Source organism: Serratia sp. PL7 (assembly GCF_945957435.1).
Genome location: NZ_CAMFLB010000009.1, coordinates 56,145 through 113,021, shown reverse-complemented (window position 1 = coordinate 113,021; position 56,877 = coordinate 56,145). Strand labels below are relative to the sequence as shown.

50 protein-coding genes, 4 tRNA genes and 1 other RNA gene (2 of these 55 running past the window's edge) are annotated in these 56,877 nt (G+C 60.0%); 38 read left to right on the top strand and 17 right to left on the bottom strand.

The genetic code is table 11. The features are described 5' to 3' along the window. Positions 1-1,800, top strand: the 3' portion of a protein-coding gene (rep, locus tag N6G83_RS29695; protein ID WP_043142264.1) for a DNA helicase Rep. The gene continues 225 nt to the left of window position 1, outside the view; the window shows 1,800 of its 2,025 coding nt (coding positions 226-2,025); the start codon falls outside the window, past its left edge; the stop codon is at positions 1,798-1,800. Positions 1,801-1,832: 32 nt separating this feature from the next. Here rep and ppx read toward each other — a convergent pair whose 3' ends face one another. Together ppx and rhlB are read right to left on the bottom strand one after the other, a co-directional pair. Continuing rightward, entirely contained in the window at positions 1,833-3,329 is a 1,497-nt protein-coding gene (gene ppx / locus N6G83_RS29690) for an exopolyphosphatase (protein WP_043142260.1), read from the bottom strand. A gap of 5 nt (positions 3,330-3,334) precedes the next feature. Next, entirely contained in the window at positions 3,335-4,621 is a 1,287-nt protein-coding gene (rhlB, locus tag N6G83_RS29685; protein ID WP_025304853.1) for an ATP-dependent RNA helicase RhlB, read from the bottom strand. Positions 4,622-4,752: 131 nt separating this feature from the next. Here rhlB and trxA point away from each other — a divergent pair, with 131 nt between their 5' ends. The 20 genes from trxA (at position 4,753) to N6G83_RS29585 (ending at position 22,526) form a co-directional block, all read left to right on the top strand. Further along, the gene (gene trxA / locus N6G83_RS29680) at positions 4,753-5,079 is read left to right on the top strand and encodes a thioredoxin TrxA (RefSeq protein WP_025304854.1); all 327 of its coding nucleotides are present in this window, start codon (positions 4,753-4,755) and stop codon (positions 5,077-5,079) included. A 400-nt stretch (positions 5,080-5,479) separates the two neighbouring features. Continuing rightward, complete coding sequence (gene rho / locus N6G83_RS29675; RefSeq protein WP_004934188.1) at positions 5,480-6,739, top strand: transcription termination factor Rho; 1,260 nt, start codon at positions 5,480-5,482, stop codon at positions 6,737-6,739. A 296-nt stretch (positions 6,740-7,035) separates the two neighbouring features. Next, positions 7,036-8,133 (top strand): UDP-N-acetylglucosamine--undecaprenyl-phosphate N-acetylglucosaminephosphotransferase, encoded by a 1,098-nt coding sequence (gene wecA / locus N6G83_RS29670; protein WP_025304855.1) that lies wholly within the window; start codon positions 7,036-7,038, stop codon positions 8,131-8,133. 27 nt (positions 8,134-8,160) lie between these two features. Continuing rightward, complete coding sequence (gene wzzE / locus N6G83_RS29665; protein WP_043142257.1) at positions 8,161-9,213, top strand: ECA polysaccharide chain length modulation protein; 1,053 nt, start codon at positions 8,161-8,163, stop codon at positions 9,211-9,213. 86 nt (positions 9,214-9,299) lie between these two features. Continuing rightward, positions 9,300-10,430 (top strand): non-hydrolyzing UDP-N-acetylglucosamine 2-epimerase, encoded by a 1,131-nt coding sequence (gene wecB, locus N6G83_RS29660; RefSeq protein WP_260515979.1) that lies wholly within the window; start codon positions 9,300-9,302, stop codon positions 10,428-10,430. Next, a complete protein-coding gene (gene wecC / locus N6G83_RS29655) occupies positions 10,427-11,689 on the top strand; it encodes a UDP-N-acetyl-D-mannosamine dehydrogenase (protein WP_197837319.1) in 1,263 nt (420 codons plus the stop codon). Before wecB ends, wecC begins: the two co-directional genes overlap by 4 nt. Continuing rightward, positions 11,680-12,753 carry a dTDP-glucose 4,6-dehydratase gene (gene rffG / locus N6G83_RS29650; protein WP_193389589.1) on the top strand — a complete coding sequence of 358 codons (1,074 nt, stop codon included), beginning with the start codon at positions 11,680-11,682 and terminating at the stop codon, positions 12,751-12,753. Before wecC ends, rffG begins: the two co-directional genes overlap by 10 nt. A gap of 48 nt (positions 12,754-12,801) precedes the next feature. Then, positions 12,802-13,683 (top strand): glucose-1-phosphate thymidylyltransferase RfbA, encoded by an 882-nt coding sequence (gene rfbA, locus N6G83_RS29645; protein ID WP_043142249.1) that lies wholly within the window; start codon positions 12,802-12,804, stop codon positions 13,681-13,683. Next, positions 13,661-14,392, top strand: coding sequence for a dTDP-4-amino-4,6-dideoxy-D-galactose acyltransferase (gene rffC, locus N6G83_RS29640; protein WP_043142245.1), 732 nt, complete (start codon positions 13,661-13,663; stop codon positions 14,390-14,392). Before rfbA ends, rffC begins: the two co-directional genes overlap by 23 nt. After that, a complete protein-coding gene (rffA, locus tag N6G83_RS29635; RefSeq protein WP_049203642.1) occupies positions 14,379-15,509 on the top strand; it encodes a dTDP-4-amino-4,6-dideoxygalactose transaminase in 1,131 nt (376 codons plus the stop codon). The genes rffC and rffA overlap by 14 nt, the downstream gene beginning before the upstream one ends. Position 15,510: 1 nt before the next feature. Continuing rightward, positions 15,511-16,761 (top strand): lipid III flippase WzxE, encoded by a 1,251-nt coding sequence (gene wzxE, locus N6G83_RS29630; protein WP_049203640.1) that lies wholly within the window; start codon positions 15,511-15,513, stop codon positions 16,759-16,761. After that, positions 16,758-17,843: a TDP-N-acetylfucosamine:lipid II N-acetylfucosaminyltransferase gene (locus N6G83_RS29625; protein WP_260515975.1), complete on the top strand. Its 1,086-nt coding sequence runs from the start codon at positions 16,758-16,760 to the stop codon at positions 17,841-17,843. Before wzxE ends, N6G83_RS29625 begins: the two co-directional genes overlap by 4 nt. Continuing rightward, positions 17,840-19,207 (top strand): ECA oligosaccharide polymerase, encoded by a 1,368-nt coding sequence (gene wzyE, locus N6G83_RS29620; protein ID WP_043142238.1) that lies wholly within the window; start codon positions 17,840-17,842, stop codon positions 19,205-19,207. Before N6G83_RS29625 ends, wzyE begins: the two co-directional genes overlap by 4 nt. Positions 19,208-19,221: 14 nt before the next feature. Next, the gene (gene wecG, locus N6G83_RS29615) at positions 19,222-19,962 is read left to right on the top strand and encodes a lipopolysaccharide N-acetylmannosaminouronosyltransferase (RefSeq protein ID WP_025304866.1); all 741 of its coding nucleotides are present in this window, start codon (positions 19,222-19,224) and stop codon (positions 19,960-19,962) included. Positions 19,963-20,328: 366 nt separating this feature from the next. Beyond that, positions 20,329-21,732, top strand: a complete 1,404-nt coding sequence (gene thrP / locus N6G83_RS29610; protein WP_260515973.1) for a bifunctional threonine/serine APC transporter ThrP — start codon at positions 20,329-20,331, stop codon at positions 21,730-21,732. A gap of 135 nt (positions 21,733-21,867) precedes the next feature. After that, positions 21,868-21,944 (top strand) — tRNA-Arg (locus tag N6G83_RS29605). A gap of 63 nt (positions 21,945-22,007) precedes the next feature. Then, a tRNA-His gene (locus tag N6G83_RS29600) sits at positions 22,008-22,083 on the top strand. A 41-nt stretch (positions 22,084-22,124) separates the two neighbouring features. After that, positions 22,125-22,211 (top strand) — tRNA-Leu (locus N6G83_RS29595). A gap of 74 nt (positions 22,212-22,285) precedes the next feature. Continuing rightward, positions 22,286-22,362: transfer RNA gene (locus N6G83_RS29590), tRNA-Pro, on the top strand. A 35-nt stretch (positions 22,363-22,397) separates the two neighbouring features. Next, a non-coding RNA gene (locus tag N6G83_RS29585) (RtT sRNA) lies at positions 22,398-22,526 on the top strand. A gap of 705 nt (positions 22,527-23,231) precedes the next feature. Here N6G83_RS29585 and hemY read toward each other — a convergent pair. Genes hemY through hemC form a run of 4 tightly spaced genes read right to left on the bottom strand, consistent with a single transcriptional unit; the run spans position 23,232 to position 27,257 of the window. Further along, positions 23,232-24,428: a protoheme IX biogenesis protein HemY gene (gene hemY, locus N6G83_RS29580; RefSeq protein WP_004934228.1), complete on the bottom strand. Its 1,197-nt coding sequence runs from the start codon at positions 24,426-24,428 to the stop codon at positions 23,232-23,234. Between the two features lie 3 nt (positions 24,429-24,431). After that, the gene (hemX, locus tag N6G83_RS29575; protein WP_016929498.1) at positions 24,432-25,556 is read right to left on the bottom strand and encodes a uroporphyrinogen-III C-methyltransferase; all 1,125 of its coding nucleotides are present in this window, start codon (positions 25,554-25,556) and stop codon (positions 24,432-24,434) included. Between the two features lie 22 nt (positions 25,557-25,578). Continuing rightward, positions 25,579-26,319, bottom strand: coding sequence for a uroporphyrinogen-III synthase (gene hemD / locus N6G83_RS29570; RefSeq protein WP_025304868.1), 741 nt, complete (start codon positions 26,317-26,319; stop codon positions 25,579-25,581). After that, positions 26,316-27,257, bottom strand: a complete 942-nt coding sequence (gene hemC / locus N6G83_RS29565; RefSeq protein WP_025304869.1) for a hydroxymethylbilane synthase — start codon at positions 27,255-27,257, stop codon at positions 26,316-26,318. Before hemC ends, hemD begins: the two co-directional genes overlap by 4 nt. 316 nt (positions 27,258-27,573) lie before the next feature. Here hemC and N6G83_RS29560 point away from each other — a divergent pair, with 316 nt between their 5' ends. Beyond that, on the top strand, positions 27,574-30,126 hold the full coding sequence (locus N6G83_RS29560; protein ID WP_019452546.1) for a class I adenylate cyclase: 2,553 nt from the start codon (positions 27,574-27,576) through the stop codon (positions 30,124-30,126). Positions 30,127-30,162: 36 nt separating this feature from the next. On the opposite strand, the gene cyaY is transcribed toward N6G83_RS29560, so the two are convergent. After that, positions 30,163-30,483: an iron donor protein CyaY gene (gene cyaY, locus N6G83_RS29555; RefSeq protein ID WP_004934237.1), complete on the bottom strand. Its 321-nt coding sequence runs from the start codon at positions 30,481-30,483 to the stop codon at positions 30,163-30,165. Between the two features lie 78 nt (positions 30,484-30,561). On the opposite strand from cyaY, the gene lptM reads away from it, so the two are divergent. From lptM to uvrD, 6 genes are all read left to right on the top strand, one after another. Beyond that, the gene (gene lptM, locus N6G83_RS29550; protein WP_004934241.1) at positions 30,562-30,768 is read left to right on the top strand and encodes an LPS translocon maturation chaperone LptM; all 207 of its coding nucleotides are present in this window, start codon (positions 30,562-30,564) and stop codon (positions 30,766-30,768) included. 71 nt (positions 30,769-30,839) lie between these two features. Beyond that, positions 30,840-31,664, top strand: coding sequence for a diaminopimelate epimerase (gene dapF, locus N6G83_RS29545; RefSeq protein WP_025304871.1), 825 nt, complete (start codon positions 30,840-30,842; stop codon positions 31,662-31,664). Continuing rightward, positions 31,661-32,374: a DUF484 domain-containing protein gene (locus N6G83_RS29540; RefSeq protein ID WP_060434800.1), complete on the top strand. Its 714-nt coding sequence runs from the start codon at positions 31,661-31,663 to the stop codon at positions 32,372-32,374. The genes dapF and N6G83_RS29540 overlap by 4 nt, the downstream gene beginning before the upstream one ends. Continuing rightward, positions 32,371-33,282 carry a tyrosine recombinase XerC gene (gene xerC / locus N6G83_RS29535; RefSeq protein WP_060434799.1) on the top strand — a complete coding sequence of 304 codons (912 nt, stop codon included), beginning with the start codon at positions 32,371-32,373 and terminating at the stop codon, positions 33,280-33,282. The genes N6G83_RS29540 and xerC overlap by 4 nt, the downstream gene beginning before the upstream one ends. Next, positions 33,282-33,998, top strand: coding sequence for a 5-amino-6-(5-phospho-D-ribitylamino)uracil phosphatase YigB (gene yigB / locus N6G83_RS29530; protein WP_025304873.1), 717 nt, complete (start codon positions 33,282-33,284; stop codon positions 33,996-33,998). The genes xerC and yigB overlap by 1 nt, the downstream gene beginning before the upstream one ends. Positions 33,999-34,076: 78 nt before the next feature. Further along, the gene (uvrD, locus tag N6G83_RS29525) at positions 34,077-36,239 is read left to right on the top strand and encodes a DNA helicase II (RefSeq protein WP_025304874.1); all 2,163 of its coding nucleotides are present in this window, start codon (positions 34,077-34,079) and stop codon (positions 36,237-36,239) included. A gap of 45 nt (positions 36,240-36,284) precedes the next feature. Here the strand turns inward: uvrD and N6G83_RS29520 are convergent, their stop codons facing one another. Beyond that, positions 36,285-36,758, bottom strand: a complete 474-nt coding sequence (locus N6G83_RS29520; RefSeq protein WP_004934257.1) for a WbuC family cupin fold metalloprotein — start codon at positions 36,756-36,758, stop codon at positions 36,285-36,287. 444 nt (positions 36,759-37,202) lie between these two features. Here N6G83_RS29520 and corA point away from each other — a divergent pair, with 444 nt between their 5' ends. Continuing rightward, entirely contained in the window at positions 37,203-38,153 is a 951-nt protein-coding gene (gene corA, locus N6G83_RS29515; protein WP_004934262.1) for a magnesium/cobalt transporter CorA, read from the top strand. A gap of 16 nt (positions 38,154-38,169) precedes the next feature. Here the strand turns inward: corA and rarD are convergent, their stop codons facing one another. Further along, positions 38,170-39,057: an EamA family transporter RarD gene (gene rarD / locus N6G83_RS29510; protein WP_025304876.1), complete on the bottom strand. Its 888-nt coding sequence runs from the start codon at positions 39,055-39,057 to the stop codon at positions 38,170-38,172. A gap of 66 nt (positions 39,058-39,123) precedes the next feature. Then, positions 39,124-39,594 (bottom strand): thioesterase family protein, encoded by a 471-nt coding sequence (locus tag N6G83_RS29505; RefSeq protein ID WP_016929489.1) that lies wholly within the window; start codon positions 39,592-39,594, stop codon positions 39,124-39,126. Between the two features lie 203 nt (positions 39,595-39,797). Between N6G83_RS29505 and pldA the strand changes: the two genes are divergently transcribed. Genes pldA through rhtC form a run of 3 tightly spaced genes read left to right on the top strand, consistent with a single transcriptional unit; the run spans position 39,798 to position 43,188 of the window. Continuing rightward, on the top strand, positions 39,798-40,676 hold the full coding sequence (gene pldA, locus N6G83_RS29500) for a phospholipase A (protein ID WP_025304877.1): 879 nt from the start codon (positions 39,798-39,800) through the stop codon (positions 40,674-40,676). A 43-nt stretch (positions 40,677-40,719) separates the two neighbouring features. Then, the gene (gene recQ, locus N6G83_RS29495) at positions 40,720-42,555 is read left to right on the top strand and encodes an ATP-dependent DNA helicase RecQ (RefSeq protein WP_089196406.1); all 1,836 of its coding nucleotides are present in this window, start codon (positions 40,720-40,722) and stop codon (positions 42,553-42,555) included. 12 nt (positions 42,556-42,567) lie between these two features. Further along, positions 42,568-43,188 carry a threonine export protein RhtC gene (gene rhtC, locus N6G83_RS29490; protein ID WP_049203601.1) on the top strand — a complete coding sequence of 207 codons (621 nt, stop codon included), beginning with the start codon at positions 42,568-42,570 and terminating at the stop codon, positions 43,186-43,188. 48 nt (positions 43,189-43,236) lie between these two features. On the opposite strand, the gene rhtB is transcribed toward rhtC, so the two are convergent. Beyond that, the gene (gene rhtB / locus N6G83_RS29485; protein WP_060434791.1) at positions 43,237-43,857 is read right to left on the bottom strand and encodes a homoserine/homoserine lactone efflux protein; all 621 of its coding nucleotides are present in this window, start codon (positions 43,855-43,857) and stop codon (positions 43,237-43,239) included. Positions 43,858-44,005: 148 nt separating this feature from the next. Between rhtB and pldB the strand changes: the two genes are divergently transcribed. Next, complete coding sequence (gene pldB, locus N6G83_RS29480) at positions 44,006-45,049, top strand: lysophospholipase L2 (protein ID WP_197819581.1); 1,044 nt, start codon at positions 44,006-44,008, stop codon at positions 45,047-45,049. A 4-nt stretch (positions 45,050-45,053) separates the two neighbouring features. Next, positions 45,054-45,851, top strand: a complete 798-nt coding sequence (gene yigL, locus N6G83_RS29475) for a sugar/pyridoxal phosphate phosphatase YigL (RefSeq protein ID WP_025304881.1) — start codon at positions 45,054-45,056, stop codon at positions 45,849-45,851. Between the two features lie 54 nt (positions 45,852-45,905). Here the strand turns inward: yigL and glpQ are convergent, their stop codons facing one another. Then, positions 45,906-46,985, bottom strand: coding sequence for a glycerophosphodiester phosphodiesterase (glpQ, locus tag N6G83_RS29470; protein WP_025304882.1), 1,080 nt, complete (start codon positions 46,983-46,985; stop codon positions 45,906-45,908). An 82-nt stretch (positions 46,986-47,067) separates the two neighbouring features. Then, positions 47,068-48,423, bottom strand: a complete 1,356-nt coding sequence (gene glpT / locus N6G83_RS29465; RefSeq protein WP_025304883.1) for a glycerol-3-phosphate transporter — start codon at positions 48,421-48,423, stop codon at positions 47,068-47,070. A 364-nt stretch (positions 48,424-48,787) separates the two neighbouring features. Here glpT and glpA point away from each other — a divergent pair, with 364 nt between their 5' ends. From glpA to glpC, 3 genes are read left to right on the top strand one after another with little or no spacing between them, the layout of a single operon-like run. Beyond that, positions 48,788-50,437, top strand: a complete 1,650-nt coding sequence (glpA, locus tag N6G83_RS29460) for an anaerobic glycerol-3-phosphate dehydrogenase subunit A (RefSeq protein ID WP_260515967.1) — start codon at positions 48,788-48,790, stop codon at positions 50,435-50,437. Next, entirely contained in the window at positions 50,427-51,695 is a 1,269-nt protein-coding gene (glpB, locus tag N6G83_RS29455) for a glycerol-3-phosphate dehydrogenase subunit GlpB (protein ID WP_060434789.1), read from the top strand. The genes glpA and glpB overlap by 11 nt, the downstream gene beginning before the upstream one ends. Beyond that, positions 51,692-52,891, top strand: coding sequence for an anaerobic glycerol-3-phosphate dehydrogenase subunit GlpC (glpC, locus tag N6G83_RS29450; RefSeq protein ID WP_033645005.1), 1,200 nt, complete (start codon positions 51,692-51,694; stop codon positions 52,889-52,891). Before glpB ends, glpC begins: the two co-directional genes overlap by 4 nt. Before the next feature lie 35 nt (positions 52,892-52,926). Here the strand turns inward: glpC and N6G83_RS29445 are convergent, their stop codons facing one another. The 3 genes from N6G83_RS29445 to N6G83_RS29435 form a co-directional block, all read right to left on the bottom strand. Next, on the bottom strand, positions 52,927-53,490 hold the full coding sequence (locus tag N6G83_RS29445) for a DcrB family lipoprotein (protein ID WP_025304887.1): 564 nt from the start codon (positions 53,488-53,490) through the stop codon (positions 52,927-52,929). An 80-nt stretch (positions 53,491-53,570) separates the two neighbouring features. Further along, positions 53,571-54,005 carry a GNAT family N-acetyltransferase gene (locus N6G83_RS29440; RefSeq protein WP_043142199.1) on the bottom strand — a complete coding sequence of 145 codons (435 nt, stop codon included), beginning with the start codon at positions 54,003-54,005 and terminating at the stop codon, positions 53,571-53,573. 40 nt (positions 54,006-54,045) lie between these two features. After that, positions 54,046-54,705: a 7-cyano-7-deazaguanine/7-aminomethyl-7-deazaguanine transporter gene (locus tag N6G83_RS29435; protein ID WP_025304889.1), complete on the bottom strand. Its 660-nt coding sequence runs from the start codon at positions 54,703-54,705 to the stop codon at positions 54,046-54,048. 219 nt (positions 54,706-54,924) lie between these two features. Here N6G83_RS29435 and tusA point away from each other — a divergent pair, with 219 nt between their 5' ends. Next, positions 54,925-55,170, top strand: a complete 246-nt coding sequence (tusA, locus tag N6G83_RS29430; RefSeq protein ID WP_025304890.1) for a sulfurtransferase TusA — start codon at positions 54,925-54,927, stop codon at positions 55,168-55,170. A gap of 79 nt (positions 55,171-55,249) precedes the next feature. Here tusA and N6G83_RS29425 read toward each other — a convergent pair whose 3' ends face one another. Beyond that, positions 55,250-56,877, bottom strand: partial view of a zinc/cadmium/mercury/lead-transporting ATPase gene (locus N6G83_RS29425; protein WP_060448389.1) — the 3' portion only. 691 nt of this gene lie beyond the right edge of the window; 1,628 of the gene's 2,319 nt are visible here — the last part of the coding sequence; its start codon lies off the right edge, out of view — the gene reads right to left on this strand; it ends in the stop codon at positions 55,250-55,252.

The window sequence follows — 56,877 nt, the reverse complement described above, 5'->3', positions numbered from 1 at the left end:
GCGCGCGGGCTGATGATTTCCACCTTCCATACCCTGGGGCTGGAGATCATCAAGCGGGAATACGTGGCGTTGGGGATGAAATCCAACTTCTCGCTGTTCGACGACCAAGATCAGCTGGCGCTGTTGAAAGAGCTGACCGAAAAGTGGCTGGAAAGCGATAAAACGCTGGTGGCGCAGCTGATTTCGACCATCTCCAACTGGAAAAACGACCTGATCGATCCCCAGCGGGCGGCGGAGCTGGCGCGCTCGGAGCGCGACAAGCTGTTCGCCCACTGCTACGGCCTGTACCACGCCCATATGCGGGCGTGCAACGTGCTGGACTTCGACGACCTGATCCTGTTGCCAACGCTGCTGTTGCAACGCAACGAAGAGGTGCGCGAACGCTGGCAGCAGCGCATCCGCTACCTGCTGGTGGATGAATACCAGGATACCAACACCAGCCAGTACGAGCTGGTGAAGCTGTTAGTGGGCAACCGCGCGCGCTTTACCGTGGTGGGTGACGATGACCAGTCGATCTACTCCTGGCGCGGCGCGCGGCCGCAGAACCTGGTGCTGCTGAAGGAGGATTTCCCGGCGCTGCAGGTGATCAAACTGGAGCAAAACTACCGTTCCAGCGAGCGCATTCTGAAGGCGGCCAATATCCTGATCGCCAATAACCCGCACGTGTTTGAAAAACGGCTGTTTTCCGAGCTGGGGTATGGCGAAGAGCTGAAAGTGGTGACTGCCAACAACGAGGAGCACGAAGCCGAGCGGGTGGTGGGGGAGCTGATCGCCCACCACTTCGTGAAAAAGACCAACTACGGCGACTATGCGATCCTGTACCGCGGCAACCACCAGTCGCGGGTGTTTGAAAAGATGCTGATGCAGAACCGCATTCCGTACAAGATTTCCGGCGGCACCTCGTTCTTCTCGCGCCCCGAGATTAAGGATCTGCTGGCCTACCTGCGCGTGCTGACCAACCCGGAGGACGACAGCGCCTTCCTGCGCATCGTCAATACCCCCAAGCGCGAGATCGGCCCGGCGACGCTGCAGAAGCTCGGCGAATGGGCCAACCAGCGCAACAAGAGTTTATTCCACGCCAGTTTCGATCTGGGGCTGAGCCAGCACTTGACCGGGCGCGGGCTGGAATCGTTGCAGCGCTTCACCCATTGGCTGGGCGGCATCGCTCAACAGGCGGAGCGTGAGCCGGTGGCGGCGGTGCGCGATCTGATCCGCGGCGTGGATTATGAAAGCTGGCTGTTTGAAACCTCGACCAGCCCGAAGGCCGCCGAAATGCGGATGAAGAACGTCAACACGCTGTTCGGTTGGATGACGGAGATGCTGGAAGGCAACGATTTGGACGAGCCGATGACGCTGACCCAGGTGGTGACGCGCTTCACCCTGCGCGACATGATGGAGCGCGGCGAAAGCGAAGAAGAACTGGATCAGGTACAGCTGATGACGCTGCACGCCTCCAAGGGGCTGGAGTTCCCTTACGTGTTCCTGGTGGGCATGGAAGAGGGCCTGCTGCCGCACCAGAGCAGCATTGACGAAGACAATGTCGACGAAGAGCGGCGTCTGGCCTATGTGGGGATCACCCGCGCGCAAAAAGAGCTGATCTTCACCCTGTGCCGCGAGCGCCGTCAGTACGGTGAGCTGGTGCGGCCGGAGCCGAGCCGCTTCCTGCTGGAGTTGCCGCAGGACGATTTGGCGTGGGAAACCGAGCGCAAAGTGGTAAGCCCGCAGGAGCGGATGCAGAAAGGGCAGAGCCATCTGGCCAATATCCGCGCCCAGCTGGCCAAGGCCAAAGGCGGGAATTAAAAAGACAGGGCGCTCATCGCGCCCTGGTCATTTCAACGTTGTTCTTCCAACCGCAGCGTCCAGTGGACGTAGCTCTGCCAGTGGCTTTCCTGCTCCAGCGCCTCGGCGCGCAGCGGATGCTGTTCCAGCCACCCCGGCGGCAAAATCACCGTCAGTTCATCGTCCTGATTGGCGCGTAAACGCACCGCCGGCAGCGTGTCGTCGCGGCGGCGGCTGGCGAAGATGATCGCCAGGCGCAAAATGCGGCACAGACGCTGCGCGGTGCGCGGCGGCAGGGCGTTTTGCTGGTTCAACAGCGACAGGTCGAGAGGGTTGCTCTGGTTTTGCAGCAGGGTGGCCAGCAGTTTTTTCTGCGCCGGGGTAAAGCCGGGTAAGTCCAGATGGCGGATCAGGTAGGCGGCGTGTTGCGGCGCCTGCTTGAAATCGACGCTGAGGCCGAGTTCGTGGATCAGGCTGGCGCTGTGCAATAGCTCGCGACATCGTGCGTCTAACTGCCACTCGTTGGCGACCTGCTGCGAGAAATTGGCGGCGAGCTGGCTCACGCGTTCGGCCTGCTCGGTATCGATCAGGTAACGGCGCTGCAGGTTGCGGATGGTGCGGATGCGAATATCCTGCTCCACCGGCAGATGCAGCATGCCGTAAACCAGGCCTTCACGCAGCGCTCCGCCGGCCAGCATCATGCTCTCGATGCCGAGCTCCTGGAAAATGGCCAGCAGAATGGACAGGCCGCTCGGGAAGACCAGCGCGCGCTCCAGCGTCAACCCTTCGATCTCCAGCTCTTCCAGCTTGCCGCACTGAATGGCACGCTGTTTCAACTGGCGCAGCTTGGGCAGGGTGATGCGTTCATCCATGCCTTGCGCCACCATGATCTCCTGCAGCGCTTGCACGGTGCCGGAAGCGCCGACGCAGATCTGCCAACCTTGCTGGCGCAGCTGCGGTGCGATCGGCCGCACCATTTCGCGCGCGGCCTGTTCGGCGCGCTCGAAGTTTTCTTGCCCGAGGTTGCGGTCGCTGAAGTAGCGCTCCAGCCAGGTAACGCAGCCCATCGACAGGCTATACAGCTGCGATGCCTGTGCGCCGGTGCCGGTGACCAGTTCGGTGCTGCCGCCGCCGATGTCGACGACCAGCCGCTGATCCGGCCCGCCGGTGGTGTGCGCGACGCCGTGATAAATCAGCCGTGCCTCTTCTTCGCCGCTGATCACCTGCACCGGGCAGCCGAGGATTTGCTCGGCGACCTGCAGGAACTCATCGGCGTTGGACGCCAGGCGCAGCGTGGCGGTGGCGACGACGCGGATCTGCTCGCGCGGAATGTCCTGCAGGCGTTCAGAGAACAGCCGCAGACACTGCCAGCCGCGCTGCATGGCCTCATGCGACAGGTGATTGTGCTGATCCAGCCCGGCCGCCAGGCGCACCTTGCGCTTGATCCGCGCCAGAGTCTGAATGCTGCCGGCCACCTCGCGCACCACCAACATGTGGAAGCTGTTGGAGCCGAGGTCGATGGCAGCATAAAGCGTGCTGGAGCTGAGCATGGCGATCAGCTCGGGCGTTTACGGTTGCTGCGCGGCGCGCCGCCGCGACGAGGCGCGGAGTTGCGACGTGGGCCGTTGCCGCCGCGCGGACGCGACAGGCGCTTCGGCGCCGGCAGATCGGTCAGCAGCGCATCGCTGTTGTACTTGCTCACCGGAATGCTGTGGTCGATATAGGTCTCGATCGCCGGCAGGTTGAGCGCGTACTCTTCACACGCCAGGCTGATGGAGTGGCCGCTGGCGCCTGCTCGGCCGGTACGGCCGATGCGGTGCACGTAGTCTTCGCAGTCGTCAGGCAGATCGTAGTTGAAGACGTGCGTGACGGCGGGAATGTGCAGACCGCGCGCGGCGACGTCGGTGGCGACCAGGATATCCAGGTTGCCCTTGGTGAAATCGTCGAGGATGCGCAGGCGTTTTTTCTGCGCCACGTCACCGGTCAGCAGGCCGACGCGGTGACCGTCGGCGGCCAGATGGCCCCAGATGTCTTCGCAGCGGTGCTTGGTGTTGGCGAAGATGATGGCGCGATCCGGCCACTCTTCTTCGATCAGCGTCTGCAGCAGACGCATTTTTTCTTCGTTGGACGGGTAGAACAGCTCTTCTTTAATGCGGTGGCCGGTTTTCTGTTCCGGTTCCACTTCAACATATTCGGCGTTGTTCATCTGCTCGAAGGCCAATTCGCGTACGCGATAGGACAGGGTAGCGGAGAACAGCATGTTCAGGCGTTGATCGGCCGTAGGCATACGGCGGAACAGCCAACGGATGTCTTTGATAAAGCCAAGATCGTACATGCGATCGGCTTCATCCAGCACGACAACCTGCATCGCGCCGAGATCGACATAGTTCTGCTTGGTGTAATCGATTAAACGGCCGGTGGTGCCAATCAGAATGTCCACGCCGCTTTCCAGCACTTTCAGCTGTTTGTCGTAGCCGTCGCCGCCGTAGGCCAGGCCCAGTTTGAGGCCGGTGCTCTGGGAGAGCGCTTCAGCATCGGAGTGGATTTGCACCGCCAGTTCACGCGTAGGCGCCATGATCAAGGCGCGCGGCTGATTGGTCTGGCGATCCTGTTTCGCCGGGTGAGTCAGCAAATAGTGAAAAGTAGACGCCAAAAACGCCAGCGTCTTTCCGGTACCGGTTTGCGCCTGACCTGCAACGTCACGCCCGGAGAGCGTGAGCGGCAATGCTAACGCCTGGATAGGCGTGCAATTGTGAAACCCTTTTTTCTCAAGGGCTTCAAGGACTAACGGGTGCAGGGCGAAGTCGGAAAACTTCTGTTCGGTCAAGTGTGTTTTGCTCATAGTGTGGTAGAATATCAGCTAACTATTGCTTTACGAAAGCACATCCGTTGAAATAAACGCGGTGCAATAAAATCACCTTGAGTTGGTTAATGCTACACCAACAAGGTAGACATAATCCTGTGGAGTAGAACATGAGCGATAAAATTATTCACCTGACTGACAGCAGCTTCGAAGCCGATGTGCTGAATGCGGAAGGGCCGATCCTGGTCGATTTCTGGGCTGAATGGTGTGGGCCGTGCAAGATGATTGCTCCGATTCTGGATGAGATTGCCGAAGAGTTCGAAGGCAAACTGACCATCACCAAGCTGAATATCGATCAGAACCCGGCTACCGCGCCTAAGTACGGTATCCGTGGTATCCCTACGCTGTTACTGTTCAAGAACGGTGAAGTGGCCGCGACCAAGGTTGGCGCGTTGTCCAAAGGTCAGCTCAAAGATTTCCTGAACGCGAATCTGTAATCGGGCGGGAAGCCCAGTATCAGGCGCCTGGCGGTGATGTTCAATTCACCGCTAGACGCCTGCCAAGAAGCGTGTTAAGTTTAACCACACTGCATATAGAACTTGCCCGAAGTTTTAAATCTAAAGAGTTTGAATCTAAAGCTATACTCTGTGTCGAACCACTGGCGTTGAAAGTAAACTGAACTCAGCCCGTGTTTTGGCAATCAAACGGTTTTGCAAAAATCATTTTTAAGGTACCTTCGATCTTCAACCGTCAATGCGTGCGCCCGATGTAAGCCATTTCTTACCGCGACGGCTCTGCGCCCGGTGATCGAACGTCCAGTAAACAGGCACGCATCTCGCTGCCATACCATTCACGATACAAGTTCGAGACATACCCCGAGTTTAAGAACCCACCACTATGAATCTTACCGAATTAAAGAATACGCCGGTTTCTGAGCTGATTACTCTCGGCGAAAATATGGGGCTGGAAAACCTTGCCCGCATGCGCAAGCAGGACATTATCTTCTCCATTCTGAAGCAACATGCGAAAAGCGGAGAAGATATCTTCGGCGACGGCGTGCTCGAGATATTGCAGGATGGATTCGGTTTCCTCCGCTCTGGAGACAGTTCCTACCTCGCCGGTCCCGACGACATCTATGTATCCCCTAGCCAAATCCGCCGCTTCAACCTCCGCACAGGTGACACCATTTCCGGTAAGATTCGTCCGCCAAAAGAAGGCGAGCGCTATTTTGCCCTGTTGAAAGTCAACGAAGTCAACTACGACAAGCCGGAAAACGCCCGCAGCAAGATCCTGTTCGAGAACTTGACGCCGCTGCACGCCAATTCCCGTCTGCGGATGGAGCGCGGCAACGGCTCGACCGAAGACCTGACGGCGCGCGTACTGGACCTGGCGGCACCGATTGGCCGCGGCCAGCGTGGCCTGATCGTGGCACCGCCGAAAGCCGGTAAAACCATGCTGCTGCAGAACATTGCGCAGAGTATCGCTTACAACCACCCAGACTGCGTGCTGATGGTGCTGCTGATCGACGAACGTCCGGAAGAAGTGACCGAGATGCAGCGCCTGGTGAAAGGTGAAGTGATCGCATCGACCTTCGACGAACCGGCTTCGCGCCACGTGCAAGTGGCCGAAATGGTAATCGAGAAGGCCAAACGCCTGGTTGAGCACAAGAAAGACGTGATCATTCTGCTTGACTCTATCACCCGTCTGGCGCGTGCCTACAACACCGTGGTACCGGCTTCCGGTAAGGTGCTGACCGGTGGTGTGGACGCCAACGCCCTGCATCGTCCGAAGCGTTTCTTCGGTGCGGCACGTAACGTGGAAGAGGGCGGCAGCCTGACCATCATCGCGACCGCGCTGGTTGATACCGGTTCGAAGATGGACGAAGTGATCTACGAAGAATTTAAAGGTACCGGCAACATGGAATTGCACTTGGCGCGTAAAATCGCCGAGAAACGCGTATTCCCGGCGATCGATTACAACCGCTCCGGTACCCGTAAAGAAGAGCTGCTCACCACCTCCGAAGAGCTGCAAAAAATGTGGATCCTGCGCAAAATCATTCACCCGATGGGTGAGATTGACGCGATGGAGTTCCTCATTAATAAGTTGGCGATGACTAAAACCAACGATGAATTCTTCGATATGATGAAACGCTCATAATTCGTTAAAAAATTCGCTGAACGCCACGCCTAGTCGTGGCGTTTTTCGCTTTTGGCGGATACGATAAGTAGCAGTAATGGAAAAGTAAGTTGTTTCCTCGACTTATTGAGAATTCATCTTGTTTGTCGGTCGGCGTTGCGTCGGTCGGCTTTGCTGCTGTCGTTTTGTCAGCCGATGCGAAGAAAATAGGCATGAATCACCGTTGTCATAGGAAATGACCGAAAGGTGGCGGGGGCCGATGGCACAAGCTATTGCCCGTGGTAAGCTGCCTTATCTTCTACAGAGATCTGTTAACTGTGAACTTACTCACTATGAGTACTGAAATTCTATTTGTTTTCCTGTTTTCTTTGGCTTTTCTCTTTGTTGCCCGCAAGGCGGCAAAACGTATTGGTCTGGTAGATAAACCCAATTATCGCAAACGCCATCAGGGGCTGATTCCTCTGGTCGGCGGTATTTCCGTTTATGCCGGATTGTGCTTCGCATTTTGGATCTCCGAACAGCCTATCGCGCACGCCAAGCTTTACCTCACCTGCGCCGGCATTCTGGTGTTTGTGGGCGCGCTCGACGATCGTTTTGACATCAGCGTTAAGATCCGCGCCCTGGTGCAGGCGTTGGTCGGCATCGCCATGATGGTGTTCGCCGGTCTGTATCTGCGCAGCTTCGGCCATGTGCTGGGCGACTGGGAGATGTTGCTGGGGCCGTTCGGCTATTTGGTGACGCTGTTCGCGGTATGGGCGGCGATCAACGCCTTCAACATGGTCGATGGCATTGATGGCCTGCTGGGTGGGCTGTCATGCGTTTCCTTCGGCGCGCTGGGTCTGTTGCTGTACCTGAGCGGTCACCATGAGATGGCGTTCTGGTGCTTTGCGATGATCGCCACCATCGTTCCCTATATTTTGCTCAACCTCGGCATCCTCGGCCGCCGTTATAAGGTGTTCATGGGGGATGCCGGCAGTACCCTGATCGGCTTTACCGCCATTTGGCTGCTGTTGCAAAGCTCGCAGGGCAAGGCACACTCGATTAACCCGGTGACTGCGCTGTGGATCATCGCTATTCCGCTGATGGACATGATAGCAATCATGTATCGTCGTTTACGCAAGGGGATGAGCCCCTTCTCTCCCGATCGTCAACATATTCACCACCTGATCATGCGCGCCGGCTTTACGCCACGGCAGGCTTTCGTATTGATCACCCTGGCGGCCGCATTGCTGGCGGCGGTGGGCGTGATCGGCGAACGCCTGACTTTTATCCCTGAGTGGGTTATGTTGGCATTATTCTTGCTTGCATTCTTCCTGTACGGTTACTGCATCAAGCGCGCCTGGCGGGTTGCGCGGTACATTAAGCGTATCAAGCGCCGGCTGCGGCGTTCGGGCGATAACAAGCAAGTACCTTAACCAGAGACCAGAGGCTTTTTGGCTGTGATGAATCCAGAAACAACGTCTGACAAGCATACCCCGGCGGTGGATAACGAACTCGATATCCGCGGCCTGTGCTGCACCCTGTGGCGCGGCAAACCGTGGATAATCGGCATTGCGGTGCTGTTCGCGGCGGTCGCGCTGATCGTCTCTTATCTGGTTAAGCAAGAATGGAGCGCGACCGCAATCACCGACAAGCCCACAGTGAATGCGCTGGGCGGTTACTACTCCCAGCAACAGTTCCTGCGCAATCTGGATGTGCGCACGTTGCCGGCGGCGGCGGGCGATCAGCCGAGCATCGCGGATGAAGCGTACAATGAGTTCATCATGCAACTGGCGGCTTACGATACGCGTCGCGATTTCTGGCTGCAGAGTGATTATTACAAGCAACGTCAGGAAGGGGATGCCCGCGCCGATGCGGCGCTGCTCGACGAGCTGATCAACAACATCCTGTTCACGCCGCGTGACGACAAAAAAGTCCCGAACGACGGCGTGAAGCTGACGGCGGAAACCGCCGCGGACGCCAACCGCCTGCTGCGTCAATACGTGGCTTTCGCCAGCCACCGTGCTGCTCTGCACCTGAACGAAGAGATCCAAGGGGCATGGGCCGCTCGCACCACCTCGATGAAGGCGCAGGTCAAGCGTCAGGAAGCGGTGGCAGAGTCGGTTTACAAGCGCGAGCTGAATACCACGCAGCAGGCGCTGAAAATCGCTGAAAGCCAGGGGATTAGCCGCACGCAAACCGACACTCCGGCCGAGCAACTGCCGGATTCTGATCTGTTCCTGCTGGGCCGGCCAATGCTGCAGGCACGTCTGGAAGGCCTGCAGGCCTCCGGCCCGACCTACGATCTGGATTACGATCAGAACCGCGCGATGCTGGCGACGCTGAACGTTGGCCCGACGTTGGATGAGAAGTTCCAGACCTATCGTTATTTGCGCACGCCGGAAGAGCCGGTAAAACGTGACAGCCCACGCCGGGTATTCTGGCTGATTCTGTGGGGCGCGATGGGCGCTTTGGTTGGCGCGGGTGTTGCCTTGGCGCGTCGGCCGCGTAGTTAAAAAATAATATAATAATCTGATGCAGGGCGCGTGAGCTCCCCATTCGCAGGCGGTGCCTGCGATTAACCGACCAAAAGAGATTCGCTGTGAAAGTGTTGACTGTTTTCGGCACCAGACCTGAAGCCATTAAAATGGCGCCGCTGGTACATGCACTGGCCCAGGATGAGGCCTTTGACGCAAGAGTCTGCGTAACGGCACAGCATCGTGAGATGTTGGATCAGGTATTGCGGTTGTTTGAGATCACGCCGGATTACGACCTGAACATCATGAAACCCGGCCAGGGGCTAACGGAAATCACCTGTCGCATCCTGGAAGGGTTGAAAGGGGTGCTGGAAGACTTCAAACCGGACGTGGTGCTGGTGCACGGCGATACCACCACCACGCTGGCGACCAGCCTGGCGGCGTTCTATCAACGCATCCCCGTTGGGCATGTCGAGGCCGGGCTGCGTACCGGCAATCTGTATTCTCCCTGGCCGGAAGAGGCCAACCGCAAACTGACCGGCCATCTGGCGATGTACCATTTCGCGCCAACCGAGAACTCGCGCCAGAATCTGTTGCGCGAGCTGCTGCCGGACAACCACATTTTCGTGACCGGCAATACGGTAATCGACGCGCTGTTCTGGGTGCGCGACCGCGTGATGAGTGATGCTGCGCTGCGCGCGGGCCTGGCACAGCGTTACCCGTTCCTCGACGCCGACAAAAAACTGATTCTGGTCACCGGCCATCGCCGGGAAAGCTTTGGCGGCGGTTTTGAGCGGATTTGCAGCGCGCTGGCGGAGATCGCCAGCAGCCACCCGGAAGTGCAGGTGGTGTACCCGGTGCATCTCAATCCGAATGTCAGCGAGCCGGTGAATCGCATTTTGAAAGGCATCGACAACGTCATGCTGATCGAGCCGCAGGATTATTTGCCGTTTGTCTATCTGATGACCCACGCTTACATGATCCTCACCGACTCCGGCGGCATTCAGGAAGAGGCGCCCTCGTTAGGCAAGCCGGTGCTGGTGATGCGCGACACCACCGAGCGCCCGGAGGCGGTAGATGCGGGCACGGTGCGCCTGGTCGGCACCGATGTGGCCAAAATTGTTGAAGCGGTGACCCGGCTGTTGACGGACGAAAGCGAATATCACGCGATGAGCCGGGCGCACAACCCATACGGTGACGGGCATGCCTGTCAGCGTATCCTCGAAGCTTTAAAGAATCATCAGGTGACACTATGAGTTTTGACACTATTTCGGTTATCGGCCTGGGTTATATCGGCTTGCCAACGGCGGCGGCGTTTGCTTCCCGCAAGAAAAAAGTGGTGGGCGTAGATGTTAACCAACATGCGGTAGATACCATTAATCGCGGTGCTATCCACATCGTCGAACCGGATCTGGATAAAGTGGTCAAGGATGCCGTCGACGGCGGTTTCCTGCAGGCGGTGACCAAACCGCTGGCGGCAGATGCGTTCCTGATCGCGGTGCCTACGCCGTTCAAGGGCGACCATGAGCCGGATCTGGCCTATGTCGAGGCGGCGGCGAAATCGCTGGCGCCGGTGCTGAAAAAAGGCGATCTGGTGATCCTTGAGTCCACCTCGCCGGTGGGCGCCACTGAACAGATGGCGGAATGGTTGGCGCAGGCGCGCAGCGATCTCAGCTTCCCGCAACAAGCGGGCGAAGCGGCGGACGTGAATATCGCCTATTGCCCGGAGCGCGTGTTGCCGGGGCAGGTGATGGTGGAGCTGATTCAAAACGATCGCGTGATCGGCGGCATGACGCCGAAGTGCTCGGCGCGCGCCAGTGAGCTGTACAAGATTTTCCTCGAGGGGGAATGCGTGGTCACCAACTCACGCACTGCCGAGATGTGCAAGCTGACGGAAAACAGCTTCCGCGATGTGAACATCGCCTTTGCTAACGAACTGTCGCTGATTTGCGCCGAACAGGGGATCAACGTCTGGGAACTGATTCGCCTGGCGAACCGTCACCCGCGGGTGAACATTCTACAGCCTGGCCCAGGCGTCGGCGGCCACTGCATCGCCGTCGATCCGTGGTTTATCGTGGCGCAGAACCCGCAGCAGGCGCGCTTGATCCATACCGCACGTCTGGTGAACGACGGCAAACCGTTGTGGGTGGTCGACCGGGTGAAAGCGGCGGTGGCCGATTGCCTGGCCGCCACCGACAAGCGCGCGTCCGAGGTGAAAATTGCCTGTTTCGGCCTGGCCTTCAAGCCGAATATCGACGATTTGCGTGAAAGCCCGGCGGTAGAGGTGGCGCACCTGATCGCCGAATGGCACGTCGGCGAAACGCTGGCGGTGGAACCGAACGTCGAACAGTTGCCGAAGTCGCTGGCGGGCCATGTGACGTTGACGCCGATTGCCGAGGCGTTGCAGCAGGCCGATGTGATCGTGATGTTGGTCGATCACCAACAGTTCAGGGCCATCCGGCCGGAAGATGTAAAACAAACATGGGTTGTTGATACCAAAGGAGTATGGCGTTGAAACGTATTTTAGTTACCGGTGGTGCCGGTTTCATTGGCTCCGCAGTTGTGCGGCACATCATCGAGGCCACCGGCGACAGCGTGGTGGTGGTGGATAAGCTGACCTATGCCGGTAACCTCGAGTCGCTGGCGGTGGTGGCCGAGAGCGAGCGCTATGCTTTTGAGCAGGTCGACATCTGCGATCGCGCCGGGTTGGATCGGGTATTTGCCCAGTATCAACCGGATGTAGTGATGCACCTGGCGGCGGAAAGCCACGTCGATCGTTCTATCGACGGCCCGGCGGCCTTTATCGAGACTAACGTGGTTGGCACTTACACGATGCTGGAAGCGGCGCGCCATTACTGGCAGCCGTTGGCGGCGGAGAAGAAGCTGGCTTTCCGTTTCCATCATATCTCCACCGACGAAGTGTACGGCGACCTGCACGGCACCGACGATCTGTTCACCGAAACCACGCCCTATGCGCCGAGCAGTCCGTATTCCGCCTCCAAGGCGTCGAGCGATCATCTGGTGCGTGCCTGGTTACGCACCTACGGTTTGCCGACCCTCGTGACTAACTGTTCGAATAACTACGGTCCTTATCACTTCCCGGAGAAGTTAATTCCGTTGGTGATCCTGAATGCGGTAGCCGGCAAACCGCTGCCGGTATACGGCAACGGCGCGCAGGTGCGTGACTGGTTGTATGTCGAGGATCACGCGCGTGCGCTCTATCAGGTCGTGACCGAAGGCGTGGTGGGCGAAACTTACAATATTGGTGGCCACAACGAGCGCAAGAATATCGAAGTGGTACAGACCATTTGCGATCTGCTGGAGGAACTGGCGCCAAACAAACCAGAAGGCGTGGCGAACTACCGCGATCTCATCATTTACGTGAAGGATCGCCCGGGCCACGACATGCGTTATGCCATCGACGCTAGCAAAATCGATCGTGAGTTGGGCTGGCGGCCGCAGGAAACCTTCGAAAGCGGCATTCGCAAGACGGTAGCCTGGTACCTGGCTAACGAAACCTGGTGGCGCCGGGTGCAAGACGGTTCTTATGCCGGCGAGCGTTTAGGGTTGTCAGATTAATTTAACGCCGCGTCGCTCTGCGGCGGCGCGGCGGTTTTTGGAGTAAGTATGAAAGGTATTATTCTGGCTGGCGGTTCCGGTACGCGTCTTCATCCGATCACTCGTGGCGTGTCCAAGCAACTGCTGCCGATTTATGACAAGCCGATGATCTATTACCCGATGTCGGTACTGATGCTGGCGGGGATCCGCGATATTTTGATCATCTCGACCCCGGAAGATCTGCCGTCCTTCGAACGTTTGTTGGGTAACGGCGAACAGTTCGGCGTCAATCTCAGCTACGCTGCGCAGCCTAAGCCTGAAGGTCTGGCGCAGGCGTTTCTGATCGGCGAGGAGTTTATCAACGGCGATTCTTGCTGCCTGGTGTTGGGCGATAACATCTTCTTCGGCCAATCTTTCAGCCCGAAATTAAAAACCGTCGCGGCCCGCACCGAAGGGGCCACCGTGTTCGGTTATCAGGTCATGGATCCTGAACGCTTTGGCGTGGTGGAGTTTGACGGCAACTTCCGTGCGCTGTCGATCGAAGAGAAACCGAAGAAACCGAAATCCGATTGGGCGGTGACCGGTCTGTACTTCTACGATAGCCAAGTGGTGGAGTTTGCCAAGCAGGTGAAGCCTTCTGAGCGCGGCGAGCTGGAAATCACCAGCATCAACCAGATGTATCTGGAGCGCGGTGAACTGACCGTCGAGCTGTTGGGACGCGGTTTCGCCTGGTTGGACACCGGGACTCACGACAGTCTGCTGGAAGCCAGCAGCTTCGTGCAGACGGTAGAAAAACGCCAGGGCTTTAAAATCGCCTGTCTAGAGGAAATTGCCTGGCGCAACGGTTGGCTGGATGACAAGGGACTCAAACGTGCCGCCAACGCCTTGTCGAAAACCGGTTACGGTAAGTACCTGTTGGATCTGCTGCATGTGCGTCCACGCCACTATTGAGCCTTTGGCGTGGGAAAGCGAGTTTTTCGCGCTAGACAGCGCGAAACTCAGCTTCTCCTCCTCGGCTCCGGCGCTTGCCGAAGCCGATCTGGCGGCTTATGCCTTGGTGCAGGCCAAAGTCCCCGCTCAGCACCTTGCGTTGGCGGACGGTCTGGCTGATTTGGGATTTCGCCTGGTTGAGGGCGAGGTCGATCTGGTTCTGGCTCTTGAGCATGATCACGTGGTTGAACCGGGTTTCGTCGCCCAGACGTCCCGCCTGGCGGCAGAAGCCGATATCCCGGCATTGCGCACCGCGGCGGCTCAGGCGTTCACCGTCAGCCGCTTTCGTACCCCCTGGTATCAACCTGATGACAGCGGCCGGTTTTATGCTTTGTGGATCGAAAAGGCCGTTCTGGGCACCTTCGATCATCAGTGCCTGTTGGCGCTGGACGAACAGGGGCGGCCAGAGGGATTTGTCAGCCTGCGTGACATTGGCGGCCAGGAAATGCGTATCGGCCTGCTGGCGGCTTTCCCCGGCGTATCAGGCCGGGGCATTGGCACTCGGCTGATGACTGCGGCGCTGGCCGAATGTCGGCGGCAAGGAATGCAGCGCCTGCGGGTCGCGACCCAGACAGGCAATATCGCCGCATTACGACTCTATCAACGACAGGGTGCCGTGATTGAAAGCACCGCGTACTGGTTATACAGAGGTAGACATGATTCCATTTAACGCTCCACCGGTTGTTGGCACTGAACTGGAATATATGCAGGCTGCCATGGGCAGCGGCAAATTGTGCGGCGACGGCGGCTTTACCCGTCGCTGCCAGCAGTGGATGGAACAGCGTTTCGGCAGCGCGAAAGTGTTGTTGACGCCTTCCTGCACCGCGTCGTTGGAAATGGCCGCCATCCTGCTGGATATTCAGCCGGGTGACGAAGTGATCATGCCGAGCTTTACCTTCGTTTCAACCGCCAACGCCTTTGTGCTGCGCGGTGCCAAAGTGGTGTTCGTCGACCTGCGTCCGGACACCATGAACATCGACGAAACCAAAATCGAAGCGGCGATCACCGATAAAACCCGCGCGATTGTGCCAGTGCACTATGCCGGCGTTGCCTGCGAGATGGATACCATCATGGCGCTGGCGAAGAAATATAACCTGTTCGTGGTGGAAGACGCCGCGCAGGGTGTGATGTCGACCTACAAAGGCAAGGCATTGGGCACCATTGGCCATATCGGCTGCTTCAGCTTCCATGAAACCAAAAACTACACCGCCGGCGGCGAAGGCGGCGCGACGCTGGTGAACGATCCGGCCCTGATCGATCGGGCGGAAGTCATCCGCGAGAAAGGCACCAACCGCAGCCAGTTCTTCCGTGGCCAGGTCGATAAATATACCTGGCGCGACATCGGTTCCAGCTATTTGATGTCTGACCTGCAGGCCGCTTACCTGTGGGGCCAGCTGGAAGTGGCGGAACGCATCAACCAGCGCCGTTTGGCACTGTGGCAGAAGTACTACGACAGCTTCCTGTCGTTGGCAAAGGCCGGCCGCATCGAACTGCCGAGCATCCCAGCCGACTGCGTGCATAACGCGCACATGTTCTATATCAAGCTGCGTGATATCGAAGAGCGCACGGCCTTTATCGACTACCTGAAGGAAGCCGAAATCATGGCCGTGTTCCACTATATCCCGCTGCATGACTGCCCGGCCGGCGAACAGTTTGGCCGCTTTGCCGGCGAAGATCGTTACACCACGCAGGAAAGTGCGCGTCTGGTGCGCTTGCCGCTGTTCTACAATATGTCTGATGTCAATCAGCGTACGGTAATCAATACCATCCTGAGCTTCTTTGCCTGATATGTCGTTGGCAAAAGCATCGATATGGACCGCCGGCTCCACGCTGATCAAAATTGGCGTGGGGCTCTTGGTGGTGAAACTGCTGGCGGTAGCGTTTGGCCCCAGCGGCGTGGGGCAGGCGGGTAACTTTCGCCAGTTGATCACCGTGCTGGGCGTGCTGTCCGGCGCGGGTATTTTTAACGGTATAACCAAATACGTTGCGGAGTACCATCAGGATCCGCAGCGTTTGCGCCTGGCGGTCGGTACCGCGTCGAGCATCGTGCTGGGCTTTTCGACCTTGCTGGCGCTGGTGTTTCTGTTCGCCGCCGAACCGATCAGCATCGGGCTGTTCGGGCATGCCGATTACGTCGGCGTGGTGCGCGCCGTCGCTTTCATTCAGATGGGCATCGCCTACGCCAACCTGTTCATGGCGGTGCTGAAAGGCTATCGCGACGCGATGGGCAATGCGCTGGCGGTGATCGGCGGTAGCCTGATCGGTGTGGTGGCATATTACCTGTGCTTCAAGCTGGGCGGCTATAAAGGTGCGCTGGCGGGGCTGGCGCTGGTGCCGGCGTTGGTGGTGCTGCCGGCCGGGCTGATGCTGTGGCGGCGCAAAACGCTGCCGCTGCGCTATTTGGCGCTGCGTTGGGACAAACGGGTGGCCGGTAACCTCGGCAAATTCACCGTCATGGCGTTGATCACCTCGGTGACGCTGCCGGTGGCCTACGTCATGATGCGAAACCTGCTGGCCGCGCATTACGGTTGGGATGAGGTGGGGATCTGGCAAGGCGTCAGCAGCATTTCCGATGCCTATCTGCAGTTTATCACCGCCTCGTTTACCGTCTATCTGCTGCCGACGCTGTCGCGGCTGACGGACAAGGGCGCCATCTCGCGGGAGATCGTGCGCTCGCTGAAATTCGTGCTGCCGGCGGTAGCGGCAGCGAGCTTTACGGTCTGGGTGCTGCGCGATTTCGCTATCTGGCTGCTGTTCTCGGATAAATTCGTCGCCATGCGCGATCTGTTTGCCTGGCAACTGGTGGGCGACGTGCTGAAAGTCGGGGCTTATGTGTTCGGCTATCTGGTGATCGCTAAAGCGTCGCTGCGCTTTTATATCCTGACGGAAGTCAGCCAGTTTCTGCTGCTGACGCTGTTCTCGCACTGGCTGATCCCGCAGCACGGCGCGCTGGGTGCGGCTCAGGCCTATATGGCAACCTACATCGTGTATTTCGCGCTCTGTAGCTGCGTGTTTCTTATTTATCGTAGACGAGTATGACCATACTGATTCACGTTCTGGGATCCGATATCCCGCATCATAACCAGACGGTGCTGCGCTTCTTCAACGACGTGCTGGCGCCGCGTTTGCCGGCTGAGCAGACGCGGCATTTTATGGTGGCGGCCAAGGATGTGGCGGCACTGGGGGATTTCCCCGCCCTGAATATTGAGCCTTACGCCGATAAGAAAAGCCTGGCGGCGGCGGTGATCGCCCGCGCCCAGGCCGATCGCGCTGCGCGCTTCTTCCTGCACGGCCAGTTCAATCCGGGGCTGTGGCTGGCGCTGCTGAGCGGCAAGATCAAGGCGCGTCAGGTCAGTTGGCATATTTGGGGCGCCGATCTGTACGAAGACGCCACCAGCTGGAAATTCAGGCTGTTTTATCTGCTGCGCCGCATTGCCCAGGGGCGGGTGGGGAATGTATTTGCTACCCGCGGCGACGTGATTCACTACCAGCAGCGCCATGCGCGGGTACCGGCTTCGCTGCTGTACTTCCCGACCCGCATGGATCCGGCGCTGACCGACGTTCACGTCGAGAAAAATCTGGCCGGGCCGATGACGATTCTGGTGGGCAACTCCGGCGATCGCAGCAATCGGCATATCGAAGCACTGCAGGCGATCCATCAGCAGTTCGGCGCCGACGTGCGCGTGATCCTGCCGATGGGCTATCCGGCCAATAACGACGCTTACATCGAGCAGGTGCGTGCCGCCGGATTGCCGCTGTTCGGCGAGAAAAATCTGCAGCTGCTCACGCAGCAGGTGGCGTTTGAAGACTATCTCAACATCCTGCGCGCCTGCGATCTCGGCTATTTCATTTTCAATCGCCAGCAGGGGATAGGCACCCTGTGCCTGCTGATTCAGTTTGGCGTGCCTTTCGTGCTCAGCCGGCAGAACCCGTTTTGGCAGGATTTGGCGGAACAGCACCTGCCGGTGCTGTTCTACGGCGACTCGCTCGACGAGACGGTGGTGCGCGAAGCGCAGCGTCAGCTGGCGGCGGTAGATAAACAGGCGATCGCTTTCTTCAATCCGAACTATGTCGACGGCTGGCAGCAAGCCCTGGCGCTGGCGGCGGGAGAGCACTCATGACGTTGGCGCAATTCGGCGGCCTGTTCGTCGTCTACCTGGTCAGCCTGACGTTTATTCTGACGCTGACCTACCAGGAGTTTCGGCGCGTGCGCTTTAACTTCAACGTCTTCTTCTCGCTGCTGTATTTGCTGACGTTTTATTTCGGCTTCCCGCTGACCTGTCTGCTGGTGTTTCAGTTTGACGTCGAGGTGGTGCCGGTGGAGTTTCTGCTGTACGCCTTGCTGTCGGCGACGGCGTTTTACGCCATCTATTACGTCACCTACAAGACCCGGCTGCGCAAGCGCCGCTCTCAGCCGCGTGCGGCGCTATTCACCATGAACCGGGTGGAAACCCATATGACCTGGGTGCTTCTGGCCCTGGTGGCGATCGGGACCGTGGGTATCTTCTTCATGCAGAACGGCTTCCTGCTGTTCAAGCTCAATTCCTACAGCCAGATCTTCTCCAGCGACGTGTCCGGCGTGGCGCTCAAACGGTTCTTCTACTTCTTCATTCCGGCGATGCTGGTGGTCTATTTCCTGCGGCAGGATCTGCGCGCCTGGTTCTTGTTCCTGGTGGCGACGGTGGCGTTCGGCATTCTGACCTACGTCATCGTCGGCGGCACCCGCGCCAATATCATCATCGCCTTCGCGCTGTTCCTGTTTATCGGTATCGTGCGCGGCTGGATCACGCTGTGGATGTTGGCGGCGGCGGGCATATTCGGTGTGGTCGGCATGTTCTGGCTGGCGTTGAAGCGCTACAGCCTGGACGTCAGCGGCGCGGAAGCGTTTTATACCTTCCTTTATCTGACCCGCGATACTTTCTCGCCGTGGGAAAATCTGGCGCTGCTGCTGCAAAATTACGACAAGATCGATTTCCAGGGCCTGGCGCCGATCCTGCGTGATTTCTACGTCTTTATCCCAACCTGGCTATGGCCGGGCCGGCCGGACGTGGTGCTGAACTCAGCCAACTATTTCACCTGGGAAGTGCTGAACAATCACTCCGGGCTGGCGATTTCCCCGACACTGATCGGTTCACTGGTGGTGATGGGCGGCGCGCTGTTTATCCCGCTCGGCGCGATTCTGGTGGGCATGATCATCAAGTGGTTCGACTGGCTGTATGAGTTGGGTAAAACCGAACCGAACCGCTATAAGGCGGCCATTCTGCAAGGCTTCTGCTTCGGTGCGGTGTTCAACATAATCGTATTGGCGCGTGAAGGGGTGGACTCATTTGTGTCGCGCGTGGTGTTCTTCTGCATTATTTTCGGCGCCTGTCTGGTGCTGGCGAAGTTGCTGTATTGGCTGTTCGATACCGCCGGGCTCATCAAGGCCAGAGTGACGCGCGCCCGCGCGCTGGCGTCTCCGCCTCGGGCGAACGGTCTTTTGTAAGGGTAATGAGAACGATGGAAACAAAGATTTCGGTGCCGCAGTATGAGCTGCGCGGTTTCAGCCTGTGGGGCTTTCGCGATATGGCGCACTGCATGGACTTTCTGTTCGACGGCGGCCGGGTCAAACAGGGCACGCTGGTGGCCATGAACGCGGAAAAGATCCTGAAGGCGGAAGAGGACCCGGCGCTGCATGCGTTGCTGGATGAGGCGGAGTACAAGTACGCCGACGGCATCAGCATGGTGCGCTCGATTCGCCGCAAATACCCGGCGGCGGACGTTTCGCGCGTTGCGGGCGCCGATCTGTGGGAAGCCTTGATGCAGCGCGCCGGTCGTGAAGGCACGCCGGTCTTCCTGGTCGGCGGCAAGCCGGAGGTGCTGGCGGAAACCGAGCAAAAGCTGCGCAGCCAGTGGAATGTCAACCTGGTGGGTAGCCAGGATGGCTATTTCAAACCGGAGCAACGTGAGGCGCTGTTCGAGCGTATTCGCGCCAGCGGTGCCGCTATCGTGACGGTGGCGATGGGATCGCCGAAGCAGGAGATCCTGATGCGCGACTGCCGCAAGGTGCATCCGCAGGCGCTGTACATGGGCGTGGGCGGCACCTACGACGTCTTTACCGGCCACGTGAAGCGTGCGCCCAAGGTGTGGCAGAACCTCGGTCTGGAGTGGCTCTACCGCCTGCTCAGCCAGCCCAGCCGCATCGGCCGGCAGTTGAAGCTGTTGAAGTTTGTCGGCTACTACTACAGCGGCAAGATGTAACCTCTACATCCGGGGCGGAAAGTGCTGTTCCGCTCCGGTCTGCTGTACCAATAATCTGCTTTTGCACGTTTCTCCCGCATATCTATAACCCCCAGCCCTAAACGCAGCCGCATTTATTCCATAAAGTTTTAAATTGCGGTTTGCTTATAGCGGCGAAATGCGAAACGATACCGCCCGGAAATTATCCCCGGCCGCTGAAGCCTGATGCGACAGCACTGAACGATGTTCTTCTCACGGTAACTTCGCTCCGACTACCCGTTGATGCCAACCCGAACGGCAGGGGATGATTTATTCTTTTAATAATGACAATAACGACCGGCAGCGGCCGGCAGGCAAACACAACCCGAGAAAAATTATTGAGGATTTATGGCACACAAAGAGAAACCGCAAGGGCTACACCGGGGCCTTGAGGCCCGGCACATCGAGCTTATCGCTCTGGGGGGCACCATCGGCGTCGGCCTGTTTATGGGTTCGGCCAGTACGCTGAAATGGGCCGGGCCGTCGGTGCTGCTGGCTTACATCATCGCCGGGCTGTTCGTGTTTTTCATTATGCGTTCGATGGGGGAGATGTTGTTCCTCGAGCCGGTCGCCGGGTCGTTTGCCGTTTACGCGCATAAGTACATGAATCCCTACTTCGGTTACCTGACCGCCTGGGGCTACTGGTTTATGTGGATCGCCGTTGGTATTTCTGAGATCACCGCCATCGGGGTGTATGTGCAGTTCTGGTTCCCGGAAATACCGCAGTGGGTGCCTGCACTGATCGCCGTGGCGATGGTGGCGCTGGCCAACCTGGCGGCGGTGCGCCTGTACGGTGAGCTGGAGTTCTGGTTCGCCATGATCAAGGTCACCACCATCATCGTGATGATTCTGGTGGGGCTGGGGGTGATCTTCTTCGGTTTCGGCAACGGCGGTGAGCCTATCGGTTTCGCCAATCTGACGGCGCACGGCGGTTTCTTTGCCGGTGGCTGGAAAGGCTTCCTGTTTGCGCTGTGCATCGTGGTGGCGTCCTATCAGGGGGTTGAGCTGGTAGGCATCACCGCCGGGGAAGCCAAGAACCCGCAGGTGACGCTGAAACGCGCGATCAACAATATCCTGTGGCGCATCCTGATCTTCTATGTCGGCGCAATCTTCGTCATCGTGACCATCTTCCCGTGGAACGGCATCGGCACCACCGGCAGCCCGTTTGTGCTGACCTTCGCCAAGATCGGCATCGTCGCCGCCGCCGGCATTATCAACTTTGTGGTGCTGACCGCCGCGCTCTCCGGTTGCAACAGCGGCATGTACAGCGGCGGCCGCATGCTGTACGCCCTGGCCAAGAACCGCCAACTGCCGGCGGCGTTGACCAAGCTTTCCGCCAGCGGTGTGCCGGTGAACTGCATTGCCGTCACCATCGCCTGTCTGTTGGTGGGGTCCGCGCTGAACTACATTATCCCGAATCCGGAGCAGGTGTTCGTGTATGTCTACAGCGCCAGCGTGCTGCCGGGCATGGTGCCGTGGTTCGTGGTGCTGATAAGCCAGCTCTATTTCCGCCGTGCCCATAAGGAAGCGATCAAAACCCACAGCTTTAAGTCGATCATGTTCCCGTATGTGAACTATCTGACCATCGCTTTTCTGGTTTGCGTGCTGGTCGGCATGGGAATCAACCCAGATACGCGAATTTCCCTGCTGGTCGGGGTGATTTTCTTAGCCGGCGTCAGCCTGTGCTACTTCGCTTTCGGTATGCATAAGAAACATCATCCGGCTGAAAATCGGGTAGAAACGCGGCAATAAACGGTGAAAAGGGGCTACGGAGTGCGCTTTCCTGCGCAGGAGTGAGCAAAGCGTAATCAAACGCAACATTTCTGCGAAAAAGCACTAGACAGGATTGGCGTAAATCCGTAGTATCCCCTCCCGCAACGGCGCTACGCGCCCGTAGCTCAGCTGGATAGAGCGCTGCCCTCCGGAGGCAGAGGTCTCAGGTTCGAATCCTGTCGGGCGCGCCATTAAGTTTGTGCGCAGGAGCTGCGGTGGTAATATTACCGCGTGAGTAAGAAGAAGTAGTAATGGTGGCTATAGCTCAGTTGGTAGAGCCCTGGATTGTGATTCCAGTTGTCGTGGGTTCGAGTCCCATTAGCCACCCCACTTCCTAACGAAGTGAAGATTTAGCAGTATTTTGTGACAGTGCGAAGGTGGCGGAATTGGTAGACGCGCTAGCTTCAGGTGTTAGTGTTCTTACGGACGTGAGGGTTCAAGTCCCTCTCTTCGCACCACGCAAAATATCTGATAAATATAAGATTTATATGGACAACGGTCTGATAAATCGGGTAGTATGAGCAACACAAATCGGCGAGTAGCGCAGCTTGGTAGCGCAACTGGTTTGGGACCAGTGGGTCGGAGGTTCGAATCCTCTCTCGCCGACCACATTCGAAAAACCTGCTTTTTAAAGCAGGTTTTTTTTCGTCTGCGGTTTATGAGGATGAGTACCTCCGCAGGAGGTTCGAGCCTCGCGAAGCGAGACAACGTTGCTTTAGCAACGGCCCGCAGGGCGCGCATCAACGATGCGCGTAATCCTCTCTCGCCGACCACTTTCAAAGAAACCGACGCAAGTCGGTTTTTTTACATCTGCCGTTTATGAGAGCAAGTTTTCTCAGCATGACGAAGCTAATACCGACAAGCCCGTGCAGCAATGCGCGGTTTTTTGCGTATCGAAGGATGGGCATTTTGTCTCTGCTGGCAAGCGTGTTGGTTTTCAGCGACAACGCCATCCAGCGCTGTCGTCAGGTTGAGACAAATAATTCATTGATTTAAAAAGATAAAGTTGGCTTTGGCTTAAGTCGTCGTTTTGAGGCGACATCCTGATAACGGCCGCTGGCAAGGAATGCCAGGAAGTGGTTTGCAACGCAAAGGATGGAATTAAATAAAAATCAATATTTTCAATATCTTGAATTCTATTTTCTTATGGGGATGGACTCAATATAAAAGTTGGCACGCCAAATGCTATATCTATAGCGTAGATGCTCATTCCACCTCTTATGTTCGCCTTAGGCTTCATAAACCCTGGGAATGACGCAGAGCCGATTTAGGGTGCCTATCGCCCACGAGAACGATGACTAACCCGTCATCACGCTCAGGGCAGAACGTTGAGTGAGGCACCGCCCCTGTTGTCCTAGACCTGATTGCTTCTTTATACACTTGCCATACGGCAAGTGTTTTTTTTTGCGCCACAGAAAAACCCTGAGCAAAAAAAAAGCGCGGCATCGGGGCCGCGCTCTTCTCTCTCGGGCAGGGCGTTATTCGCCGCCGTTCTGTTTCAGCGTCAACATCAGCCCCTCACGCCGCATCTGCGCCGCTTCATCCGAACGATGCAGTTTCTCCAGCGTATCGGCCAGCCAGGCGTAATCGTAGGCGTCCGGACGCTGTTTCAGCGCTTCGCGGAAGGCGTCGGCCGCCTGCTGCCACTCGCCGTGCTTCATCAGCAGTTGCCCCAGCGTGCTGTTCAGCAGCGGCGTCGCGCCGTGTTGTTTCATCTGCTGACGCAGCGCTTTCTCAAGCTGCTCGGGGTTGCCGGACTTCAGCCGTGGCAGCAACAGCACCAGACGCTCGTCGTATTGGCGCTTCAGGCTGTCGAGCACAATCTCCTGCGCCAGCTCGTGGTCGTTGCATTCGATCAGGTGTTCCACCATCGCGATTTGCAGCGGCACCTCGTGACGCGTCTTGCGGCTCTGATCTTTCCACCAGCGCTTCAGGCCTTCACTGCCTTCGTCCGCCATCGCCTGATTCATCAGACCGATGTAAGCCTGCTGCTGCAACGCCTGCAGCTGCTCTTCGCTGTGCAGTTCGATTTTACGCATCGACGGCAGCACTTCCAGCAGCGACGCGTAGGCGCCGGTGCGCAGATAGGCTTGTTCCGCCAGGCGCAGCACTTCCGGATGGCGCGGCGCCTGGTTCAGCAGGCGATCGACGCCGTGGCGCGCGGCGTGGTTCTCGCCCTGCGCCAGCTGGATGCGAACCCGGGTGATATCCACCGGCAGCTGATCGGTGTCGGCGGCTTCGGCGGCGCGTTCCAGATATTGATTGGTACGGAAGTCATCGCCGCGTTGCTGCGCGGCCTCGGCGGCCAGCAGGTAGTTCACCACCGGCTGTTCAGCGTGATCGGCGTTGCGCGTCATCAGCTTCTCAACCTGCTTATAGTCGCCTTCCGCCAGTTTGATCAGCGCGGCTTTGGTTTGCTGGCGCGCGCGGGTGCGCTTGCGGCCGATAAACCAACCGCGCGTGCGGGCGCCGGTACGGAAGATGCGGCGCAGGATCCACTCGATCGCCAGCAGCACCACGAACAGCAGCACCAACATGATCACCAGGCCGGTGACGCTGGTTTCGATATTGTAGTTATCGGTCTGGATCAGCACGTAGCCCTGATGCCCGGCCAACATCGGCCCGAGCACCACGCTGGCGATCACCACCAGGAACAGAAATAGCACGCGTAACATGGCTTAACCCTCCTGGTGAGCGGCAGGGGACTGGGTCATCAGGTTGCGCACCCGGGTCTGCATCACTTTTTCGAGCAGCGGCTGGCTTTTCAGCTGATCCGGCACGTCCATCGAGATCGACTGTTGGCTCAGGTTATCCAGCTCTTCCAGGAAAGCCTTGGTCGCCGGATCGGTGGTGTCGAAATAGGCGCGCACCCAGGTGGAGACGGTTTCCAGCGATTGCTTGTAGGTCTCGTTCTGGTGGCGTGGGATGGCCTGTGCGGCCACCAGCAGGCGCGAACGGATATTTTCGCGGAGGTAGATGTCCTGGTTCGGCGCCAGCAGCGGTTCGGCGCTGGTATCGCGACGGCGGATGGTGATGAAGTCGGCCATGAAATTGCGCCAGCTCTTGGCCAGGTTCTGCCGCCATTCGCCGATCGAGCCGGAGAGCTCGCTGCTGTTTTGATCCATCGGCGCTTCGTCGGTGTCGTTATCGGCCAGGCGCAGGTTATCCACCTGGTTGGACAGCTGATTGACCTTGAGGATGATGCCGTCGTAATCGACCTGGGTCAGCGTAGAAAGCGTGCTGATGTCTTCGGTAATGGCGCGGCGCACGTCGAGCAGGCTAGGATCGTTCATGTCCGCCAGGCTGGCGTCGGCGCTTTTCAGCAACGCGGCGGCGCTGGTCACGTCTTGATCGCTCCACAGCTTGCGGCCGGCCATTTTCACCAGGAAATCGGCCTGCGCCAGCAGCCAGGTTTTTGCGTCGCTGCCGGAGATGGTCGCCACTTTTTCCTGCAGCTCGCTCAGTTGACGCGCCAGATTCGCCTGCTCGCGATCGGCGGCGTCCAGGGTTTTACCCTGCTGCTGCAGCAGGCCTTCCAGCGCATTTCTTTCCTGCTGTTGGCTCTGCTTCACGCCTTCAAGCTGCTGCTGCAGCGCCTGATTGGCGGCGATCAGCTGTTGCGCCTGCTTGTGCGTGTGGTAATAGCCGCCCGCGCCGAGGGCGATGACCAGCACGATAGCGATCGCGCCGAGCACCGGGCCGGTGTTCTTGCCTTTGCGGCTGGCAGCGGCTGGCTGCTGGGAGCTCTCAACCGCGGTGGTTGGCTCTTCAACCGGGGCGGCTGGGGTATTTTGTTCCGTCATAGTGGCACATCCCATAGTCAGATTATTGTAGCGCGCGGATCAGCGCGTCATTATCGGCATTGTCAGCTACCCGAATCGTACGCCAGCCCAAATCCCGGGCGAGGGTAGCCAGGCGTTCGCTCACTACTACCAGGCGGCAACGCAGCAGCCATGAAGAACGATAGTAATCAGGAACTAAAGTATAGAGCTGTTGTAACATTTCACCGCTGGTCACCACCAGCGTATCCACACCGGCACGCTGCCAGTGGGCGCTTTGCTCGCTGCCGTCGTAGTGCACCGGGCTGCGTTGATAGCATTCATAATAGCTGACGTCGGCGCCGCGCTCGCTCAGCGTTGTGCCCAGCAACTCGCGGCCGCCGTTGCCGCGTAAAATCAGCGCGCGTTTGCCCGCCAGTTTCTGCAGCGCCGGCAGCAGCAGCAGCGTTTCGCTGATCTCGCGTTCGCGCGGGTATTCCACCGGCAAACTGCTGATGCGGTGCAGCGCCAGCCCGGTGGTACGGCCAATGGCGTAATAGGCCAGGTGAGCGGGCCAGCTCAGTCCGGCGCGGCCGATGACCGAATCGGCATAGTTCACCGAATGCTGCGACAGCACGAATACCAGATCGCCGGCGTTCAACTGCTGCAACGCCTGCGGCAGCTGCGGCAGATCGCTGCCGGGGGCGAAGTCGATCAGCGGTGCATGATAGGCAACCCGGCCGAGTGCGCGCAGCCGGCTCACTAACCGCTCTCCCGAAGGCGATGGGCGGGTTACCAGGATCGTCATGCCGGCGGATTTCCCTGATAAACTTCGCGCAGGATCTCGCGCGCGCCGCGCGCCAGCAGCTCTTCCGCCAGCTCAACGCCCATCCGTTCGGCTTCGGCGGCCGGGCCGCGGCGTTCGCCGCGCACCATCTGGCTGCCGTCCGGCGCGCCGACCAGGGCGCGCAGCCACAGGCTGTCGCCATCCAGTTCGGCATAGCTGCCGATCGGCACCTGGCAGCCGCCTTCCAGGCGAGTGTTCATCGCCCGTTCGGCGCGCACGCGGGTTTCGGTAGCCGCATGGTTCAGCGGCGCCAGCAGCGCGCGGGTGACGCTGTCGTCGAGACGGCATTCAATGCCGACTGCACCCTGGCCGACCGCCGGCAGGCACTCTTCGGCGCTCAGCGGGCTGCGGATGCGTTGCTCCAGCCCCAGGCGCTTCAGGCCGGCCACCGCCAGAATAATCGCGTCGTAGTCGCCGTTGTCCAGCTTGGCCAGGCGAGTGCCGACGTTGCCGCGCAGGTCGCGTACGATCAGGTCCGGGCGGCGTTCGCGCAGTTGGCACTGGCGGCGCAGGCTGGAGGTGCCGACCACGCTGCCCTGCGGCAGCTGATCGAGCGAGGCGAAACGATTGGAAACAAAAGCGTCGCGCGGATCTTCGCGTTCGCAAATGGTGGACAAACCGAGGCCGGCAGGGAAATCGACCGGCACGTCTTTCATCGAGTGCACGGCGATGTCGGCGCGGCCTTCCAGCAGCGCGAGCTCGAGTTCTTTAACAAACAGGCCTTTACCGCCGACTTTCGCCAGCGGCGTATCCAGAATAACGTCGCCGCGCGTCACCATCGGCACCAACTCGACCTGCAGGCCGGGATGGCTGGCCATCAGACGTTGCTGCACATAATGTGCTTGCCAGAGTGCAAGCGGGCTTTGTCGGGTGGCAATTCGAATAATTTTGTCTAACATGCTTGTTACCGTTTTTATATTTCGCCATCCATCCTACCACTGAGAGCCAATACTGTCAGTGCAAGAAGCCGGAGGAGGAAAAAGGACAACGGAATCAAAGGGACGTGTGATGTGCTTTGGGGCAGTTAACACTGCGGGTAAATCGTTTAGGGAAGCGCTACAATAATTGTGAAGCGTTACCTCCTTTACGGTCAATCAGCAAGGTGTTAAATTGATCACGTTTCCAGCAATAAGTCGCCAAATATTCTTCTTACACTAACGGCGCTTATGGAATACGGGTTTTTTTCTAAACACCGGGATAATCAGGCGAGACGTCTTGTACCTCTACATCGAGACATTGAAGCAGAGACTGGATGCGATCAATCAGCTACGCGTCGATCGCGCCCTAGCGGCTATGAAGCCCGCGTTTCAACGGGTATACAGTCTGCTGCCCACCTTACTGCACCACCACCACCCGCTGATGCCGGGTTACCTGAACGGTAACGTTCCCCATGGCATTTGCCTCTACACGCCTGATGAAACTCAACAAGATTACCTGAACGATTTAGAAGACAAATGGGGCAGCCCGTTTGACAAGCCGGCCAGCGGCGAGCTGCCGATCACCGGCGTCTACTCGATGGGCAGCACCTCGTCTATCGGCCAAAGCTGCAGCTCGGATCTCGACATCTGGGTCTGCCACCAGTCCTGGCTGGACAACGAAGAACGCACCCGTTTGCAGCAAAAATGCAGCCTGCTTGAGAAGTGGGCCGCCTCGATGGGGGTGGAAGTCAGCTTCTTCCTGATCGACGAAAACCGCTTCCGCCATAATGAAAGCGGCAGCCTGGGTGGCGAAGACTGCGGCTCGACGCAGCACATCCTGTTGCTCGATGAATTCTATCGCACCGCAGTGCGCCTGGCTGGCAAACGCATCCTGTGGAACATGGTACCGGGCGAAGAAGAAGCGCACTACGATGAATACGTGCTGTCGCTGTACGCGCAGGGTGCGCTGACGCCGAACGAGTGGCTGGATCTCGGTGGCCTGAGTTCGCTGTCGGCGGAAGAGTACTTCGGCGCCAGCCTGTGGCAGCTGTACAAGAGCATCGATTCGCCTTACAAGGCGGTGCTGAAGACCCTGCTGCTGGAAGCCTATTCCTGGGAATACCCCAATACCCAACTGCTGGCGACGGACATCAAACACCGGCTGCATCAGGGTGAGATCGTCAGCTTCGGGCTTGATGCCTACTGCATGATGCTTGAGCGCGTGACCCGCTACCTGACCGACATCAACGACACCACCCGCCTCGATCTGGCCCGCCGCTGTTTTTACCTGAAAGTATGTGAAAAGCTGTCGCTGGCCAAGGCCTGCGTCGGCTGGCGACGCGAGATCCTCAGCCAATTGGTCAGCGAGTGGGGCTGGAGCGAAGAGCGTCTGGCGATGCTGGATAACCGCGCCAACTGGAAAATCGAGCGGGTGCGCGAAGCGCATAACGAACTGCTCGACGCGATGATGCAAAGCTACCGCAACCTGATCCGTTTCGCTCGCCGCAACAACCTCAGCGTCAGCGCCAGCCCGCAGGATATCGGCGTGCTGACCCGCAAACTGTACGCGGCGTTCGAAGCGCTGCCCGGCAAGGTGACGCTGGTGAACCCGCAGATTTCACCGGACCTGTCGGAAAACGATTTAACCTTTATTCACGTGCCGGTTGGCCGCGCCAACCGCACCGGCTGGTACCTGTATAATCAGGCACCGGCTATGGATTCGATCGTCAGCCATCAGCCGCTGGAATATAACCGCTACCTGAACAAGCTGGTGGCCTGGGCCTATTTCAACGGCCTGCTAACGCCGCAGACCCGCCTGCACATCAAGAGCGGCAACCTGTGCGACACCGCCAAGCTGCAGGAGCTGGTGGCCGACGTTTCTCATCACTTCCCGCTGCGCCTGCCGGCGCCGACGCCGAAAGCGCTGTACAGCCCGTGCGAAATTCGCCATCTGGCCATCATCGTCAATCTGGAAAACGATCCGACCGCCGCCTTCCGCAATCAGGTGGTGCACTTCGATTTCCGCAAACTGGACGTGTTCAGCTTTGGCCAGCAGCAGCAGTGTTTGGTGGGCAGTATCGATCTGCTGTATCGCAACTCCTGGAACGAAGTGCGTACCCTGCATTTCAGCGGCGAGCAGTCGGTGCTGGAAGCGCTGAAGACCATTCTCGGCAAAATGCACCAGGATGCCGCGCCGCCGGAGTCGGTGGAAGTGTTCTGCTACAGCCAGCACCTGCGCGGCCTGATCCGCACCCGTATCCAGCAGCTGGTGTCGGAGTGCATCGAGCTGCGCCTGTCCAGTACCCGGCTGGAACCCGGCCGCTTCAAGGCGGTGCGCGTTGCCGGGCAGACTTGGGGGCTGTTCTTCGAGCGCCTGAGCGTGTCGGTGCAAAAGCTGGAGAATGCGGTGGAGTTTTACGGCGCCATCTCCAACAACAAGCTGCACGGCCTGTCTATCAAGGTGGAAACCGATCAGGTGCATCTGCCGCCGGTGGTGGACGGCTTCGCCAGCGAGGGGATCATCCAGTTCTTCTTCGAAGACACCTCAGACGACAAGGGCTTCAACATCTATATTCTGGATGAGTCGAATCGGGTGGAGGTGTATCACCACTGCGAGGGCAGTAAAGAGGAGCTGGTGCGCGACGTCAGCCGCTTCTACTCCTCGTCGCACGATCGCTTCACCTACGGCTCCAGCTTCATCAACTTCAATCTGCCGCAGTTCTATCAGATCGTGCAACTCGACGGGCGCACGCAGGTGATCCCGTTCCGCAGCAACGTGCTGTCCAGCCTGTGCGTGACGGTGGCCGACGGCGCCGCTCAGCCGCTGAAACAGCAGTTCCAGCTGCATTGACGCCGCAAGGGCTCGGTTGCCGAGCCCTGCTTAGCCTCAGGAAAAATGCAGTTCCTCGCCGGCCTGCGCGCTGGCCGCTTCGCTGAGCAGCTGATAAAACGGCTGCCCGCTGCGATCGCATAGCCAAACGCCGTCGCGGTAGTTGAAGTGATAACCGCCGGCCTTGGTGGCGAGCCACACCTGGTGCAGCGGCTCCTGGCGGTTGATGACGATTTTGGTGCCGTTTTCGAAGCTCAGCGTCATTACGCCGCCATTGGTTTCGTAATCGATATCCGCATCGCCGTCAAAATCGTCCAGTGTCTCTTCAATATTCAGCATCAGCTGGTCGGCCAACTGGTGAAACTCACTGTCGTTCATATTCAATTCCTATTGCTTTTCATGATCCACCTGCGATTATAGAGACCTTGGACGCATGAATTACAGGCATTAATGCAAATGAAAAAACAACTACGCTATGCGCTGATGGCAGTTCTGGTTACCGGCCTCGCCGGCTGCGGTCTGAAAGGCCCGCTTTACTTCCCGCCTGCCGATCCCGCCAGCCAGAAACCGGCCAAGCCGCCGGTGCAAACGGGCGATCAGGTGCAAAAGAACCAGCAGGAGCAGTCTGGCTCTCAGCAAAAACCGTCGATGGTTGACCAGTAAACCCCGGTTTGCGGTAGCGAGCGCCACCGCAACATCAAGACGGATAGCGCGTCCAGATAGCGGAGTATGATATGCAGTTCTCCAAAATGCACGGTCTGGGCAACGACTTTATGGTGGTCGATGCCGTTACACAGAATGTCTATTTTTCACCTGAGCTGATCCGCCGGTTGGCCGATCGGCACCTGGGCGTCGGCTTTGACCAGATGCTGGTGGTAGAACCGCCTTACGATCCCGAACTGGATTTTCACTACCGAATTTTTAACGCCGACGGCAGCGAAGTGGCGCAGTGCGGCAACGGCGCGCGTTGCTTCGCGCGTTTCGTGCGGCTGAAAGGGCTGACCAACAAACGCGACATCCGTGTCAGCACCCAAACCGGGCGCATGGTGCTCAGTGTCACCGACGACGATCTGGTGTGCGTCAACATGGGCGAACCGAATTTCGACCCGCAGGCGGTGCCGTTCCGCGCCACTAAGGCTGAAAAGACCTACATCATGCGCGCGGCGGAACATACCGTGCTGTGCGGCGTGGTGTCGATGGGTAACCCGCATTGTGTTTTGCAGGTGGACGATGTAACAACTGCCAAGGTGGAGCTGCTTGGGCCGGTGCTGGAAGGGCATGAACGCTTCCCGGAACGGGCCAACATCGGCTTTATGCAGGTGGTGAGCCGCGATCACATCAAACTGCGCGTTTATGAACGCGGCGCTGGTGAAACGCAGGCCTGCGGCAGCGGCGCCTGTGCGGCGGTGGCGGTGGGGATCCAACAGGAATTGCTGTCAGAAGAGGTGCATGTAGAACTGCCGGGCGGCAGCCTGCATATTCGCTGGAAAGGGCCGGGCAACCCGCTGTTTATGACCGGTCCGGCAACCCATGTCTATGACGGATTTATTCATCTATGAAAAGCGTAGAAGAACAGAGCGTCGCCGGCCTGGCGCTGGATGACGACACCGTGATGCAGTACCTGCTGCAGAACCCGGATTTCTTTATTCGCAACGCGCGCCAGGTTGAGCAGATGCGCGTGCCGCACCCGGTGCGCGGCACCGTTTCGCTGGTGGAATGGCACCTGGCCCGCCAGCGCAATCACATCGAACGGTTGGAAGAAGAGATCACGCTGTTGATGGAGCAGGCCAGTGCCAACGAAGGGCTGTTCGCCCGGCTGCTGCACCTGCAGGCCGATTTGGCCACCGCCGACAGCCTGCAGGACATGCTCAATCGGCTGCAGCGCTGGGCGCGCGGCTTCGGTTTAGCCGGCGCCACGGTGCGCCTGTTCGCCGATCGCTGGAAGATCGGCGCACCTTCCGACTTCACCCACCTGGCGCTGACGCGTTCGGCGTTCGAGCCGTTCCGCATTCAGCGGCTGGGCAGCGAACAACATTACCTCGGTGGTCTGAACGGCCCCGAACTGCTGCTGCTGTTGCCGCAGGCCAAACAGATTGGCCAGATTGGCTCGGTGGCGCTGTCGATGCTGGGCGACGACGGTGAACTGGGCATGGTGATCTTCAGCAGCCGCGATACGCAACACTATCAGCAGGGCATGGGCACGGTGATGCTCAATCAACTGGCGCGCATGCTGCCGGAACTGCTGGAACGCTGGGTCGAACGCGCATGACGCCGATTGCGCCCAGCCTGCAGCAGCCGGTGGACGCGTTTCTGCGTTATCTCAAGGTAGAACGCCAACTCAGCCCGCTGACGCAGCTCAGCTATTCACGCCAGCTGGCGGCGCTGATGCGCCTGGCGCAGGAGATCGGCGTCACCGACTGGGTGGCGCTGGATGCCGCCCGGGTGCGCATGCTGGCGGCGCGCAGCAAACGCGCCGGCCTGCAGTCCGCCAGCCTGGCGCTGCGGCTTTCTTCGCTGCGCAGTTTCCTCGACTGGCTGGTCAGCCAGGGCGTATTGCACGCCAACCCCGCCAAGGGCATCCGCACGCCGCGCAGCGGCCGCCATCTGCCGAAAAACATCGACGTCGATGAAATGAACCAGCTGCTGGAGATCGATCTCAACGATCCGCTGGCGGTGCGCGATCGCGCCATGCTGGAGGTGATGTACGGCGCCGGCCTGCGCCTCTCCGAGCTGGTGGGGCTGGATTGCCGTCATGTCGATATGGCCGCCGGCGAGGTGTGGGTGATGGGGAAAGGCAGCAAAGAGCGCAAATTGCCGATCGGGCGCACCGCCGTCACCTGGCTGGAACACTGGCTGGCGATGCGCGATCTGTTCGGGCCGGAAGATGACGCGATGTTCCTATCCAATCAGGGGCGACGCATCTCGACGCGCAACGTGCAAAAGCGCTTCGCCGAGTGGGGCGTGAAACAGGGCGTCAACAGCCATATTCACCCGCACAAGCTGCGCCACTCCTTCGCCACCCACATGCTGGAGTCCAGCGGCGATCTGCGCGCGGTGCAGGAACTGCTCGGCCACGCCAACCTGACCACCACGCAAATTTATACCCACCTCGACTTTCAACATCTGGCGAACGTGTACGATGCCGCGCATCCGCGTGCCAAACGGGGGAAATCCTGATGCATTTTTATCGCCCGCTGCGCCCGCTGGCGGCGCTGACTTTCGATCTGGACGACACGCTGTATGATAACCGTCCGGTGATCCGGCAAACCGAACAACAATCGGTGGCCTTCCTGCAGAGTTATCACCCCGGCCTGAGCAGCTTTCAGTCGGCGGATTTTCATCGCCTGCGTCAGGAGCTGCGCGAGCAGGAGCCGGAGATCTACCATGACGTCACCCAGTGGCGCTGGCGCGCCATTCATCTGGCGCTGAGCCGGCAGGGGCTGCGCGACGCCGAAGCGGCGATCGGGGCCGATGCGGCGATGCAGAACTTCGCGCTGTGGCGCAGCCGCATCGAGGTGCCGGAAGCGACCCACGCCACGCTGAAGGCGTTGGCCGCGCGCTACCCGCTGGTGGCGATCACCAACGGCAACGTCGATCCGTCGCTGTGCGGCCTGGACGGTTATTTCCAGTTCGTGTTGCGCTCCGGGCCGGACGGGCGGGCCAAGCCGTACCAGGACATGTACCACCTGGCCGTTGAGCGGCTGGGCGTGGCGCCCGAGCAGATCCTGCACGTGGGCGACGATCTGACTACCGACGTCGCCGGCGCGCTGCGCGCGGGGCTGCAGGCCTGTTGGATCAACGATCGGCAACGCTGCCTGATGCAGGCTGCCGACAGCCGCTTGCTGCCGCATATTGAGATTTCGCAGTTGGCATCGCTGACAGCATTGTTATAATCCCTGCCAGAACTCTGTATAAATTTCCAGTGAAAAACCCGTCACCGGCGGGTTTTCCCTTAACCATTAGTGGTGCCTATGGACGTCTCCGATCTGCTCGACAGCCTGAATGAAAAACAACGTGAAGCCGTGGCGGCGCCGCGCAGCAACCTGTTGGTTCTGGCCGGGGCGGGCAGCGGCAAGACGCGGGTACTGGTGCATCGCATCGCCTGGCTGCTGTCGGTGGAGAACTGTTCGCCGTATTCGATCATGGCGGTGACCTTCACCAACAAGGCGGCGGCGGAAATGCGCCACCGTATCGAACATCTGATCGGCACCAGCCAGGGCGGCATGTGGATCGGCACCTTCCACGGCCTGGCGCATCGTCTGCTGCGCGCCCACCACCTGGAAGCCAACCTGCCGCAGGATTTCCAGATCCTCGACAGCGACGACCAGCTGCGGCTGCTCAAACGCATCATCAAGGCGCTGAACGTCGACGAGAAGCAGTGGCCGCCGCGTCAGGCGATGTGGTACATCAACGGCAAGAAAGACGAGGGCCTGCGCCCACAGCACGTCGAGACCTACAACAACCCGGTAGAGGCCACCTGGCTGCGCATCTATCAGGCCTATCAGGAAGCCTGCGATCGCGCCGGGCTGGTGGATTTCGCCGAGCTGCTGCTGCGCGCGCACGAGCTGTGGCTGAACAAGCCGCATATCCTCAACCACTACCGCGAACGTTTCACCAACGTGCTGGTGGACGAATTCCAGGATACCAACAGCATCCAGTACGCCTGGATCCGTCTGCTGGCGGGCGGCAACAGCAACGTGATGATCGTCGGCGACGACGATCAGTCGATCTACGGCTGGCGCGGCGCGCAGGTGGAAAATATCCAGCGCTTCCTGAAGGACTTCCCCGGCGCAGAAACCATCCGCCTGGAGCAGAACTACCGTTCCACCAGTAACATCCTGAAAGCGGCCAACACCCTGATCGCCAACAACGACGGGCGCATGGGCAAAAACCTGTGGACCGAAGGCGGCGAAGGCGAACCGATTTCCCTCTACTGCGCCTTCAACGAACTCGACGAAGCGCGCTTCGTGGTTAACCGCATCAAGACCTGGCAAGACAACGGCGGCGCGCTGAACGACTGCGCCATCCTGTACCGCAGCAACGCCCAGTCGCGCGTGCTGGAAGAGGCGCTGTTGCAGACGGCGATGCCGTACCGCATCTACGGTGGCCAGCGCTTCTTCGAACGCCAGGAAATCAAGGATGCGCTGGCTTACCTGCGCCTTATCTCCAACCGCAACGACGATGCGGCCTTCGAGCGCGTGGTCAACACCCCGACGCGCGGCATCGGCGATCGCACCCTCGACGTGGTGCGCCAGGCGGCGCGCGATCGCCAGCTGACGCTGTGGCAGGCGACGCGCGAGCTGATGCAGGACAAGGTGTTGGCCGGCCGCGCCGCGTCGGCGCTGCAGCGCTTTATCGAACTGGTGGAGTCGCTGGCGCATGAAACTGCCGACATGCCGCTGCACGTGCAGACCGACCGCGTGATCCGCGATTCCGGGCTGTTCATCATGTATGAGCAGGAAAAAGGCGAGAAGGGGCAGGCGCGTATCGAAAACCTCGAGGAGCTGGTGACGGCGACGCGCCAGTTCAGCTATCAGGAAGAAGATCAGGATCTGATGCCGCTGCAGGCATTCCTGTCGCATGCGGCGCTGGAAGCGGGCGAAGGCCAGGCCGACGCCTATCAGGATGCGGTGCAGCTGATGACCCTGCACTCGGCCAAGGGCCTGGAGTTCCCGCTGGTGTTTATCGTCGGCATGGAAGAAGGTATGTTCCCGAGCCAGATGTCGCTGGATGAAGGCGGCCGTCTGGAGGAGGAGCGTCGTCTGGCCTATGTGGGCGTAACGCGCGCCATGCAGAAGCTGACGCTGACCTACGCCGAAACGCGCCGTCTGTACGGCAAAGAGGTTTACCATCGGCCGTCGCGCTTTATCGGCGAGCTGCCGGAAGAGTGCGTGGAAGAAGTGCGCCTGCGCGCCAGCGTATCGCGCCCGGTCAATCACCGCCGCATGGGCACGCCGATCAGCGAGAACGATACCGGCTACAAGCTGGGCCAGCGCGTGCGCCATCCCAAGTTTGGCGAAGGCACCATCGTCAATCTGGAGGGCAGCGGCGAGCACAGCCGGCTGCAGATCGCTTTCCCGGGCGAGGGCATCAAGTGGCTGGTGGCGGCCTACGCTCGCCTGGAAACGGTATAAAGAGCGGGGAGAGTTGCAGGGGCAGGCCCCTGCAATCGTTCATTATCAGTGAGGGTAGCGATCGCCGACCTGCGCGGTGGCATACCAGCGCATCACCGCTTCGGTGCCTTCGCCGCCTTCCTGCGGCGCCCATGGCATGCAGTCCTCTTCGGTCAGTGCCTGATACGGGCCCTGCTTCACTTCGAACACCACGCCGCCGGCATCGACCGACAGCACCGCATGCCAGGTAAATGCCGGCATCTCCAGCACTTTGGTTTCTTCGCCGAGCAGGGTGCGCTGCGTGACGACGCCATCATCGTTGAACTGCAACACGACAAAACGACCGCGCAGCGGCGTCAGCAGCTCCCAGGTTTGCGGGTGGCGGTGCGGGCGGATATAGGTGCCGGGCTCCATGGCGATCGCCAGGCGTTGCACCGGGTCGCTCAACTCTTCGTGTAAGGTGCGGTGCGCGCGCAGGCGGGCCACGCTGGCGGCCTGTTCGCTCATCGCGGTCAGTTCATGGGCGGTAATCTGTTTCATCGTTTAAATCCGCATGCTTGTCGTACCATTAGGGTGATGTCATCTTAGCAACATTCTTGGTGGCGGTAAGCGATCGTCGCGACTTTTTCAGTACGGTTTAAGCGTCATTTCTGCCATTGATCATCGTGATGATTTGTTGCGCAATTATCCCGCCTAACGTGTTGACAGGCTTTTTCTTCTCGGCGTAACATGCGCGCACTATTATCATTGAGGACAGACGCCTTGGACACACCCAGTAGATACTGGCTCACTGACCTGCGCCGCAGGTATAACTTCTAAGGCTCTCCGTTTTTGCTGATAGCCTTCGTGGTTGTCGGCGACCCCGCAAAGTGTCGCTATGAGTCAGATCTCTTCATGGTCTGAAACAATCGGTGATACGCATCCCCTCTGTTTCTGTGCTTCAACGCGTTGTCCGCACCCGTTACCTTCACGGAGTTTTGGCACATGCTGAGCGCTTTTAAATTAGATAACCGCCGCTTGTCCCGTCTGGAACTGGACGACTCGGATGATCTCACGTCATCGCTGTGGGTTGATCTGGTCGAGCCGGAAGAGGGCGAGCGTGAGCGCGTGCAGAATGAGCTGGGACAAAGCCTGGCGACGCGTCCCGAATTGGACGATATCGAAGCCTCCGCCCGTTTCTTCGAAGACGAAGACGGTCTGCATATCCACTCCTTCTTCTACTTCGAAGATGCGGAAGATCACGCCGGCAACTCCACGGTGGCCTTCACCATTCGCGACGGCCGCCTGTATACCCTGCGCGAGCGTGAACTGCCGGCGTTCCGCCTGTACCGCATGCGCGCCCGCAACCAGACCATGCTTGAAGGCAACGCCTACGAACTGCTGCTGGATCTGTTCGAAACCAAGATTGAACAGCTGGCGGACGAGATAGAGAACATCTACAGCGATCTGGAACAGCTCAGCCGGGTGATCATGGAAGGGCATCAGGGCGACGAATACGACGCCGCGCTGTCGACGCTGGCGGAGCTGGAAGATATCGGCTGGAAGGTGCGTTTGTGTCTGATGGATACCCAGCGCGCGCTCAACTTCCTGGTGCGCAAGGCGCGTTTGCCGACCGGCCAGCTGGAGCAGGCGCGTGAAGTGCTGCGCGACATCGAATCCCTGCTGCCGCACAACGAATCGCTGTTCCAGAAGGTGAACTTCCTGATGCAGGCGGCGATGGGCTTCATCAATATCGAACAGAACCGCATCATCAAGATCTTCTCGGTGGTGTCGGTGGTATTCCTGCCGCCTACGCTGGTGGCCTCCAGCTACGGCATGAACTTCGAATTCATGCCGGAACTGAAATGGTCGTTCGGCTACCCGGGCGCCATCACGCTGATGATCCTGGCCGGCCTGGCCCCTTACCTGTACTTCAAGCGCAAAAACTGGCTGTAACCCGGCGGCGCCGGGCTTAGCGCAGCTTGCGTTGGGTGTAGAGCGCGTCGAGGGTGAACAGGATCAGCGCCGCCCAGATAAAGCCGAAGGTCACCAGCTTGTCCTGGCCGATGGTCTCACCGTAGAAGGTGACCGCCAGCAGGAACATCAGCGTCGGGCCGAGATACTGGAAGAAACCGAGCGTCGACAGGCGCAGCCGGGTAGCCGCCGCGGTGAAGCACAGCAGCGGTACGGTGGTGACGATGCCGGCGGCGACCAGCAGCAGGTTCAGCGACCACGGGTTGGCGCTCAGGTGGCTGGTGGGGCTGTCGGCGAACAGGAACAGATAGGCGGCCGCCACCGGCAGCAGCCATAGCGTCTCAATCAGCATGCCGGTCTGGGCGTCGATGGCGATTTTCTTGCGCAGCAGGCCGTAGAAAGCGAAGCTGAACGCCAGCCCCAGACCGATGATCGGCAACGAGCCGAACTGCCAGAGCTGCACCAGTACCCCGGTGAATGCCAGCGCCACCGCCACCCACTGCATGCGACGAAAGCGCTCGCCGAGAAACAGCATCCCCAGCAGCACGTTAACCAGCGGGTTGATGAAGTAGCCCAGGCTGGCTTCCAGCATATGGTGATTGTTCACCGCCCAGATGAACAGCAGCCAGTTGCCGCCGATCAACAGCGCGGTGACCGCCAGCAGCAGCAGTCGTTTGCGGTTTTGGCAGGCGGCGCGCACTTTAGGCCAGTTGCGGCCCAGCGTGATCAGCGCCAGCATGAAGAAAAACGACCAGATGATCCGGTGGGTGAGGATCTCGTCCGCGGACACTTGCTGGATCAGTTTGAAATAGGCCGGGGCAATGCCCCACATAAAATAGGCGGCCAGGGCGAAGAAAATGCCCTGACGCGTTTGCTTTGCGTCCATGACGTCACTCTGGTGGGGAACTTAAGATGCGGTGAGTGTACTGAAGACGCTCACCGCACACAATCATCAGCCGACCAGATAGGTGGCGGTGGCGGTCGCGATATGCAGGCCGTCGTGGTTATGCAGTTCTACGCGCGCCACGGCGACCTTGTTGCCGCTGCGCAGCACGCTGGCGGAGGCGACGAAGTGTTCACCGCGGCCGGGGCGCAGATAGTCGACGCGCAGATCGATGGTGCCCATGCGCGACAGTTTGGCGGCGATCTCTTCTTCGATCAGCGGCTCCAGGCGCGTCAGCACGCCGCCGGCGCAAGCCAGCCCGGCGGCGACGTCGAGCACCGCGGCGATCACGCCGCCGTGCAGAATTTCCTGTGCGGCGTTGCCCACCAGCTTGCGCTGGTTGGTGAAGCTCAGCTCGACGTAGTCATCGTCGAAGCGGCGCAGCTCCAGGCCAAGCTCGCGGTTGAACGGCATGTGGTAGACAAAGATTTCGCCGATCTTGCGGCGGGCGGCTTCCAGGGTCAGTGGTGTGGTCGACATAGCGGGTTTCCATTTTTCTTTTGCGTTTTAAGGGAGCTAACTGGTCAGTCCAGGTTAATGAGATGTTGATTTTATGCTTAACCTTTGTTGCTTTCCAGACTATTCCAATAAAACCGGCCTGCGCTGCGGTAAAACGCCCTTTGTGTGTAAAATGGCCTGATTTTTTCCGGGCTTGCCCTTTTTCGTTGGAGTGAGGAGAGGTTATGCGCATTTTGTCAGGGATCGTTTCCGCCACGCTGCTGATGCCGGCGCTGGCATTGGCTGAGGAAGCCAAAGAGCAGCAGATTCACGATAAGCCGGCGGTGCGCGGCAGCATTATCGCCAACCTGCTGCAGGAGCACGAGAATCCGTTCACGCTGTATCCTTACGATCCCAATTATCTGCTGTACACCGACACCAGTGATATCAACAAAGAGGCCATCAAGACGTACAACTGGGGCGACAAGGCGCGCAAGGACGAGGTGAAATACCAACTTAGCCTGGCGTTTCCTCTGTGGCGGGGCATTGCCGGCGACAACTCGGTGCTCGGCGCGTCTTATACTCAGCGCTCCTGGTGGCAATTGTCCAACCGCGGCGAGTCTTCGCCGTTCCGCGAAACCAACTACGAGCCGCAGCTGTTCGTGGGGTGGGCGACCGATTACCGTTTTGCCGGTTGGACGCTGCGCGATGTTGAAATCGGCGTGAACCATCAGTCTAACGGCCGCTCGGATCCGACGTCGCGCAGCTGGAATCGCGGCTATGCGCGGCTGATGGCGCAAAACGGCAACTGGCAGGTGGATCTCAAGCCCTGGTTCCGCTTCTCGGAGAGCTCGAGCAACGACGACAACCCGGACATCACCAAATACATGGGATACTACCGGTTGAAGGTCGGTTACGCCTGGGGCGACAGCGTGTTCAGCGTCGACAGCCACTATAACTGGAACAGCGGCTACGGCGGCGCGGAGCTGGGCTGGAGCTATCCGATCACCCGCAACGTGCGTTTCTATACCCAGGTATTCAGCGGCTACGGCGAATCGCTGATCGACTATAACTTCCGGCAGACACGGGTGGGCGTTGGTGTCATGCTGAACGATATTATGTAATCATACCCGCTGGGTGTGTACCGATGAAAAAATGGGGAAGTGTGTGTCAACCGCAGCAGTGATTAACAGAGAGTTGCTGGCCGAGCAGGTATTGCGCGATACCTTTGGCTACCAGCAATTCCGTCCGGGGCAGCAAACGATTATCAACGCCGCGATCGGCGGGCAGGATTGCCTGGTGGTGATGCCGACCGGCGGCGGCAAGTCGTTGTGCTACCAAATCCCGGCGCTGGTGATGGACGGCCTGACGCTGGTCGTTTCCCCTCTGATCTCGCTGATGAAGGACCAGGTCGACCAACTGTTGGCCTACGGCGTTTCCGCCGCCTGCTATAACTCGACGCAAACCCGCGAGGAGCAGCTGGACGTCATGGCCGGCTGCCGCAACGGTAACATCAAGATGCTGTACATCGCGCCGGAACGGCTGATGATGGAAAGCTTCCTTAACCTGCTCGACCACTGCCCGCCGGCAATGCTGGCGGTGGATGAGGCGCACTGCATCTCGCAGTGGGGCCATGACTTCCGGCCGGAATATCGCGCGCTGGGCCAACTGAAACAGCGCTTCCCGTCGATGCCGGTGATCGCGTTGACCGCCACCGCCGACGAGTCCACCCGCGGCGATATCGTGCGTCTGCTGTCGCTGCAGGATCCGCTGGTGCAGGTCAGCAGCTTCGACCGGCCGAACATCCGTTACACGCTGGTGGAAAAATTCAAACCGCTCGACCAGCTGTGGCGCTTCGTGCAGGATCAGCGCGGTAAGAGCGGCATTATCTATTGCAACAGCCGCGCCAAGGTGGAAGACACCGCTGCGCGCTTGCAAAGCCGCGGGCTGAGCGTCGGTGCCTACCACGCCGGGCTGGACAACGATCGCCGCGCGCAGGTGCAGGAAGCGTTCCAGCGCGACGATCTGCAGGTGGTGGTGGCCACCGTCGCCTTCGGCATGGGCATCAACAAACCCAACGTGCGCTTCGTGGTGCATTTCGACATCCCGCGCAATATCGAATCCTATTATCAGGAGACCGGCCGAGCCGGGCGCGACGGCCTGCCGGCCGAAGCCATCCTGCTGTACGATCCGGCCGACATGGCCTGGCTGCGCCGCTGCCTGGAGGAGAAACCCGCCGGGCAACAGCTGGACATCGAGCGTCACAAGCTGAACGCCATGGGCGCTTTCGCCGAGGCGCAAACCTGCCGTCGCCTGGTGCTGCTCAACTACTTCGGCGAAGGCAAGCACGAGAACTGCGGCAACTGCGACATCTGCCTCGATCCGCCCAAGCGCTACGACGGGCTGGAGGACGCGCGCAAGGCGCTGTCCTGCGTGTACCGCGTCGGCCAGCGCTTTGGCCTCGGGTACATCGTGGAAGTGCTGCGCGGCTCCAACAACCAACGCATTCGTGAATACGGTCACGACAAGCTGCCGGTGTACGGCATCGGCCGCGATCAAACCACCGAACACTGGACCAGCGTGCTGCGTCAGCTGATCCACCTGGGCTTTATCACCCAGAACATCGCCATGCACTCGGCGCTGCAATTGACCGAGGCGGCGCGTCCGGTGTTGCGCGGCGAGGTGGCGCTGCAGCTGGCGGTGCCGCGTATTCAGAGCCTGAAGTCGCGCAGCAGCAGCGCCAACCAGAAATCCTACGGCGGCAATTACGATCGCAAGCTGTTCGCCAAGCTGCGCAAACTGCGCAAATCGATCGCCGACGAAGAAAACATTCCGCCTTACGTGGTGTTCAACGACGCCACGCTGCTGGAAATGGCCGAACAGATGCCGATCAAGGCCGGCGATCTGCTGAGCGTCAACGGCGTCGGCCAGCGCAAACTAGAGCGTTTCGGCGCGCCCTTTATGGCGATGATCCGCGACCATCTCGACAATGATGAAGACTGAGGGCGATAAATCATGCTGATGCTGTTTCTCACCGTGGCGCTGGTGCATCTGATTGCGCTGATGAGCCCGGGGCCGGACTTCTTTTTCGTGTCGCAAACCGCCGCCAGCCGTTCGCGCCGTGAGGCGATGATGGGCGTGGTCGGCATTTCGCTCGGCATCGTGGTTTGGGCCGGCGTGGCGTTGATGGGGCTGCATCTGATCCTGCAGAAGATGGCCTGGCTGCATCAGGTCATCATGGTCGGCGGCGGCATTTACCTGTGCTGGATGGGGTGGCAACTGCTGCGTTCCGCGCGGGCGCAGCAAGCTGCTCCAGCGGCGGAGGCCCAGGTGGCGTTGCCGAAGGCCGGGCGCAGCTTTATTCGCGGCTTCCTGACCAACCTGTCCAACCCGAAAGCGGTGATCTATTTCGGCAGCGTGTTCTCGCTGTTCGTCGGTGACAGCGTCGGCGCCGGCGCGCGCTGGGGGCTGTTCTTGCTGATCGTTGCCGAGACCTTCGTCTGGTTCAGCCTGGTGGCGGTGGTGTTCGCGCTGCCGGCGATGCGCCGCGGCTATCAGCGGTTGGCCAAGTGGATCGACGGGGTGGCGGGCGTGCTGTTCACCGGCTTCGGGTTACACCTGATCTTTACCCGCTGACCGGCGGTGAGATGCCCAAGGCCGAGCAGCGATGCCCGGCCTTTTTTGTCAGGCTTTGCGGGCGGTCGCCAGCAGCCCCGCCACCAAAATGAACAGTGAACCGAACACCCGGTTAAGCAGCTGCATCTGGCGCGGCGTTTTCAGCCAGCCGGCGATGCGCGTCGCCAGGGTGGCGTAACCGATCATCACCAGAATATCCACCACCACGGTGGTGACGCCGAGCACCAGGTACTGCTCGGCCTGCGGTTGATTGGGCAAGATGAACTGCGGGAACAGCGCGGCGAGGAACACGATGCTTTTCGGGTTGGTCAGGTTGACCAGCACCGCGCGGCGGAACAGACGGCGGCGCGGCATGCTGCCCGCCAGCGCATGCAGATCCAGCGCGCCGGCGGCGCGCCATTGCTGGATACCGAGCCACACCAGGTAGGCGGCGCCCAACCATTTCAGCAGTTCGAACGCCAGCAATGATTGAGAAATCAGCGCGCCGAGACCGATGCCCACCAGCACGATGTGCGCGCTCAACCCGACCTGCAGCCCGGCGATTGACGCGGCGGCGCCGCGATAGCCGTGGCTGATGCCGGTGCTCATGGTGTTGATGGCGCCGGATCCAGGGGACAGGCTAAGGATAAGCGTGGTCAGCAGGTAGGTTAACCACCAGTCCAAGGTCATGGTTCTCGGCTCCCTGAAAGTGTCGTTTTGTGCCACAATGCGCCGAGGCGGCGCCGTTTTTTGTCAGAATTGAATCACAATACGCTAGTATGATTTCTTGTGCCAGCGGTCACATTTTTCCGCCGGCCCCACAGGGAAAACGCTCTTGATGACCTCGTTCACTCTCAGCTCCGATGACTGGTTAACGCGTGAAACGCAGTTCGCTGCCTTCGCCACCGGGCCGCTGCTGGACTTCTGGCGGCTACGGGAAGAAGGCGAGTTCAGCGGCGTGGACGGCGTGCCGATCCGCTTTGTGCGTTTCAGTTCCGCGCGGCATCAGCGCGTGGTGGTGGTCAGCCCCGGCCGCATCGAAAGCTACGTGAAATACCCCGAGGTGGCCTACGATCTGTTCCACTGCGGTTACGACGTGGTGATCGTCGATCATCGCGGCCAAGGGCGTTCCGGGCGTTTACTGGCGGATACGCACCGCGGTCATGTGGTAAACTTCGCCGACTACGTGGACGATTTCGAGCAGCTTTGGCAGCGCGAAGTCGAGTCGCGCGGTTACCGGCAGCGCTTCGCGCTGGCGCATTCGATGGGCGGCGCGATCCTGGCGCAGTTCCTGCAACGCCGGCCGCAGGCGTTCGATGCGGCGGCGTTTTGCGCGCCGATGTTCGGCATCCAGTTGCCGATGCCGGGCTGGCTGGCCGACCGCATCCTCGACTGGGCGGAGACCCGTCCGGCGATCCGCGACTACTACGCGGTGGGCACCGGCCAGTGGCGGCCGCTGCCCTATGTGGTCAACGTGTTGACCCACAGCCGCGAACGCTACCGGCGTAGCCTGCGCTATTACGCCGATTACCCCGAGCTGCAGGTGGGCGGACCGACCTACCATTGGGTGCGGGAGAGCATCCGCGCCGGCCGGCAGATTATCGCGCAGGCCGGGGAGATAACAACGCCGCTGTTGCTTTTGCAAGCCGGTGAGGAACGGGTGGTTGACAACCGTTCGCACCAGGCTTTTTGTCAGGCTCTGTCAGACGCGGGGCGCCCTTGCGAAGGGGGGCTCCCGCTGGTTATCAACGGCGCACGCCATGAGATCCTGTTCGAGCGGGACGCGATGCGCGCCGAAGCACTGAACGCAATCCTGCGCTTCTTTGCTCAACACTTAGGTGGCGCGCTGCCGCCGACAACTCCATCAGAGGTTAGAACATAACGCTATGTATCACGTCGTCGCTTCCGATTTAGATGGCACGCTGCTGTCTCCCGACCATACCCTGTCGCCGTACGCCAAAGAAACGCTGAAGTTGCTGACCCAGCGCGGCGTGCATTTCGTGTTTGCCACCGGCCGCCACCACATCGACGTGGCGCAGATCCGCGACAGTCTGGAGATCAGCGCCTTTATGATCACCTCCAACGGCGCGCGGGTGCACAACACGGCCGGCGAGCTGATCTTCAGCCACAACCTGGACGAGGATATCGCCCGCGATCTGTACGGCATGCTGCACGACGATCCGGAGATCACCACCAACGTCTACCGTAACGATGACTGGTTCATCAACCGCGAAAGCCCGGAGCAGGAAGAGTTCTTCCAGGAGTCGGTATTCAAATATCAGCTGTTTGAGCCGGGCCTGCTGGAAACCGACGGCGTCTGCAAGGTTTACTTTACCTGTGAAGATCATGAGCGGTTGCTGCAGGTGGAAGACGCCATCAACGCGCGCTGGGGCGATCGGGTCAACGTCAGCTTCTCGTTCCCGACCTGTCTGGAAGTGATGGCGGGCGGCGTGTCGAAAGGGCATGCGCTGGAAGAAGTGGCCAAGATCATCGGCTATACGCTGCAAGAGTGCATCGCCTTCGGCGACGGTATGAACGATCTGGAGATGCTGTCGATGGCCGGCAAGGGCTGCATCATGCGCGACGCGCATCAGCGCCTGAAGGATATGCTGCCGGAGCTGGAAGTGATCGGCTCCAATGTCGATAACGCGGTGCCGCACTACCTGCGCAAGATGTTCCTCTGAAATAACCAGGCCGTTTCTCTGAAATAACAAGGGCGCCTTGCGGCGCCCTTGGCATTACTTGTGCTGGCCCTGCTTCTGCAGGAACTGCACGCCCTTGTCCGGGAAGTCGGTGAACACGCCGTCGACGCCGGCCTGGTTGTAAATCACGTCATACAGTTGGTTCACGTCGGTCACGTACTTCGGCAGCGCATCGGCGCGGATGGTGAACGGATGCACCGCCAGCTTGCTGGCGTGCGCTTCTTTCACCATGTCGGTCAGCACGATGTGGCCCGGCTTGGATTGATCCGCCACCACCAGCATGTGGTAGTCCGGCCCGATACCGTCGGCATACTGAGCGATTTTCTTCATCGCACCCGGTTTGAACATCCAGTCGTAGTCGTATTCTACCCACTTGCCGTCGGCTTTCTGCTCGTAGGTTTCCTGCCAGTCGTTATAGGCGATCAGCTGCACCAGCTTCAGATCCATGCCCAGCTTCGGCTCCAGCTCGTTCTTGATGCGCTTGAGCTCGTTGGCGTCGAAGCACTGCAGGTAGACGTTGTCGTTCTTGCCGGTGTAGCCGTACTGCTTGAGCACCGCCAGCACTTTGCTGGAGATGTCTTTGCCTTCCTGCTTGTGGAACCAAGGCGCTTTGATTTCAGGATAGATGCCGATGTTTTTGCCGGTCGAATGGTTCAGACCCTGCACGAACTCGATCTCTTCCTGGAAGGTGTGGACGCGGAAGTCGGATTTGCCCATCGGGAAGCGGCCAGGGTAGCCCTGTACCTTCTTGCCGTTTTCGATGTCAAAGCCTTCGGTGAACTTCAGCGATTTGATCTCCGCCAGCGTAAAGTCGATGGCGTAATAACGGCCGTCTTTGCGTGCGCGGTTCGGGAAACGTTCGGCGACGTCGGTGACGCGATCGAGGTAATGGTCGTGCAGCACCACCAGCTCGTTGTCTTTGGTCATCACCAGATCTTGTTCGAGGTAATCGGCGCCCTGCGCGTAGGCCATTGCCTTCGCCGGCAGAGTGTGTTCCGGCAGGTAGCCGCTGGCGCCGCGGTGGGCGATCACCACTTTGTCCGCCGCCTGGGCGGCGCTGACCATTGAGGTGGCGAGAATGATCCCTGTCAGCAGGGCTTTGACTTGAGTCCGCATTCCGTTTTCTCCGTGTTGTTGGGGGCAGGGTAGTAAAAAGGCCGCAGGGCGGCCTTTAAATCATGCAAAAGTCGTGTGACGGTTAGCCGCGCTTGCCGGCAGCGATTTCCGCGTGGTGTTTCTTCTCGTTCAGCATGGTCAGCAGCAGCAGGATAACCGCCAGCACGCCGCCGCCGATCATCACCATGAAGCCGCCGTCCCAACCGAAGAAGTCTACGGTGTAACCGACGATGGCGCTGGCCGCAACCGAACCGCCCAGGTAGCCGAACAGGCCGGTGAAGCCCGCGGCGGTGCCGGCGGCTTTCTTCGGCGCCAGCTCCAGCGCGTGCAGGCCGATCAGCATCACCGGGCCGTAGATCAGGAAGCCGATGACCAGCATACAGATCATGTCCACGGTCGGGTTACCGGCCGGGTTCATCCAGAACACCACGGTGGCGATGGTCACCAGCGTCATGAAGAACACGCCGGTGGCGCCGCGGTTGCCTTTGAACACTTTGTCCGACATCCAGCCGCACAGCAGGGTGCCCGGGATACCGGCGTATTCATACAGGAAGTAGGCCCAGGAAGACTTGTCCAGCGCGAAGTGCTTCACTTCTTTCAGGTAGGTCGGTGACCAGTCCAGAATGCCGTAACGCAGCAGGTAGACGAACACGTTGGCGACAGCGATGTACCACAACAGCTTGTTCGGCAGGATGTACTGCATGAAGATCTGCTTGGCGGTCAGCTCTTCTTCGTCTTTTTCGCTGTAGTCGTCCGGGTAGTCGTTTTTGTACTCTTCAATCGGCGGCAGGCCGCAGGATTGCGGGGTATCGCGCATCAGGGCGAAGGCGATCAGGGCCACCAGGATGGCGCCGAAGGCCGGCATGTACAGCGCCGCGTGCCAGTCGTTGAACCAGGCCATGCCCAGCAGGAACAGCAGCGGCGGCAGGCCGCCACCCACGTTGTGGGCGCAGTTCCAGATGGAGACGATGCCACCGCGTTCTTTCTGCGACCACCAGTGCACCATGGTGCGGCCGCACGGCGGCCAACCCATGCCCTGGAACCAGCCGCACAGGAACAGCAGAACGAACATCACCGCGATGCTGGAAGTTGCCCACGGTACGAAGCCCATGAACAACATCACCGCCGCCGCCAGGATCAGGCCGGCAGGCAGGAATACTCGCGGGTTGGAACGGTCGGAAACCGAACCCATGATGAATTTGGAGAAGCCGTAGGCGATAGAGATGCCCGACAGCGCGAAGCCGAGGTCGCCGCGGCTGAAGCCTTGTTCGATCAGGTAAGGCATGGCCAGGGTGAAGTTCTTACGCACCAGATAGTAGGCGGCGTAACCGAAGAAGATCCCCAGGAAAATTTGCCAGCGCAGCTTACGGTAGAGCGGATCTACCTTATCGCTCGGCACACGGGCGATGTGTGCGGCTGGCTTAAAAATACTCAACATGAGCGCCTCCGATGGCTTTATCTGTTATCACATCAATATGACCTTTTACGTTCATTTGATGATTGAGCGGATATCGAATGTGGTGTTTTTGTGTTCCATAACGAGCGCCATTGTCATCAAATACGCCTGGTGTCGCTGTGACGAATGGCGCAATTGTTACACTTTCATGAAACCACGGCGGATTTTGAGCGATTCGTTAACGTTATGAAATAGAAAAACGTCCAAAAATCGTGATTATGATCACATTGATGGTTTTTTGTGGTCATTTTTATTTCGTTTTATGTTCGTTATTGTTCCTTATCAAACAAAGACCCCAATAACCGTGGCTCAATAGGCTCATAACTACCGATCCTGAGGGAGCGACATGAGCAGCTATTTTGACGGCGGCGAAACGGATGTGATCATCATCGGCGGCGGCGCCACCGGCGCAGGCATTGCCCGCGACTGTGCGCGGCGCGGCCTGCGATGCATTTTGCTGGAGCGCCACGACATCGCCACCGGCGCCACCGGCCGCAACCACGGTTTATTGCACAGCGGCGCGCGCTATGCGGTGACCGACGGCGAGTCGGCGCGCGAGTGCATCGAAGAAAACCGCATCCTGAAACGCATCGCGCATCACTGTATCGAGCGCACCGACGGGCTGTTCATCACCTTGCCGCAAGACTCGCTGGACTATCAGCAGCAGTTTATCGCGGCCTGTCGCCAGGCCGATATCGACGCCGAAGCGATCGACCCGCAGCGGGCGCTGCGGCTGGAGCCGGCGGCTAACCCGGCGCTGATCGGCGCGGTGCGCGTACCGGACGGCACCGTCGATCCCTTCCGGCTGACCGCCGCCAACATGTTGGACGCGCGCGAGCACGGTGCGCAGATCCTGACCTACCACCAGGTGGTGGGATTGTTGCGCAGCGGCGATCGGGTAACGGGCGTGCGCGTTTACGACCATCAGAATCAGCGGCGCTATGAGCTGCACGCGTCGGTGGTGGTCAACGCCGCCGGTATCTGGGGCCAGCAGATCGCCGAATATGCCGATTTACGCATTCGCATGTTCCCGGCCAAGGGAGCGCTGCTGATCCTCGGCCATCGCATCAACAACATGGTGATCAACCGCTGCCGCAAACCGGCGGACGCCGACATCCTGGTGCCGGGCGACACCATCTCGCTGATCGGCACCACCTCGACCCATATCGACTACGACCAAATTGACAACATGCTGGTGACCCCGCAGGAGGTGGACATTCTGATCCGCGAGGGGGCGCTGTTGGCGCCCACCCTGGCGCAGACCCGCATTCTGCGCGCCTATGCCGGGGTGCGGCCGCTGGTCGCCAGCGACGACGATCCCAGCGGGCGCAACGTCAGCCGCGGCATCGTGCTGCTCGATCACGCCGCCCGCGACGGGCTGGAAGGGTTTATCACCATCACCGGCGGCAAGCTGATGACCTACCGCCTGATGGCGGAGTGGGCCACCGACAAGGTGTGCGAAAAGCTTGGCGTAAACCGTCCGTGCACCACCGCGCAGGACGCGTTGCCCGGATCCCGCCAGTCGGCGGAGGAAACGGTGCGCAGCGTGGTTTCACTGCCCGCCAGCATCCGTGGCTCGGCGATTTACCGCCACGGCGATCGCGCCAGCCAGGTGCCGGCGGCCGATCGGCTCGACACCAGCCTGGTGTGCGAATGCGAGGCGGTGACCGCCGGGGAAGTGCGTTATGCGGTCAATTCGCTGACCGTCAATAACCTGGTGGATCTGCGCCGCCGCACCCGCGTCGGCATGGGCACCTGCCAGGGCGAACTCTGCGCCTGCCGCGCCGCCGGGCTGCTGACGCGCTTTAACGTCAGCACGCCGCAGCAATCCATCGCGCAGCTGTCGCAGTTCCTCAACGAACGCTGGAAAGGCGTACGGCCGATCGCCTGGGGCGATGCGCTGCGCGAGAGCGAATTTACCAGTTGGGTTTACCAGGGGTTATGCGGGCTTGAAGCCCAGGCCGACCAGGAGCAGGAGGCAGATGATGCGATTTGACGTCGTGGTGATTGGCGGCGGTCTGGCGGGCCTGAGCTGCGCCATTGCCGTGGCCGAACAGGGCAAGCGCTGCGCGGTGGTCAGTTCTGGCCAGAGCGCGCTCTACTTCTCCTCCGGCTCGCTCGACCTGTTGGCGAGATTGCCGGACGGCACGCCGGTCGAGATGCCGCTGGCGGCGTTGCCGCAGCTGGCGCAGCAGGCGCCGCAGCATCCGTATGCCCTGATCGGGCCCGGCCGGGTGGCGGCGCTGTCCGCTGCCGCACAGCGGCTGCTGGAGCGCTGCGGGTTGAACCTGCAGGGGGAGGGAACCAATAACCATCTGCGCATTACGCCGCTGGGCACGCGCCGCGCCACCTGGCTCAGCCCGCAGGCGATCCCGACGCTGCCGCTGACCGGCCAACTGCCGTGGCGGCGCATCGCGGTGATCGGCATCGAAGGGTTCCTCGACTTCCAGCCGCAGATGGCCGCCGATTCCCTGAGCCGCGAGCTTGGCGTGCAGACGGACGTGGCCTATCTGCACATGCCGGCGCTGGACAGATTGCGCAATAACCCCAGTGAGTTCCGCGCGGTGAACATCGCCCGGGTACTGGATTTGATGGAAAGCCTGCCGCCGATGGCCGAAGAGCTGCGGCGGCTGGCGGGCGAGGCCGAGGCGCTCTTCCTGCCGGCCTGTCTGGGCCTGGAGGACGATGCGTCGCTGGCGGTGTTGCAGGATGCGGTCGGCAAACCGATCCGACTGCTGCCGACGTTGCCGCCTTCGGTGCCCGGCATGCGCTTGCATCAGGCGCTGCGGCGGCGTTTTCAGCAGCTGGGCGGCATTTTCATGCCCGGCGACAGCGTGCTGCGCGCCGAGAGCGAGGCCGGCCGTATCACCGGTTTGTACACCCGCAACCACGGCGATATCCCGCTGCGAGCGCAGCAGGTGGTGCTGGCCAGCGGCAGCTTCTTCAGCAATGGGCTGGTGGCCGATTTCGACCGGGTGCGTGAGCCGATCTTTGGGCTGGACGTACACAGCCGGGCGGATCGCGCCGACTGGAGCCGACGCGAGCTGTTCGCGCCGCAGCCTTACCTGCAGTTCGGCGTGCGTACCGACGGCAGGCTGCGGGCGATGAAGCAGGGAGTGCCGTTCGACAACCTGTACGCCATCGGCGCGGTCGCCGGCGGCTACGATCCGCTGCAGCAGGGCTGCGGCGCCGGCGTGTCATTGATCGGCGCGCTGCACGTCGCGCAGCAGATCGCCGCGGAGGAGAACGTATGAGCCTGCATCGGGACCACAGCTTTGAAAGCTGCATCAAATGCACCGTCTGCACCACTTACTGCCCGGTCGCCAAAGTGAACCCGCTCTACCCGGGGCCGAAACAGGCGGGGCCGGACGGCGAGCGGCTGCGGCTGAAAGACCCGGCGCTGTACGACGAAGCGCTGAAATACTGCACCAACTGCAAGCGTTGTGAAGTGGCCTGCCCGTCCGACGTCAAAATCGGCGACATCATTCAGCGCGCCCGCGCCGATTTCGCCCAGAGCAAGCCGACGCTGCGCGATGCCATCCTCAGCCATACCGATATCATGGGATCGCTGTCGACGCCGTTTGCGCCGATCGTCAACGCCGCCACCGGGTTGAAACCGGTGCGCAAGCTGCTGGACAAGGCGCTGAAGATCGATCACCGGCGCGAACTGCCGAAATATTCCTTCGGCACCTTCCGCCGCTGGTACCGGCAACAGGCGCAGGCTCAGCAGCGTTACGCCGAGCAGGTGGCATTCTTCCACGGTTGCTTCGTCAACTATAACCACCCGCAGCTGGGCAAGGATTTGGTCCGGGTGTTCAACGCGCTGGATATCGGCGTGCAACTGCTGAAACGCGAGAAATGCTGCGGCGTGCCGCTGATCGCCAACGGGTTTATCGAGCAGGCTAAAAAGCAGGCCAGGGTCAATGCCGAATCGCTGCAGGAAACGGTGCTGGAGCGCGGCATTCCGGTGGTGGCGACCTCATCGAGCTGCACCTTCACCCTGCGTGACGAATACCCTCATCTGCTGGACGTAGACACCACTGCGGTGCGCGATCGGGTGGAGCTGGCGACGCGCTATCTCTATCGCCTGATCAATCAGGGGCGCAGCCTGCCGCTCAAGCGCACGCCGCTACGGGTGGCTTATCACACGCCTTGCCATATGGAGAAGATGGGCTGGACCGCCTACACCCTGGAGCTGCTGCGGCAGATACCGGGGCTGGAGCTGGTGGTGCTGGATTCGCAGTGCTGCGGCATCGCCGGCACTTACGGGTTCAAATCGGAGAACTATGCCACGTCGCAAGGCATCGGCGCGCCGCTGTTCCGGCAGATAGAAGAGAGCGGAGTGGATCTGGTGGTGACCGACTGCGAGACCTGCAAGTGGCAGATAGAAATGTCCACCAGCAAACGCTGCGAACACCCGATCACCCTGCTGGCGCAGGCGTTGGCATAAAAACTAAAGGGCCGGCACGCCGGCCCTTTGTGGGATTACTGCTTCAGTTTCAGGGTGGAGATGATGCCTTCGGCTTCGGTCTGCGCCTGCTGCTGATTGTCTGCCGGCAGCGTTACCTGGATGGTCAGCATGTTGTTGTTCAGCGAGCCGATCAGAACGGAGGAATAGGCTTTTTCGCCGCCGCTGGTGATGATACTGTCCAACTGACGCAGCGGCACGCCGTTGACGTCGAGCGCCTTGTTGGTGATCACCTGCAGGTTGGCGTCACGCGCGCGCTGGGTGTTCTCCAGGCGCTTGGCCAGAGTCTCCAGGCTGTCGGCGGTCTTGTCGCCCAATATGACGATCACCGCGCGCTGGCCGGTGCTGTCTGCGTAAACATGCATGTTGTTGGCCTGGTTGCCCAGCTTGCCGCTCTGATCCGCCATGCCGACCGGCAGGGTGAACGCCAGTTTACCGTCCAGCAGGCTTACCTGCTGCCCGGCCGGCGCGCTGGCCGCCGCGCCGTCTGGCGCTGCCTTGGTGTCTTTGGTGTTGCCGTCGCAGGCCGCGAGGCCAAGCGCCAGCAGGCTGATACCCATCAATTTCGCTACTTTACGCATCGGGCTTCCTTCTTCCTTTCCGGTAGGGATTCACTGTCGTATCGCAACCTATTCCAGGTTGAAATGCAAGGCAGATGTTGTCACAAGTTTTTTTCCAGTAATAGCCGATAATCAGCCACTTCGCCTTTCTTTTCCAGTTGAACAATCTGATAGTGGTGGGTGAGCAGCATCGTCAGCATGGCGCGGAACCGGTTACGGGTTTTGACCGTCAGTTGGCGATAGCCCTGCGCCCGAGCCCAGCGTTCCTGTTCGGCCAACAAGGCCTGCGCCACGCCGTGGCGACGGAATGCCGGCAGCACGCCACCCAGCCAGCTGTAAAACACCGTTTCCTGCCGTTGATAACCGAGTTTGAAACCGGCCGGCTGCCCGTCTATCTCGGCGATCAACAGGCTGGCGGGGGCGGTGCCGATGCGCTGCTGCAGATCGGCCAGGCTATGCAGGCCGCCGAATTCGGGGATGCGTTGATAAAGGCGGTGGATTTCTTCGAGCGTGGCGGTGCGGACGATTGGGGTCATGAGCGGCCTCCAAGGATAAGGCCGCCCAGAATAGCATGGCTCAGCTCGGCTGCAGGCTGCCGCTGCGCGCCGCGATGCGTTTGAGCAGCATGTTCAGCAACACGCCGTACATCGGCAAGAAGAACAGCAGGCAGATCATCACCTTGAAGCTGTAATCCACCAGCGCAATCTCCACCCAGTTGTTGGCCATGAAGGGATCGCTGCTCTTGTAGAAGGCGATGAAGAAGAACGCCAGCGTATCGCTGATGTTGCCGAGGAACATCGCCGCCGCCGGCGCCACCCACCAGGCGCTGCGTTGGCGCAGACGGTTAAATACGTGTACGTCGAGGATCTGGCCGAGCACATAGGCCATAAAGCTGGCCACGGCGATGCGCGCCACGAACAGGTTAAAACTGCTCAGCGCCGCGAAGCCCTGCCATTCTCCCTGATAGGTGACGGTGGAGATCACATAAGAGATGAACAGCGCCGGCACCATCACCGCCAGGATAATACGTCGCGCCAGCGGCGCGCCGAAGATGCGCACGGTCAGATCGGTCGCCAGGAAGATAAACGGGAAGGTAAAGGCGCCCCAGGTGGTATGGAAGCCGAAAACGGTGATCGGCAGCTGCACCAGGTAGTTGCTGGAGGTAATGATGGCGATATGAAACAGCGAAAGCCAGACCAACGCCGTGAAGCGCTGCTGTGCGGTAAACGAATACATGTTGTAGCCTTTTTAGCAGTGGGGTGAGGGAACCCAGTGTGTCTTGTCAAAACAGCAAAAAACGCTGCGCGGCGGCATGATACGCGTTTGCGCAACCAATGCAATGGTTAAATTTAACGCAAACGTTAACGCATCTTGCGCAGAAAAACTACCGGCGTAAACTAGGCGCTAATGAGATGCGGCGAGCGTTCGCCGATCGTGTTGAACGAGAAAAATTGCATGACTGACTTATTTGCCCAGGCAGACCAGACGCTCGACGCGCTGGGGCTGCGTTGCCCAGAACCGGTGATGATGGTGCGTAAAACCGTGCGCCATATGGACAACGGCGAAACGCTGCTGATTATTGCCGACGATCCGGCCACCACCCGCGATATCCCGGGGTTCTGCCGCTTTATGGAGCATACGCTGGTGGCGCAGGAGACCGAGCAGGCGCCATACCGTTATCTGCTGCGTAAAGGCGTATAACGGCGGCGCGGCCGAGTTAAAAGTTCCCTCCCCCAATGACAACGGGCGCGGTATGCCGCGCCCGTGTTTGTTTCAGAGCTTAGCTGCGCTTTCTCAACAGCCGCAGCGCGTTGGCGGTGACCAGCGCGGTGGCGCCGGAGTCGGCCAGCACTGCCAGCCACAGCCCGGTTAACCCCAGCAGGCTGGTGATCAGGAAGACCCCTTTCAACCCCAGCGCGATGGTGATGTTTTGCCGGATATTGGCGTGGGTGGCGCGCGAGATGCGGATCATTTCCGCGACGCCCACCAGTCGGTTGTGGGTCAGGGCGGCGTCGGCGGTCTCCAGCGCCACGTCGGTGCCGCTGCCCATGGCGATGCCGATGTTGGAGGCCTTCATCGCCGGGGCGTCGTTGATGCCGTCGCCGATCATCGCCGTCGGGCGCAGTTCGCTCAGTTCGGTGACCGCGCTGACCTTATCTTCCGGCAACAGACCGGCACGATAGTCGAGGCCCAGCTCGCCGGCGATCGCCGCGGCGGCGCGCGGGTTATCCCCGGTCAGCATCACGCCGCGAATACCCAGCGCGTTCAGTTCGGCTATCGCCTGTTTGGCGTCGCTGCGTAGCGTATCACGCAGCGCCAGCAAGCCGATGGGCGCGCCGTCTTCCAGCACCACCACCGCCGTTTTACCGGCGTTTTCCAGCTTGTCTACCTGGCTCTGCCATTGTGTGGCGAGCAGGCCCGGCGCCAGCTTGCCCGGCGCACTGATCAGCACGGTCTTGCCGTCCACGATCCCTTCCACACCGACGCCGGCCAGCGCGCGGCGCGCCTGCGCCAGCGGCAGCTCAGCCCCGCTTGCGGCGGCGCGGTTGATGATCGCTTGCGCCAGCGGGTGATGTGAACCGGCCTCTACCGCGGCGGCAAGCTGCAACAGCCGTTGTTCGGTCAGCGCGCCGATGGGCAGCACGTCGGTGACCGTCGGCTTGCCTTCGGTCAGGGTGCCGGTTTTATCGAAGGCGATGGTTTGAATCTGGCCCAGTTGCTCCAGCGCCGCGCCGCCTTTAATCAGCGCGCCGCGCCGCGTGGCGGCCGCCAGCCCGGATGTGATGGCCGCCGGCGTCGAGATCACCAGCGCGCATGGACAGCCGATCAGCAGCAGCGTCAGGCCGCGATAGATCCAGGTCTCCCACGGCTGCGAGAACAGCAGTGGCGGTACCAGGATCACCGCGACGGCCAGCAGCATGATGGCTGGGGTGTAATAGCGGCTGAAGCGATCGAGGAAGCGTTCGATCGGCGCGCGGCGTTCTTCGGCCTCTTCAATAAGCTGCAAAATGCGGTCGATGGCATTTTTGCCGGGCTCGGAAATCACCTTCATCTGTGCCGCCTGATCGACGGACAGGCTGCCGGCGGCCACTTTTTCCCCTTGTTGACGCTCGACCGGCACCGATTCGCCGGTCAGGGCGCTTTCGTCAAAGCTGGCGAACGGATTGAGCAGCTCGGCGTCGGCCGGCAGGCGCCCGCCGGGCGCGATTTCAATCACATCGCCAGGGCGCAGGCTGGCGACCGGCACGCGTTTGCGTTCCGTGCCTTGCAGCAGCAGCGCATCTTCCGGCACCAGCTCCATCAGCGCCTTCACCCCGCGCCGCGCACGGTTGGCGGCGTAGGATTCCAGCAGCTCGCCGACCATAAACAGCAGCAGCACCATCGCCGCCTCGGCGGTGGCGCCAATAA

Bases quoted from the DNA above. Each gene is read 5' to 3' on its own strand.
- ppx (WP_043142260.1), bottom strand. From the start codon at position 3,329: ATGCTCAGCTCCAGCACGCTTTATGCTGCCATCGACCTCGGCTCCAAC.
- rhlB (WP_025304853.1), bottom strand. From the start codon at position 4,621: ATGAGCAAAACACACTTGACCGAACAGAAGTTTTCCGACTTCGCCCTG.
- trxA (WP_025304854.1), top strand. From the start codon at position 4,753: ATGAGCGATAAAATTATTCACCTGACTGACAGCAGCTTCGAAGCCGAT.
- rho (WP_004934188.1), top strand. From the start codon at position 5,480: ATGAATCTTACCGAATTAAAGAATACGCCGGTTTCTGAGCTGATTACT.
- wzzE (WP_043142257.1), top strand. From the start codon at position 8,161: ATGAATCCAGAAACAACGTCTGACAAGCATACCCCGGCGGTGGATAAC.
- wecC (WP_197837319.1), top strand. From the start codon at position 10,427: ATGAGTTTTGACACTATTTCGGTTATCGGCCTGGGTTATATCGGCTTG.
- rffG (WP_193389589.1), top strand. From the start codon at position 11,680: ATGGCGTTGAAACGTATTTTAGTTACCGGTGGTGCCGGTTTCATTGGC.
- rfbA (WP_043142249.1), top strand. From the start codon at position 12,802: ATGAAAGGTATTATTCTGGCTGGCGGTTCCGGTACGCGTCTTCATCCG.
- rffC (WP_043142245.1), top strand. From the start codon at position 13,661: ATGTGCGTCCACGCCACTATTGAGCCTTTGGCGTGGGAAAGCGAGTTT.
- rffA (WP_049203642.1), top strand. From the start codon at position 14,379: ATGATTCCATTTAACGCTCCACCGGTTGTTGGCACTGAACTGGAATAT.
- wzxE (WP_049203640.1), top strand. From the start codon at position 15,511: ATGTCGTTGGCAAAAGCATCGATATGGACCGCCGGCTCCACGCTGATC.
- N6G83_RS29625 (WP_260515975.1), top strand. From the start codon at position 16,758: ATGACCATACTGATTCACGTTCTGGGATCCGATATCCCGCATCATAAC.
- wzyE (WP_043142238.1), top strand. From the start codon at position 17,840: ATGACGTTGGCGCAATTCGGCGGCCTGTTCGTCGTCTACCTGGTCAGC.
- wecG (WP_025304866.1), top strand. From the start codon at position 19,222: ATGGAAACAAAGATTTCGGTGCCGCAGTATGAGCTGCGCGGTTTCAGC.
- thrP (WP_260515973.1), top strand. From the start codon at position 20,329: ATGGCACACAAAGAGAAACCGCAAGGGCTACACCGGGGCCTTGAGGCC.
- hemY (WP_004934228.1), bottom strand. From the start codon at position 24,428: ATGTTACGCGTGCTATTTCTGTTCCTGGTGGTGATCGCCAGCGTGGTG.
- hemX (WP_016929498.1), bottom strand. From the start codon at position 25,556: ATGACGGAACAAAATACCCCAGCCGCCCCGGTTGAAGAGCCAACCACC.
- hemD (WP_025304868.1), bottom strand. From the start codon at position 26,319: ATGACGATCCTGGTAACCCGCCCATCGCCTTCGGGAGAGCGGTTAGTG.
- hemC (WP_025304869.1), bottom strand. From the start codon at position 27,257: ATGTTAGACAAAATTATTCGAATTGCCACCCGACAAAGCCCGCTTGCA.
- cyaY (WP_004934237.1), bottom strand. From the start codon at position 30,483: ATGAACGACAGTGAGTTTCACCAGTTGGCCGACCAGCTGATGCTGAAT.
- lptM (WP_004934241.1), top strand. From the start codon at position 30,562: ATGAAAAAACAACTACGCTATGCGCTGATGGCAGTTCTGGTTACCGGC.
- dapF (WP_025304871.1), top strand. From the start codon at position 30,840: ATGCAGTTCTCCAAAATGCACGGTCTGGGCAACGACTTTATGGTGGTC.
- N6G83_RS29540 (WP_060434800.1), top strand. From the start codon at position 31,661: ATGAAAAGCGTAGAAGAACAGAGCGTCGCCGGCCTGGCGCTGGATGAC.
- xerC (WP_060434799.1), top strand. From the start codon at position 32,371: ATGACGCCGATTGCGCCCAGCCTGCAGCAGCCGGTGGACGCGTTTCTG.
- yigB (WP_025304873.1), top strand. From the start codon at position 33,282: ATGCATTTTTATCGCCCGCTGCGCCCGCTGGCGGCGCTGACTTTCGAT.
- uvrD (WP_025304874.1), top strand. From the start codon at position 34,077: ATGGACGTCTCCGATCTGCTCGACAGCCTGAATGAAAAACAACGTGAA.
- N6G83_RS29520 (WP_004934257.1), bottom strand. From the start codon at position 36,758: ATGAAACAGATTACCGCCCATGAACTGACCGCGATGAGCGAACAGGCC.
- corA (WP_004934262.1), top strand. From the start codon at position 37,203: ATGCTGAGCGCTTTTAAATTAGATAACCGCCGCTTGTCCCGTCTGGAA.
- rarD (WP_025304876.1), bottom strand. From the start codon at position 39,057: ATGGACGCAAAGCAAACGCGTCAGGGCATTTTCTTCGCCCTGGCCGCC.
- N6G83_RS29505 (WP_016929489.1), bottom strand. From the start codon at position 39,594: ATGTCGACCACACCACTGACCCTGGAAGCCGCCCGCCGCAAGATCGGC.
- pldA (WP_025304877.1), top strand. From the start codon at position 39,798: ATGCGCATTTTGTCAGGGATCGTTTCCGCCACGCTGCTGATGCCGGCG.
- rhtC (WP_049203601.1), top strand. From the start codon at position 42,568: ATGCTGATGCTGTTTCTCACCGTGGCGCTGGTGCATCTGATTGCGCTG.
- rhtB (WP_060434791.1), bottom strand. From the start codon at position 43,857: ATGACCTTGGACTGGTGGTTAACCTACCTGCTGACCACGCTTATCCTT.
- pldB (WP_197819581.1), top strand. From the start codon at position 44,006: ATGACCTCGTTCACTCTCAGCTCCGATGACTGGTTAACGCGTGAAACG.
- yigL (WP_025304881.1), top strand. From the start codon at position 45,054: ATGTATCACGTCGTCGCTTCCGATTTAGATGGCACGCTGCTGTCTCCC.
- glpQ (WP_025304882.1), bottom strand. From the start codon at position 46,985: ATGCGGACTCAAGTCAAAGCCCTGCTGACAGGGATCATTCTCGCCACC.
- glpT (WP_025304883.1), bottom strand. From the start codon at position 48,423: ATGTTGAGTATTTTTAAGCCAGCCGCACACATCGCCCGTGTGCCGAGC.
- glpA (WP_260515967.1), top strand. From the start codon at position 48,788: ATGAGCAGCTATTTTGACGGCGGCGAAACGGATGTGATCATCATCGGC.
- glpB (WP_060434789.1), top strand. From the start codon at position 50,427: ATGCGATTTGACGTCGTGGTGATTGGCGGCGGTCTGGCGGGCCTGAGC.
- glpC (WP_033645005.1), top strand. From the start codon at position 51,692: ATGAGCCTGCATCGGGACCACAGCTTTGAAAGCTGCATCAAATGCACC.
- N6G83_RS29445 (WP_025304887.1), bottom strand. From the start codon at position 53,490: ATGCGTAAAGTAGCGAAATTGATGGGTATCAGCCTGCTGGCGCTTGGC.
- N6G83_RS29440 (WP_043142199.1), bottom strand. From the start codon at position 54,005: ATGACCCCAATCGTCCGCACCGCCACGCTCGAAGAAATCCACCGCCTT.
- N6G83_RS29435 (WP_025304889.1), bottom strand. From the start codon at position 54,705: ATGTATTCGTTTACCGCACAGCAGCGCTTCACGGCGTTGGTCTGGCTT.
- tusA (WP_025304890.1), top strand. From the start codon at position 54,925: ATGACTGACTTATTTGCCCAGGCAGACCAGACGCTCGACGCGCTGGGG.